General features: G+C 36.6%; 42 protein-coding genes and 1 tRNA gene (2 of these 43 only partly in view). 26 read left to right on the top strand and 17 right to left on the bottom strand.

Translation table 11 applies throughout. The features are described from left to right. The 4 genes from rpoB to CGC52_RS02615 form a co-directional block, all read left to right on the top strand. Positions 1–824: the 3' portion of a DNA-directed RNA polymerase subunit beta gene (gene rpoB, locus CGC52_RS02630; RefSeq protein ID WP_042009083.1), read on the top strand. It extends 2,986 nt beyond the left edge of the window; only the last 824 of its 3,810 coding nucleotides appear in the window; the start codon falls outside the window, past its left edge; it ends in the stop codon at positions 822–824. Positions 825–910: 86 nt separating this feature from the next. Further along, on the top strand, positions 911–1,258 hold the full coding sequence (locus CGC52_RS02625; protein WP_042009081.1) for an MmcQ/YjbR family DNA-binding protein: 348 nt from the start codon (positions 911–913) through the stop codon (positions 1,256–1,258). Between the two features lie 104 nt (positions 1,259–1,362). After that, positions 1,363–5,655: a DNA-directed RNA polymerase subunit beta' gene (gene rpoC / locus CGC52_RS02620; RefSeq protein WP_095893360.1), complete on the top strand. Its 4,293-nt coding sequence runs from the start codon at positions 1,363–1,365 to the stop codon at positions 5,653–5,655. A gap of 4 nt (positions 5,656–5,659) precedes the next feature. Beyond that, complete coding sequence (locus CGC52_RS02615; protein ID WP_042009077.1) at positions 5,660–5,971, top strand: DUF3467 domain-containing protein; 312 nt, start codon at positions 5,660–5,662, stop codon at positions 5,969–5,971. 154 nt (positions 5,972–6,125) lie between these two features. Here CGC52_RS02615 and CGC52_RS02610 read toward each other — a convergent pair whose 3' ends face one another. The 5 genes from CGC52_RS02610 to CGC52_RS02590 are packed head-to-tail and all read right to left on the bottom strand — an operon-like array spanning position 6,126 to position 11,041. After that, positions 6,126–7,310: a PNGase F N-terminal domain-containing protein gene (locus CGC52_RS02610; RefSeq protein ID WP_095893359.1), complete on the bottom strand. Its 1,185-nt coding sequence runs from the start codon at positions 7,308–7,310 to the stop codon at positions 6,126–6,128. A 53-nt stretch (positions 7,311–7,363) separates the two neighbouring features. Beyond that, complete coding sequence (locus CGC52_RS02605) at positions 7,364–8,671, bottom strand: NAD-dependent succinate-semialdehyde dehydrogenase (protein WP_095893358.1); 1,308 nt, start codon at positions 8,669–8,671, stop codon at positions 7,364–7,366. 31 nt (positions 8,672–8,702) lie between these two features. Next, positions 8,703–10,040: an alpha-L-fucosidase gene (locus CGC52_RS02600; RefSeq protein ID WP_095893357.1), complete on the bottom strand. Its 1,338-nt coding sequence runs from the start codon at positions 10,038–10,040 to the stop codon at positions 8,703–8,705. A gap of 30 nt (positions 10,041–10,070) precedes the next feature. Further along, entirely contained in the window at positions 10,071–10,274 is a 204-nt protein-coding gene (locus tag CGC52_RS02595) for a hypothetical protein (protein ID WP_095893356.1), read from the bottom strand. Then, a complete protein-coding gene (locus tag CGC52_RS02590; protein WP_095893355.1) occupies positions 10,271–11,041 on the bottom strand; it encodes an enoyl-CoA hydratase/isomerase family protein in 771 nt (256 codons plus the stop codon). Before CGC52_RS02590 ends, CGC52_RS02595 begins: the two co-directional genes overlap by 4 nt. A gap of 81 nt (positions 11,042–11,122) precedes the next feature. On the opposite strand from CGC52_RS02590, the gene CGC52_RS02585 reads away from it, so the two are divergent. The 7 genes from CGC52_RS02585 (at position 11,123) to CGC52_RS02555 (ending at position 22,611) form a co-directional block, all read left to right on the top strand. Next, a tRNA-Ala gene (locus CGC52_RS02585) sits at positions 11,123–11,196 on the top strand. Between the two features lie 160 nt (positions 11,197–11,356). Continuing rightward, positions 11,357–12,778, top strand: a complete 1,422-nt coding sequence (locus tag CGC52_RS02580; RefSeq protein WP_095893354.1) for a lipopolysaccharide biosynthesis protein — start codon at positions 11,357–11,359, stop codon at positions 12,776–12,778. Positions 12,779–12,849: 71 nt separating this feature from the next. After that, on the top strand, positions 12,850–13,611 hold the full coding sequence (gene pflA / locus CGC52_RS02575) for a pyruvate formate-lyase-activating protein (protein ID WP_095893353.1): 762 nt from the start codon (positions 12,850–12,852) through the stop codon (positions 13,609–13,611). Between the two features lie 353 nt (positions 13,612–13,964). Further along, complete coding sequence (locus CGC52_RS02570) at positions 13,965–17,066, top strand: SusC/RagA family TonB-linked outer membrane protein (protein WP_095894429.1); 3,102 nt, start codon at positions 13,965–13,967, stop codon at positions 17,064–17,066. Positions 17,067–17,079: 13 nt separating this feature from the next. After that, the gene (locus tag CGC52_RS02565) at positions 17,080–19,032 is read left to right on the top strand and encodes a SusD/RagB family nutrient-binding outer membrane lipoprotein (protein WP_198540570.1); all 1,953 of its coding nucleotides are present in this window, start codon (positions 17,080–17,082) and stop codon (positions 19,030–19,032) included. Between the two features lie 229 nt (positions 19,033–19,261). Continuing rightward, complete coding sequence (locus tag CGC52_RS02560) at positions 19,262–20,956, top strand: putative transporter (RefSeq protein ID WP_042342843.1); 1,695 nt, start codon at positions 19,262–19,264, stop codon at positions 20,954–20,956. 182 nt (positions 20,957–21,138) lie between these two features. Beyond that, complete coding sequence (locus CGC52_RS02555; protein WP_095894428.1) at positions 21,139–22,611, top strand: lipopolysaccharide biosynthesis protein; 1,473 nt, start codon at positions 21,139–21,141, stop codon at positions 22,609–22,611. Positions 22,612–22,616: 5 nt separating this feature from the next. Here CGC52_RS02555 and CGC52_RS02550 read toward each other — a convergent pair whose 3' ends face one another. Both CGC52_RS02550 and speB read right to left on the bottom strand, forming a co-directional pair. Further along, complete coding sequence (locus CGC52_RS02550) at positions 22,617–23,759, bottom strand: cysteine desulfurase family protein (protein ID WP_042342844.1); 1,143 nt, start codon at positions 23,757–23,759, stop codon at positions 22,617–22,619. A 258-nt stretch (positions 23,760–24,017) separates the two neighbouring features. Further along, on the bottom strand, positions 24,018–24,881 hold the full coding sequence (gene speB, locus CGC52_RS02545; protein WP_042008689.1) for an agmatinase: 864 nt from the start codon (positions 24,879–24,881) through the stop codon (positions 24,018–24,020). A gap of 187 nt (positions 24,882–25,068) precedes the next feature. On the opposite strand from speB, the gene CGC52_RS02540 reads away from it, so the two are divergent. Further along, positions 25,069–25,479, top strand: a complete 411-nt coding sequence (locus tag CGC52_RS02540) for a PaaI family thioesterase (RefSeq protein ID WP_042008692.1) — start codon at positions 25,069–25,071, stop codon at positions 25,477–25,479. Further along, a complete protein-coding gene (locus CGC52_RS02535) occupies positions 25,476–26,519 on the top strand; it encodes an isochorismate synthase (protein ID WP_042342849.1) in 1,044 nt (347 codons plus the stop codon). The genes CGC52_RS02540 and CGC52_RS02535 overlap by 4 nt, the downstream gene beginning before the upstream one ends. A gap of 171 nt (positions 26,520–26,690) precedes the next feature. Here the strand turns inward: CGC52_RS02535 and CGC52_RS02530 are convergent, their stop codons facing one another. The 7 genes from CGC52_RS02530 to pyrH all read right to left on the bottom strand — a co-directional run bounded on the left by CGC52_RS02530 (position 26,691) and on the right by pyrH (position 34,924). After that, positions 26,691–27,293: a thioredoxin family protein gene (locus CGC52_RS02530; protein ID WP_042008694.1), complete on the bottom strand. Its 603-nt coding sequence runs from the start codon at positions 27,291–27,293 to the stop codon at positions 26,691–26,693. Between the two features lie 182 nt (positions 27,294–27,475). Continuing rightward, on the bottom strand, positions 27,476–28,720 hold the full coding sequence (locus tag CGC52_RS02525; RefSeq protein WP_095893351.1) for a DUF445 domain-containing protein: 1,245 nt from the start codon (positions 28,718–28,720) through the stop codon (positions 27,476–27,478). Positions 28,721–28,800: 80 nt separating this feature from the next. After that, the gene (locus tag CGC52_RS02520; protein ID WP_042008698.1) at positions 28,801–30,087 is read right to left on the bottom strand and encodes a dicarboxylate/amino acid:cation symporter; all 1,287 of its coding nucleotides are present in this window, start codon (positions 30,085–30,087) and stop codon (positions 28,801–28,803) included. Between the two features lie 177 nt (positions 30,088–30,264). Further along, positions 30,265–31,365, bottom strand: coding sequence for a DNA-processing protein DprA (gene dprA / locus CGC52_RS02515; protein WP_095893350.1), 1,101 nt, complete (start codon positions 31,363–31,365; stop codon positions 30,265–30,267). 66 nt (positions 31,366–31,431) lie between these two features. Continuing rightward, complete coding sequence (locus tag CGC52_RS02510) at positions 31,432–33,354, bottom strand: DUF294 nucleotidyltransferase-like domain-containing protein (RefSeq protein WP_095893349.1); 1,923 nt, start codon at positions 33,352–33,354, stop codon at positions 31,432–31,434. Positions 33,355–33,576: 222 nt separating this feature from the next. Next, positions 33,577–34,131, bottom strand: a complete 555-nt coding sequence (frr, locus tag CGC52_RS02505; protein WP_042008706.1) for a ribosome recycling factor — start codon at positions 34,129–34,131, stop codon at positions 33,577–33,579. Between the two features lie 82 nt (positions 34,132–34,213). Then, a complete protein-coding gene (gene pyrH / locus CGC52_RS02500) occupies positions 34,214–34,924 on the bottom strand; it encodes a UMP kinase (protein WP_042008709.1) in 711 nt (236 codons plus the stop codon). Between the two features lie 343 nt (positions 34,925–35,267). On the opposite strand from pyrH, the gene CGC52_RS02495 reads away from it, so the two are divergent. From CGC52_RS02495 to CGC52_RS02480, 4 genes are all read left to right on the top strand, one after another. After that, positions 35,268–35,792: a hypothetical protein gene (locus CGC52_RS02495; protein ID WP_042008711.1), complete on the top strand. Its 525-nt coding sequence runs from the start codon at positions 35,268–35,270 to the stop codon at positions 35,790–35,792. Between the two features lie 149 nt (positions 35,793–35,941). Next, the gene (gene ruvC / locus CGC52_RS02490; protein ID WP_082021472.1) at positions 35,942–36,487 is read left to right on the top strand and encodes a crossover junction endodeoxyribonuclease RuvC; all 546 of its coding nucleotides are present in this window, start codon (positions 35,942–35,944) and stop codon (positions 36,485–36,487) included. An 11-nt stretch (positions 36,488–36,498) separates the two neighbouring features. Continuing rightward, the gene (gene hemW, locus CGC52_RS02485; protein WP_095893348.1) at positions 36,499–37,644 is read left to right on the top strand and encodes a radical SAM family heme chaperone HemW; all 1,146 of its coding nucleotides are present in this window, start codon (positions 36,499–36,501) and stop codon (positions 37,642–37,644) included. Positions 37,645–38,001: 357 nt separating this feature from the next. Beyond that, positions 38,002–39,027, top strand: a complete 1,026-nt coding sequence (locus tag CGC52_RS02480; RefSeq protein WP_095893347.1) for a cytochrome-c peroxidase — start codon at positions 38,002–38,004, stop codon at positions 39,025–39,027. 247 nt (positions 39,028–39,274) lie between these two features. Here the strand turns inward: CGC52_RS02480 and ettA are convergent, their stop codons facing one another. Then, positions 39,275–40,966 (bottom strand): energy-dependent translational throttle protein EttA, encoded by a 1,692-nt coding sequence (gene ettA, locus CGC52_RS02475; protein WP_042008721.1) that lies wholly within the window; start codon positions 40,964–40,966, stop codon positions 39,275–39,277. A 178-nt stretch (positions 40,967–41,144) separates the two neighbouring features. On the opposite strand from ettA, the gene CGC52_RS02465 reads away from it, so the two are divergent. The 8 genes from CGC52_RS02465 to CGC52_RS02430 all read left to right on the top strand — a co-directional run bounded on the left by CGC52_RS02465 (position 41,145) and on the right by CGC52_RS02430 (position 55,080). After that, entirely contained in the window at positions 41,145–42,005 is an 861-nt protein-coding gene (locus tag CGC52_RS02465) for a neutral zinc metallopeptidase (RefSeq protein WP_042008726.1), read from the top strand. 121 nt (positions 42,006–42,126) lie between these two features. Continuing rightward, the gene (gene pruA, locus CGC52_RS02460) at positions 42,127–43,752 is read left to right on the top strand and encodes an L-glutamate gamma-semialdehyde dehydrogenase (RefSeq protein ID WP_042342866.1); all 1,626 of its coding nucleotides are present in this window, start codon (positions 42,127–42,129) and stop codon (positions 43,750–43,752) included. A gap of 205 nt (positions 43,753–43,957) precedes the next feature. After that, positions 43,958–46,057: a M3 family metallopeptidase gene (locus CGC52_RS02455; RefSeq protein WP_095893345.1), complete on the top strand. Its 2,100-nt coding sequence runs from the start codon at positions 43,958–43,960 to the stop codon at positions 46,055–46,057. 145 nt (positions 46,058–46,202) lie between these two features. Continuing rightward, entirely contained in the window at positions 46,203–46,553 is a 351-nt protein-coding gene (locus tag CGC52_RS02450; RefSeq protein WP_042008733.1) for a CidA/LrgA family protein, read from the top strand. Then, positions 46,550–47,251 (top strand): LrgB family protein, encoded by a 702-nt coding sequence (locus tag CGC52_RS02445; protein WP_042008736.1) that lies wholly within the window; start codon positions 46,550–46,552, stop codon positions 47,249–47,251. Before CGC52_RS02450 ends, CGC52_RS02445 begins: the two co-directional genes overlap by 4 nt. A 316-nt stretch (positions 47,252–47,567) precedes the next feature. Beyond that, complete coding sequence (locus CGC52_RS02440; protein WP_095893344.1) at positions 47,568–50,684, top strand: SusC/RagA family TonB-linked outer membrane protein; 3,117 nt, start codon at positions 47,568–47,570, stop codon at positions 50,682–50,684. 11 nt (positions 50,685–50,695) lie between these two features. Beyond that, positions 50,696–52,327 (top strand): RagB/SusD family nutrient uptake outer membrane protein, encoded by a 1,632-nt coding sequence (locus CGC52_RS02435; protein ID WP_042345656.1) that lies wholly within the window; start codon positions 50,696–50,698, stop codon positions 52,325–52,327. Positions 52,328–52,446: 119 nt separating this feature from the next. Next, complete coding sequence (locus CGC52_RS02430) at positions 52,447–55,080, top strand: sodium/solute symporter (RefSeq protein ID WP_095893343.1); 2,634 nt, start codon at positions 52,447–52,449, stop codon at positions 55,078–55,080. Positions 55,081–55,168: 88 nt separating this feature from the next. On the opposite strand, the gene CGC52_RS02425 is transcribed toward CGC52_RS02430, so the two are convergent. Continuing rightward, entirely contained in the window at positions 55,169–55,951 is a 783-nt protein-coding gene (locus tag CGC52_RS02425; protein ID WP_095894427.1) for a DUF4476 domain-containing protein, read from the bottom strand. Between the two features lie 46 nt (positions 55,952–55,997). Beyond that, entirely contained in the window at positions 55,998–56,642 is a 645-nt protein-coding gene (gene rpe, locus CGC52_RS02420; RefSeq protein WP_095893342.1) for a ribulose-phosphate 3-epimerase, read from the bottom strand. Positions 56,643–57,020: 378 nt separating this feature from the next. On the opposite strand from rpe, the gene CGC52_RS02415 reads away from it, so the two are divergent. After that, positions 57,021–57,671 carry the 5' portion of a DUF6089 family protein gene (locus tag CGC52_RS02415; protein ID WP_095893341.1) on the top strand. 45 nt of this gene lie beyond the right edge of the window, so 651 of the gene's 696 nt are visible here — the first part of the coding sequence; the start codon lies at positions 57,021–57,023; the stop codon falls past the right edge of the window.

The raw sequence follows: 57,671 nt of genomic DNA, 5'->3' as shown, positions 1-57,671 counted from the left end.
TGTTGCATAACTACAAAATTAAGTTGAATGACTTGCAAGGAGCATTACGTCGTGAGAAGTTTACTATCTCAGTGGGGGATGAGTTACCAGCAGGAATTTTGAAATTGGCGAAAGTGTATATAGCCAAAAAACGTAAGCTGAAAGTAGGAGATAAAATGGCAGGTCGTCACGGAAATAAAGGTATTGTAGCTCGTATTGTTCGTGATGAAGATATGCCGTTCTTGGAAGATGGAACTCCTGTGGATATAGTGTTGAACCCTCTTGGGGTACCTTCTCGTATGAATATCGGACAGATTTATGAAACCGTTCTCGGTTGGGCAGGTCAAAAATTAGGTCAGAAGTACGCTACGCCTATTTTTGATGGAGCATCGTTGGAGCAAATCAATGCATTGACTGACGAGGCAGGTATTCCACGTTTTGGACATACTTATCTGTATGATGGAGGAACTGGAGAGCGTTTTGATCAACCTGCAACTGTTGGGGTTATCTATATGATTAAACTCGGACACATGATCGATGATAAGATGCACGCACGTTCTATCGGGCCTTATTCGCTTATTACCCAACAACCACTTGGAGGTAAGGCTCAGTTTGGAGGTCAGCGTTTTGGAGAGATGGAGGTTTGGGCATTGGAAGCATATGGAGCTTCAAGCACATTGCGTGAAATCTTAACCGTGAAGTCCGACGACGTAATCGGTAGAGCTAAAACGTATGAGGCAATCGTTAAAGGAGAAACAATGCCAGAACCAGGGCTTCCTGAATCGTTCAACGTATTGATGCACGAACTTAAAGGTCTTGGACTTGATATAAGATTAGAAGAATAAAAAAAAACAAAATTCAGAAACTTTGCCAAAGTATTCCTTTGGCAGAGTTTTAAGTGTTTCTAAGATTATTAAAATACTCATTTTTGATGAATATCGAAGAATTGCGTGAATTTTGTCTGTCGCTTAAAGCTTCTGAAGAAAGTTTTCCTTTTGATGATAATATTCTGGTTTTTTCAGTTAAAGGGAAAATGTTCTGCTTGGTAAACATCACAAAATATGAGTTTATAAATATCAAGTGTGATCCTGAAGAAGCGGTTGAGCTTCGTGAACAATATGCAGAAGTTACTCCAGGTTGGCATATGAATAAAAAACATTGGAACAGTGTCCAAATTAATGGAAAAATTTCCGATAAATTACTTAGAAAATGGATTTTCAATTCATATGAGCTTGTAGTAAAGAGGTTACCAAAGAAGGTTCAAGAAGAATTATTTTAAAATTGAATATTTTTTTAATAAATCCTCTAAAATTAAAAGTTTTAAAAACCTTTTAAAGGTTTTGCAAAAAATAAAAAAATAAAATTCATACCGCATAATATATTATGGCAAGAGTAAAAGACAAAGTTACAACGACGAAGTTTGACAAAATTTCTATTGGGTTGGCATCGCCTGAATCTATTTTGGCAGTTTCGCGTGGTGAGGTTATTAAACCTGAAACGATTAACTATCGTACGCACAAACCTGAGCGAGATGGGTTGTTCTGTGAGCGTATTTTTGGGCCTGTTAAGGACTATGAATGTGCTTGTGGAAAATATAAACGTATTCGTTACAAAGGGATTGTTTGCGACCGTTGTGGGGTAGAAGTAACAGAGAAAAAAGTGCGTCGTGATAGAGTAGGGCATATCAACTTAGTGGTACCGATTGCACACATTTGGTATTTCCGATCATTACCGAATAAAATCGGATATTTGTTGGGATTGCCGTCCAAAAAATTGGATATGATTATCTACTATGAGAGATATGTGGTTATCCAACCAGGAATTGCAAAAGGACCAGATGGCGAGGATATCCAACCGATGGATTTTTTGACGGAGGAAGAATATCTAAATATTATGGAAACTCTTCCTGTTGAGAATCAGTATTTAGAAGATACTGACCCGAATAAATTCGTTGCCAAAATGGGAGCTGAATGTCTTTTAGATTTGTTGCAACGTTTGGATTTGGACGAACTTTCGTATGATTTACGCCATAAAGCTAACAGTGAAAGTTCTAAACAACGTAAAACAGAGGCTTTGAAGCGTTTGCAAGTGGTTGAAGCGTTTCGTGAGGCAAAAAATAATCGTGAAAATAAACCTGAATGGATGATAATGAAGGTAATCCCTGTGATTCCGCCTGAGTTGCGTCCGTTGGTGCCGTTGGATGGAGGGCGTTTTGCAACTTCTGATTTGAATGATTTGTATCGTCGTGTGATTATTCGTAATAATCGTTTGAAGCGATTGATGGAAATCAAAGCACCCGAGGTAATTTTGCGTAACGAAAAACGTATGTTACAAGAATCTGTGGATTCATTGTTTGATAACACACGTAAATCATCAGCAGTAAAAACGGAATCAAATCGTCCGTTGAAGTCATTGTCTGATTCATTGAAAGGTAAGCAAGGTCGTTTCCGTCAGAATTTACTTGGAAAACGTGTGGATTACTCAGCACGTTCTGTAATTGTGGTAGGGCCTGAACTTAAATTATACGAGTGTGGTTTGCCTAAAAATATGGCAGCAGAACTTTACAAACCGTTTGTTATCCGTAAGTTAATTGAGCGCGGAATTGTAAAAACAGTTAAGTCAGCTAAGAAAATTATCGATAAGAAAGAGCCTGTAGTTTGGGATATTTTAGATAACGTGATTAAAGGGCATCCAGTGCTTCTGAACCGTGCTCCTACGTTGCACCGTTTGGGTATCCAAGCATTCCAGCCGAAGTTGATTGAAGGTAAAGCGATCCAGTTGCACCCATTGGTGTGTACGGCGTTTAATGCTGACTTCGACGGTGACCAAATGGCGGTACACTTGCCGTTGGGGCCTGAAGCTATTTTGGAAGCTCAATTGTTGATGTTAGCATCACATAATATCTTGAATCCTGCGAACGGTTCCCCAATTACAGTACCTTCTCAAGACATGGTTCTTGGCTTGTATTATATGACCAAAGGAAGACGTTCAACACCTGAGTATCCAATTAAAGGAGAAGGCTTGACATTCTATTCTGCGGAAGAGGTAAATATCGCCTACAATGAAAGAAAGTTGAATTTGAATGCCTTTATCAAAGTACGTGTAAGAGATTTAGGAGAAAATGGTGAAGAAGTTTACAAGGTAATTGAAACTACCACAGGTCGTGTATTGTTCAACGAAGTGGTGCCACGTGAAGCAGGATATATCAACGAGGTATTGACCAAAAAATCGTTGCGAGACATTATTGGACATATTTTGAAATCAACAAGTATTCCAACGACAGCGGAATTCTTAGATAAAATTAAAAATATGGGTTACAAATTCGCTTTCCAAGGTGGATTGTCATTCAGTTTAGGGGATATTATTATTCCACAAGAAAAAGAAAAGATGATTGCCGAGGCAAACGGATTGGTTGAAGGTATTGTAGCCAACTATAATATGGGACTTATCACCAATAACGAGCGTTATAATCAGGTAATTGATGTGTGGACATCTACTAATGCTCAGTTAACAGAATTGGCTATGAAGCGAATCAGTAGTGATCAACAAGGGTTCAATTCTGTATATATGATGTTGGATTCAGGAGCGAGGGGTTCAAAAGAGCAGATTCGTCAGTTGACAGGTATGCGTGGATTGATGGCAAAACCTAAAAAGTCGACTGTAGGAGGAGGTGAGATTATCGAAAACCCAATCTTGTCGAACTTTAAAGAGGGATTATCAATCTTAGAATACTTTATTTCAACTCACGGAGCTCGTAAAGGTCTTGCCGATACGGCTTTGAAAACAGCGGATGCTGGTTACTTGACTCGTCGTCTGGTGGATGTATCGCAAGATGTAATTATTAATACAGATGATTGTGGTACATTACGAGGAGTCGAAGTTCGTGCTTTGAAGAAAAACGAAGAGGTTGTAGAAACTTTAGGAGAGCGTATTTTAGGACGTGTTTCATTGCACGATGTTTACAATCCATTAACCGAGGAATTGCTTGTTAAAGCAGGAGATGAAATTACTGAAAAAGCTGTAGCTAAGATTACAGAAGCTCCAATTGAAATGGTGGAAGTACGTTCAGCACTTACGTGTGAAGCAAAACACGGAATTTGTGCAAAATGCTACGGACGAAACCTTTCAACAGGTAAAATGGTACAAACGGGAGAGGCTGTCGGAGTTGTTGCTGCACAATCTATCGGTGAGCCAGGTACACAGCTTACGCTTCGAACATTCCACGCAGGGGGTACAGCAGGAAACATCTCTGAGGAGAGCAAGTTAGAAGCTCGTTTCGATGGAGTCGTTGAAATTGATGATTTGCGAACAGTAAAAGGACAAGATTATGAAGGAAATCCAGTGAACGTTGTCATTTCACGTACTTCGGAGTTGAAAGTGGTTGAACCAAAGTCAGGTTTGGTACTACATACTCATAATATTCCATATGGGGCACACATTTTTGTTAAAGACAAGCAAGAAGTTAATAAAGGCGATGTTCTTTGCCAGTGGGATCCATATAATGCCGTGATTATCTCAGAGTTTTCAGGGAAAATTGCTTATGAAGGTATCGAACAAGGGGTCACTTACCAAATCGAAATTGATGAGCAAACAGGATTCCAAGAAAAAGTGATTGTTGAATCAAGAAATAAACGCTTGATTCCAACGTTATTAATTCAAGATAAAGACGGAGAGACCTTCCGTTCCTACACTTTGCCAGTTGGTGCACACTTGATGGTGGACGATGGAAGTAAGATTAAAGAAGGTAAGGTATTGGTGAAAATCCCACGTAGATCAGCGAAATCGGGTGATATTACCGGAGGTTTGCCACGTGTTACTGAATTGTTCGAGGCACGTAATCCTTCCAATCCAGCAATCGTTTCGGAAATTGACGGGGTAGTTTCTTTCGGAAAAATAAAACGAGGTAACCGAGAAATTGTTATTGAATCCAAAACAGGTGAAGTTCGCAAATATTTGGTGAAGTTGTCTAACCAAATTTTGGTACAAGAGAATGACTTTGTACGTGCGGGTATGCCTCTTTCTGATGGTTCTGTAACTCCTGATGATATTTTGAATATTAAAGGACCTTCTGCCGTTCAGCAGTATTTAGTAAATGAAGTTCAAGAGGTATATCGTTTGCAAGGGGTGAAAATCAACGACAAACATTTTGAGGTGATTGTACGTCAGATGATGCGTAAGGTTGAAATTCAAGATCCAGGTGACACCCTATTCCTAGAAGGACAATTAGTTCACAAAGATGATTTTATTGAGGAGAACGACAAATTATTCGGACAGAAAATAGTTGAAGATGCGGGAGATTCTGAAAACCTTAAGGCAGGACAAATCGTTTCTTTACGTCAGTTGCGTGATGAAAATTCCTTGCTAAAACGAGGTGATAAAAATTTAGTAGAGGCTCGTGATGTGATTCCTGCAACGGCAACGCCTGTACTACAGGGAATTACAAGAGCTTCGCTACAAACAAAATCGTTCATTTCAGCAGCATCATTCCAAGAAACAACTAAAGTCTTGAATGAAGCAGCAGTAAACGGAAAAGTGGATTTCCTTGACGGATTGAAAGAGAATGTAATCGTTGGGCATAGAATTCCAGCGGGTACAGGTCTGAAACGTTACGAGAAAATTATCGTAGGTTCAAAAGCAGAGGAAGAAGTGGTTGTTGAGAAGAAAAAATCAAGATAGGACAATGAGTAGCATAAACGAAAATGCAGAAAATCAGTTGAGTATTGAATTGGATGAAAAGGTAGCTGATGGGGTTTATTCAAACTTGGCGGTCATCAATCATTCATCGACTGAATTTGTTGTGGATTTTATCAATGTGATGCCAGGAATGCCCAAAGCACGGGTTAAAAGCCGTATTATATTGACTCCACAACATGCCAAACGTTTGTTAAACGCTTTGTCAGAAAATATCCAACGTTTTGAGCAATCACATGGTTCAATTCACGAGAATGAACATCATCCTGTACCTCTTTTCGGATTGAAAGGGGAAGCATAGATAAAATGTAAATAGGCTATTCAAAGAGTATTGGATAGCCTATTTTATTTTTACCACATAGCCTTAAATATGAAGAGTGAAGTTTATCTGTTACAGACTAATCCCCCATAAAAAGATTTTGCTACTTTTTAAGGGGGATTATTTAGTATTAGTGCTACTTATCTGATACTAAGTAACTTGATACAAGCCAATGGTTTTGTTGGTCTCCAGTATTGGCGGTAGCAGGAATTACAATTTCGATAGTATGTTTTCCTTTTTTGAGCGTACCAAGTGATACGTTCTCAGGAACTACTGCTGAGCCAGGGCACCAATTGGAACGTGATAAATCGGATGAAGCTAATCGTTCTTCAACGGCTTTCTTTACGCGTTCGTAGTTTTCGTTATATGCAAAAGCAGTGTCCTTGCGCGTCCATACACCTGATGAAGGATTGAATCTTCTGAAAGCAGCACAATCATCACGCCAAGGAATGAAGTCAATCACTTTTTTACTATTAAAAAAAACAGAATTTTTAATTTTGATGAACTCATCTCCACCGCTATGTCCTCCATGTCCAGTAGTGATGTAGTATAATTCAGCATTTTTTACATCTTTTTTAAGGGTTATGTCATGTTTTAGTGTAGTTTTAGCAAATAAATCGGGGATTTTTTGTCCATTTACATAGTAAATAGTGTTCACCAACGGAGTAACCACTTTTTTTGGTCGTGGTCTACCAGAGTAAGTTAGCGAAACATCTGCCAAATATCCTTTGTCAGTCCACGTGTCGATCCAAATGCCGATGTAAAAAGTGCCCGTTAGGAGAGATTCTAACTGAGAAACGTCCTGTTGCCAAACAACTTTATCTTCCCATTTTGGTACAGATACAGGGCGACCATATTTCATGTTTGGATATTTTTGCTCATCGCTGAAATGTCCCACTCCGAAAGGAGTCATAAATCGGAGAATTTCTATCGGCAGGTCATACGATGAAACTGCTTTGATTCCGTGGTAGTTATTGTCAGTTCCACTTTCATTAGGTAATTGTTTCGAACCCTGAGCCACGTTGATAACGTTAATCAAGTCTTCGTTTTTAAAGACGAAACAAGAACCTGATTTGTCCCAAGGATCGCCGTTGGAACGAATGGTTATTTCTACAGAAACATCAGTTCCTTTACGATATTCAGGGATGTGTATTTTTTTTACCAGTAAACGTCCGCTTTGCAAACGAATAACATCTGCAGGAGCTTCCCCTTTCTCTGAAAAATTAACCAAGGCATTCTCAAAGACTTTTACAGTCTTTGCATTTTGCCCGAATGAATAAATACTCGAAAATAAAAATAAAGCTACTAATATTTGTTTCATATATCCGTTATTTTAAATTCTAAAACTACAAAAAATCAATTTACCAAAACTATTTACTTTACGACCACTGTTTTGATATTTGCAAACTCATACATTCCAAAGGAAGAGAGTTCCCTGCCGTAACCGGATTTTTTAATACCTCCGAAAGGTAAATTCGGATCACTAATGAGCATTTCGTTGATGTACACAGCTCCTTCTTCAAATCGATAAGCCTGTGATTTTACGAACTCTGTATTCTTTGAAAAAATAGATACACCTAATCCAAATTCAGACTGATTGCTAAGTTCTACAGCTTCGTCAAAAGTACTGAACGTGGTGATAGCTGCCACAGGGCCAAAAGTTTCTTCTTTAAAAATTGCCATTGATGGAGTTACCTCAGTGATAATTGTAGGTTCATAGAACGCACCTTTACGGTTTCCTCCACAGATAAGTTTTGCTCCTTCTTGAATACTCTCTGTGACCATTTTCTCTAATTCTATAGCCAAATCCTCACGTGCCATTGCTCCAATTTGCGTTGTTGGATCAAATTTATCTCCCGTTTTCAGCGCTTGAATCTTGCTTCTATATTCATTTATAAAAGTTTCAGCGATATTTTCGTCTACCAAAAAACGTTTGGCGGCAATGCAACTCTGTCCTGTATTTTGCATACGAGCCATTACAGCTACCGATGTAGCTAACTCTAAATCAGCATCTTTACACACAATAAAAGCCGCACTTCCGCCCAATTCCAAGACTGATTTTTTGAGATGTTTTCCCGCGTTTCCGGCTACAGCTTTTCCTGCATTTTCGCTTCCTGTGAGTGATACACCCTTAATGTGTGGATGAGCGATAATATCGGCTACGTATTTGCTGTCTAAGAATAAGTTTTTATACAACGGAAAATCAATTTTGTCTGAATTGAAAATCGTTTCCAGTAAATTTGCCGATTTCGGCACATTCGAAGCGTGTTTAATAACAAACAAATTCCCTAAAATCATATTTGGAATTACAAAACGAAACACTTGCCAAAACGGAAAATTCCAAGGCATTACCCCCAATAGAACTCCTATCGGTTCAAAATTTACCCGACTTTCCGACCACTGTGTTTTTACCAACCTTGGAGCAATAAAATTTTCTGCATTGGTGATGTAATAATCACACAAATAGGCACACTTATTTACCTCAGCAATGGCTTGAGTGATTGGTTTGTTCATGTCTTCAGTAATGGCATGTGCGTATAACGATGTGTTGGAGAGCAATTTATCTCGTATTTCCTGAACGATTGTTAGGCGCTTTTTTAAATCAAACTCTTTCCACCGTTTGTAAGATGACTGTAAAGTCTCGATTCTTGAAAAAGCGTTTTCCAAAGTTGTGTGTGTCATTACAAATTTATTTTGTATATTCTTTAATAATTTATTGATTTTCAGTTAATTTATTTTCAAAAGTTAATTCTATGACATAGTCAGGAGCGGTTGGCACCTTCGGAAATTTAAGCCAAATTCCGTCTTTATCCTGCGAGAACTGTATATTTTTTTTGCTATCGAATTCTATTGCTTTTTTTAGTTTATTTCCTGCGTATGGCAAAAATAAAGCTTTATCTTTCCAATCAAGTACGTGAACGTAGAGCGTTTTGTTTCGTTGGGTGGTTACTCCCCAATCGCGTGGTGTTATAACGCCTCCTCGTGTACCCTGAATGGTAGGAGCATATTTTTTCATCCATTCTCCCATTTCTTTAAGACGTTGCACAGCCACAGCAGGGAGCATTCCATCGGGTTGAGGTCCAACATTCATTAGTAAATTTGCATTTTTACCTGCGGCTTTTACTAAATATTGAATGAGTGTTTCAGTCGATTTGTAATTCTGATCGATGATTTTGTATCCCCACATTCCATTCATAGTTTCGCAGGTTTCGAGAGGTAATTTGCTGATATCTTGTCCTGAAAGTCCTGCTTTATTTTCTCCGGGGAGGTCTCGTTCAAATATTTGTATGTCTTCACCAGCAAAAGGTATCAGATGATGGTTATTACCGATTAAACAAGCTGGTTGTAGGCTATGGATGAGTTGATATTGCTCATGCAAATTCCAAGTTTCAGGTGTCATACCGTCAGGATAGATGTCTTTATCCCACATTCCATCAAACCAAATGGCTCCAATCTCACCATAATTAGTGAGTAGTTCTGTTAGTTGGTTATTCATAAATTTATGGTAATCTTCCCATTTCCCGTGTGTGGTTCTGCCTGTACCTTTACCCGTTCTTCCCAGAGGATAATAGTCGTTGCGTCTCCAATCCAAATGAGAGTAGTACAAATGCAATCGGATTCCTTGCTTTTTACATTCATCGGCAATTTCTTTGATGATGTCGCGTTTGAAAGGTGTGGCTTTCACTATGTTATAGTCACAATATTTTGTGTTGAACATGGAGAACCCATCGTGGTGTCGAGTAGTGATCGTAATATATTTAGCTCCAGAGGCTTTAATCGCTGAGACCCATTCTGCAGCGTTGAACTTAGCAGGGTAAAATCCACCTGCAAGTTTTTCGTATTCTTGCCAGTGTAAGTTTTTGTTGTGCATAACCCACTCACCGTCAGCAAGCATTGAGTAAAGCCCCCAATGGATAAATATGCCGAATTTATCGTCCTGAAAATTACTTCGAGCCTTTAAATTTTCGGCCGATGGTTTGTAATTCGGCTGTGTCCAAACAGACAGGCTACCCATTATTAATGCAACTAAAAGGATATTTTTTGTTTTCATAATATATTTATAATTAGTTGGTTATAAAATTTAATCATCTAAAAGGTTTTCATCACCATTTGATTTGTTTTTCATATAGGAATACATCAAATATGCTAAGATTACAAGCACCACGAAAGGAAGCATATTCCCGATGAAAATCCCGATGCTGTATTGTTCATCAGGGGCTTCAGCTAGTTTTTGTTTTATGATGTCGATATTATCTTGTTGTTGTAATAGTAATTGTATTCTCATTGATTTTTAAATTTAGAGAGCATTGATTTGGTTTGTTCAGAAAGGACTAATTTCCCAGATATTTCAGCATTTTTCGGTAACTCTTCGAGCCAATGTTCGGTGTGTTGCCATGTGATTCGTTTCATTTCGGTAAGTGCCATAGGATTTGCCTGTAGTAAACGATCTAAGAAGTGACCTAAAGCTTCGTCCATTTCTTTGATATTTTCAAACACTCGTGCATAAAGTCCTTTTTGTTGAGCCCAGTAGGCATTTTTCCATTGGTCAGGAGCCATAAAAAGCTCATTCAAAGTAGCCTGTCCTGTTTTTCGTAAAATTACGGGAGCAATAACAAAAGGCCCTATCCCAAGTGAAAGTTCTGAAAGTTTGATAGTTGCGGCTTCCGTTGCGAACACATAGTCCATAGCAGCCACAAGCCCGACTCCTCCGCCAACGGTTTTTCCTTGCACCCGACCTATAATCAATTTTTCACATCGACGTATGGCTAAAAATACGTTTGCGAATCCGTTGAAAAATCGAGTGCCTTCGGTTTCATTATCAATGGTCAAAAGTTCGTCAAAAGAAGCTCCAGCACAAAAAGCTTTGTCACCTTCGCTTTTGACTACAATCAGACTGACATCTTTGTTTTCAGATAATAAATCAAATTCTTTAGCCAAGCGTTCTAATAACTCAAGCGGAAAAGAATTCGCATGAGGATGTCCAAATTCGATGGTTGCTACGCGATTTTCTATTTTAGTGTATAATGAACCGTTTATTCTATTAGTTCCCATAATTTTAATTTTCCCCAAAAGTAAAAAAAAATATCGAAAATAGATTATTTATCCAAAAAAATATTTTACCTTTGCCCCAAAGGGGATGTAGCTCAGTTGGCTAGAGCGTTTGGCTGGCAGCCAAAAGGTCGTGGGTTCGAGCCCCATCTTCTCCACAACAAGTGTTGAAAATCAAAAAAATGTACTAATTAAGGACTAATACTGAGGCTACTCGGTTTTAGTCTTTGTTTTTTTCTAAAATAAGCAATTAACCTGAATAGGAAAGCGGGAATATCTTAGGCTATTCTCGGATAGTAAAAATATTCAATTATAATCATGAGTAAACTGAAAAAACTATTCAAACATACGTTCGTCTATGGACTGGCTACCGTACTGCCACGTGTTTTAACTCTTCTGTTGACAAATTTTTATACACATAAACTTGAAAAACAAGATTTTGGTATTTATTCGGGGTTGTTCGTATATTTGATTTTAGGGAATGTGTTGCTTTCTTATGGGATGGAAACCGCTTTTTTCCGTTTTGTGAATAAGGAAACCGATAAAAAGAAAGTACAATCTACGGCGCTTACCTCAGTAACAGTTAGTTCTTTTCTGTTTTTAGTGGGAGCTATCCTTTTGCAAAATCATATTGCCGAGTGGTTGAATTACAAGGTAGAGTATATCCGATTGGCTATCTACATATTGGTATTGGATGCGTTGGTTGTAATTCCGTTTGCGTGGCTTCGCAATGAGGGGAAATCGGTGATTTATGCTTTGATTAAGATTGGAAATGTAGTGGTAAATTTACTACTTAATCTGTATTTTTTCTTGGTGTTAAGCAATCATATTGATAAAACAGATGAAGGGGTTGTTTTTATTTTTATGTCTAATTTCATAGCGAGTTTACTTACTTTTTTGGTGCTTCTTCCTCTTTATTTCCGAATTAAATTCAGTTTTTCTGTTGCTTTATGGAAACAGATGATGCGTTATGGCTTCCCTGTACTCATTGCGGGAATCGCTTTTGCTGTAAATGAAGGTTTTGACCGTGTTTTTTTGCGGATGCTTCTTCCCGTTGATACTGCTGATGCTACTATCGGTGTTTATTCCGCATGCTACAAGATGGGGATGTTTATGACACTTTTTGTAACAGCGTACAAATTAGGTGTTGAACCTTTCTTTTTCAGTAACGCACAAGACAAAAATGCACCAAAGACCTACGCTTTGGTAACGGAATATTTTATTCTCTTTGGAGCTTTCATATTGTTATTTATTACTGTTTTTATAGATGTATTAAAGTATATAATTGTATCAAATTCAGAGTATTGGGAGGCTTTGTGGATAGTTCCTGTCATTTTGTTGGCAAATCTTTGTTTGGGGATTTATCACAGTCTTTCGGTGTGGTACAAGGTCACTGATAGAACCAATTTCGGAGCATATGTATCTGTTTTAGGGATGTTTATTACCGTGATTGTTAATTTCCTGTTGATTCCTTTAATAAGTTACAAAGGTTCGGCATTAGCTACCCTTGCTACCTATTTTGTTATGATGTCGGTATCTTTTTGGGTTGGACAAAAAAAATATCCAATACCCTATAATATTAAAAAAATAGGAATATATTTGGGATTTAGCATAATATCTTCATTTATAGTATTCTATGTTTTTGATAAAAACATTTATATAGGGACTGTCTTTTTATTGCTTTATGTTCTATTAGTTGTAAAACAGGAAAAACAGCTAATTAGGCATTTAAAGCGTTGATTTTGTTTTTTAGGTTAGAAAGATGTACATTTGTGACTAAAATATGTTAAAGTAAATATAGGCACCTTTTTATGGAAACACATCCGTTGCGAGCAGCTATTCATTCGGTTGAATCTTTTGGAAATATTGATGGGCCAGGCATACGCTATGTTGTTTTTTTTCAGGGGTGTATGTTGCGTTGTAAGTATTGTCATAATCCTGACACTTGGGAATTGCATAATGACGATGCAAAGATGATAACCACGGATGAATTGGTTAGCGATATTGTTAAGTATAAAACTTTCTTTCAAGCTAGTGGAGGAGGAGTGACTCTCAGTGGTGGTGAGCCTTTATTGCAGTTAGATTTTGTTTTAGAACTTTTTACAAAATTAAAGTCATTAGGAATAAGTACTTGCGTAGATACCTGTGGTGGGTTTTATGCTAATACCCCGATTATCAATGAAAAAATTCTTAAGTTAATATCTCTTACCGATTTGTTTTTGGTGGACATCAAACATATTGATGATACACAACACCAACGTCTTACCAAACGACATAATAAAAATATTATCACTTTCATTGATTTTTTAAGCCAAAATGGAGCTAAAATGTGGGTTCGCCATGTGTTAGTACCTAAATGGACCGATGATGATGTATACTTACAAAAACTTCGCGATTATATCGACACTTTACAAGGAGTAGAGCGTGTTGAGGTTCTTCCCTACCACGATATGGCTAAATTCAAATACGATGAATTGGGAATTGATTATCCGTTGAAGGATATTGAGCGTCCGTCGAAAGAGCGCATTGAAAATGCTATTAAAATTTTAGGCGCCAGGTATGATTTGGATTGATTTTCTGCCCACAACTCATCATTCCCACATATCGGATATTTTTCTTCATAGCTAATAAACGTTTTCCTCTAAATTTATATTGAAATCCCAAACAATCTGTTAACTAAAATTTGCATATATTTTTATACTAGGTTGATCAATTTTATATAGGGTTCAAGAATTTTTACGGAGGAAAAACATTTGTATTTTTTAAAAGTGCTGATTTTCAGATAAATGTAATGTTTAAAAAATCACATTAAAATCTTTTTGTTATATTTATGTAGAAAAATAGTTAAAAAAGTTTTTTGTTAACATAAATTTCTTTATTTTTGTAGGGCAGATATTTTAATTACTTAACCAAAAACATGTACAATATGAAAAGAAAGTTTTTAGTAACATTTGTGCTAACGATGGTTTTTTGTTTCCATTGGTTGTATGCACAAAATCGTACGGTTAGTGGTGTAGTTACCGATGAATCAGGGATTCCACTTTCAGGGGTGAGCGTTTTAGTTAAAGGAACAACCCGAGGAGTGTCCACCGATTTTGATGGTAAGTACAACATTCAAGCTCAAGCAGAAGAAATCCTTATTTTCAGTTCCATGGGATTTGTTACGCAAGAGAAAAAAGCTAACGTGACCAAACTCAATGTTATGTTGAAAGAAGACGCTGAAGAGTTGGAAGAGGTTGTTGTAACGGCATTAGGTATCAAACGAAGTGAAAAAGCTCTTGGATATGCTTTACAGGAAATTGACGGAACAAAGTTACTTGAGGCTCGTGATGCTAACGTAACAAATGCTCTTTCAGGGAAAGTATCTGGTTTGCAGATTGTTAAAGGAGCGGGAGGTATGGCTGGTTCTTCAAAAATTGTGTTGAGAGGGCAAAATTCACTCACAGGAGATAATCAGCCACTGATTGTTGTAGATGGTGTGCCAATAGACAATAAAGCTAGTGGAGCTGCCGATATTTGGGGAAATTCGGGAATGGATATGGGGAACGGACTTTCCGATATCAATCCGGAAGACATAGAAAGCCTTACTGTTTTGAAAGGAGCTTCGGCAGCAGCACTTTACGGTTCTCGTGCTGGAAATGGAGTTATTCTGATTACCACCAAATCAGGAAAGGAAAAGAAAGGACTTGGAATTACATTTTCAACGACTCTTGCCACTGAAGATATTTTTGTTAAACCAGCATTGCAAAATACTTATGCACAAGGGGTTGATAATTTATACGATCCTAAAACAGCTCGAAACTGGGGGCCAAGAATTGAAGGACAAACAGTAACTAATTGGAATAACAAGCAAGTGAAATTGGAGGCGTATGATAATATGAATAATTTCTTTCGTACAGGAATTACAGCCACACAAGTTCTTTCTTTCCAGCAACAAATAAATAAAACTTCGGTATACGGTTCTGTTAACTATATGGATAATACCAGTATGGTGCCTGAAACGGATATGAATCGTACATCAATGGCATTGCGAACTACAACTAATTTAGGAGCAAGTGATCGTTGGAAAGTAGATTTTAAAATCAATTATGTGAACACTCAGGCTCATAATCGTCCAATTCAAGGTTTGAACCAGTCAAATGTATTTAAAACCTTGACCATATTCCCTCGTACATTGGATATTCGTGAATTCAATCCACCGATAGTTAACGGACAACAAGTGTGGTATGATACGCAAACATTGCCCGACGACAACCCTTGGTGGACTCTTAAGTACAATACAAACAACGACGTGCGTAATCGTTATATCAGTTTTGGAGCGGTAACCTACGAATTTACAAATTGGTTACGAGGAGAAGTAAAAGGAGGATTGGACTACTACAACACAAAAATGTATCAACGCAAACATTCGGGAAGTTTATCAGTGCCAAAAAACGGACAATATGCAGAGGCTTCCAAAGAATTTTCTGAAAAGAACCTTAGCTTTCTGTTGATTGCTGAAAAAAGTGATTTACTGAAAGATCTTAACGGAACGTTGACCTTTGGAGGAAATCTAATGTCACAGCATATTTCAGAGATGAATGCTAAATCAGGAGATTTATTGATTCCTAACATATTCTCATTGAACAATGGTAAAGAAAAACCAACTGTAACCTCATTGATTACACAGCGAAAAATGAATTCATTATACGGTTCAGCACAAATCGGATGGAAAAATAGTTTGTATTTGGACGCAACTTTTCGTAACGATTGGTCTTCAACCATGAGTAAAGTAAATCGTTCCTATTTTTATCCATCTTTGAGTTTTTCTGGGGTGATTTCAGAATTGATAGAATTACCTGAATGGGTAACATTTGCCAAAGTAAGAGCTTCCTATGCTGAGGTGGGGAACGATTTAGAGCCTTATATGTTGTATAACAGTTACTCAGTTGCGAAAGACTATTGGGGTGTGCCAACAATTTCAACTAATGAAATTTTGTATGACCATTCAGTGCGTAGTGAGTTAGTAAAATCATATGAAGCTGGGCTTGATTTAAGACTTTTTAACAACCGAGTGCGATTAGATGCAGCTGTATATAAGACCAATGCTATGCGTCAATTATTACGTTTACCGATGGATGAAACTAGCGGATATAAATTCAAAATAATCAACGCAGGAAATATTGAAAATAAAGGAGTTGAACTTTCGTTAGGAGTAGGTATTTTACAAAATCCTGAAGGATTAAATTGGGATACAACGGTAAACTTTTCTAAGAATGAAAATCAAATTATCGACCTTTACCCAGGGGTAGCTTCCTATGAATTGCTTACAGTTGATGAGATTATGGTACTTGCTGAAGTAGGTAAAGAATATGGAGCAATTTATGGCTCGGCTATCCGTAGGGTCAATGATGCGAACAGTCCTCACAACGGAAAGATGATTCTTACTGCGGAAGGATTGCCTCAGCGAGATGCTGTAGCATTACATTATCTTGGAAATCAGCAACCTGATTACTTGTTAGGTTTTAGCAATAGTTTCTCATGGAAAGGAATTAATTTAGACTTTCTTGTAGATGCTCGTGTAGGAGGAAAAATGTTCTCTATGACACGTAATTTGCTTACAGGCTATGGAATGGCAGCAGAAACAGCTGTTGATGGTAAGCGAGATTCATTTGTTGTAGAAGGTGTAATAGCCAATAGCTCAGGAGGATATGATGTAAACACAAAACAAGTAACACCTCAACGTTATTGGGGAGCATTGGCCCAAAACAACATCGGAATCACTGAAGCTAATATGTATGATGCTACATCGGTACGTTTAAGAACCCTGTCATTAGGGTATACGTTTGGTAAAAAACACTTGGAAAGCATTGGAATCCAAAATCTCAAGTGTTCCTTCACGGCGAATAATCTTTGGTTGATTCACACTAACATTCCAGGAATTGATCCAGAATCAGTTTCAGGAACAGGCACAAACGTAACAGCATTGGAGTTTGGAGCGCCACCTACAAGCCGTACGTTTACGTTTAATATTACTATCGGACTTTAAAACAATGTGTGTTATGAGAAAATATATATTAAAATTCGCTATTATATCTATAGTTGCATTTTCATCGTACGCTTGTTCGGACTTTGAGGAAATCAACAAAGATCCCAATGCAGCTGATCGCAATTCGGTACTGGTTGAAGGGTTGTTTAATGCTTCGGTCGCTGATGCACAGCTTAGCTGGTGGAATCGGGATATTCTTTTTCACCGTACTTGGCTTTGGGGAGCTCGGTACACGTATCGCCCTATTCACGGGCCACAGGTGTTGCAAGATCAAAATAATTACATGTCAGACTATTGGAATTCTGCTGCAAAATGGATTACCAATGTTAGCCAGGCCATTGAAATAGGAGAGGAACGCATCAGAACAGGAAAGGCAGATGCCAAAACCAATAATTATGTGCAAATGGCAAGAGTTTATCGAGCGTATTTGCTTTCAGAGATTACAGATATGTTTGGCCCCTATCCAGCTCGAAAAGGATTCAAAGGGGAAGTATCTGAGTATGATAGTGTTGAAGATATTTACGCCTATATAGAAGAGGAACTAAAATTGGCAGTGAGCAAATTTGATGAAAGTACTGAGGCTTCAAATGATGCTTTTGATGCATTTTACGCAGGGAAAATTGGTGCTTGGAAAAAATATGCCAATTCGTTACGGTTGCGTTGTGCAATGCGTTTTTCAAATGTAGGTACAGTGGGTAAAACTCGTTTTGAAAACATCTTACAAGAAGTAGGAGATATTTCGGGATTCATTATCAATAATGTAGATAATGCTTCCGTTGCACAATCAAGTATTGCTGACTTAGAGGATCCTGCAGGTTCTATCTTTGCCCTTAGCTATATTGGAATGGAAATTACTTCCACATTGACTAACATTTCTTTTGGATTGGGAGGAATTTCAGTTGCAGAAATGGCACAATATCCAGGAACATCTGCCTATGGTTTGCCACAAGAAGCACTAACCAATCATTTACGTTCACCTAATGAATACTTAGGAGTTTATATGCCGGATTATTTGCCAACAAAAACAAATATTCAGTCAGCAGGATATCTGTATGATTATATTCCTAAAGAAATAGATCCTCGTATTTTAGTAAATTATCATATACCTGGGCATCATGATGGATTGGTAAATTTTTATGTACAGCGCGATTTAAATGCTGAAAAGAATAATACTAATTATCAAGAAATTGAACTTCCTGCAGATTCTGGGCAAAAATTCAGTACGAAATATACCTTTTCATCATTCACTTGCGGAGAAAATGCAGGGAAAAATGATTTGATTCTGAGAGGTTTCCGTAGGAATTTAGGTCGTTTGCCGGCTATCGGTAAGCAATATCGTGGAGGAGATTTACGGCGCGTCTATTTCGGATGTTGGGAAACCTACTTTTTATTGGCAGAGGCAGCTCACTACGGATGGGAAACAGGACGTACAGCTAAGGAGTGGTATGAATTAGGTGTAAAAGCTAGTTTTGATTACCACAAAATAGGTCGCTATGCAGATGCTTATTTGGAAAGTGAAAGTTATAATCGTATCGGAACTTCGGTAAAGTTTGACCATACAACTGAAATTACTTCAAAACAGCTGACGCGAAAAATTTACCCATCAGGAACGGAAGAAACCGTGACCTATAATTATCCGAAGGGAGTACATCCAACTAATAATGATGTACTATCTAAGATTATGACACAGAAGTATATCGCTCAGAATCCTTGGCAACCGTTCGAGGCAACCAATGATTACCGCCGAACGGGATTGCCGTTTTTTGAAAATCCGTATTTGGAAGGATTATTGCCATTTATGCCATTCTACACTGATCATTCGGCTGCAGACATTAAAAATGTGTATCGCAGAGTTCGTTATCCAATCAGTTTGAAAACAAAAAACCAAGCTGGTTATGACCGAGCTTTACAATTGTTAGGAGGAGAGGATAAACCCGAAACTCCACTGATTTGGCATAAACGATAGGTATAGCGTTTCATAAGTTGGAAATCACCCCAAGTCGAAAGACATAAGGGTGATTTCTTTTTAAATACGCATAAATATCTAAAATAGAGAAACTAATAGCTAAATCATTAATTATTAATCAAATTCATAAAAAAAGACTTTTATAGATGAGAATTTACTAATTTTTTTGTTTATATGTAAAAGAAAAATAGTACTTTTGCGTTCGGAAAATTTTAAAATATTTTACGATATGGATTGGATAGTAAATCTATTTTCAAATCACGAAAGTGTGGCATATACAGTCATTGTTTACAGTTTTGTGATAGCCTTAGGGGTAGCCTTAGGGAAGGTTCGTATTTGGGGAATTTCATTCGGAATTGCTTGTGTGCTTTTCGCAGGAATTGGAGTGGCTCATTTTGGTTTTACTGTTGATGGACACATCCAGCACTTTATCAAGGAGTTTGGTCTGATTTTGTTCGTTTACACCATTGGGTTGCAGGTTGGTCCAGGTTTTTTTGCTTCTTTTCAACAAGGAGGTTTAAAACTTAATAGTTTAGCAATACTCTCAGTTCTCACATGTGTGCTGACAGTGATAGTGTTGTTTTATGCTACTGATACTAGCATGGCTGATCTTGTGGGGATTATGTCAGGAGCAGTGACCAACACACCAGGTTTGGGAGCCGCTCAACAAGCTATTGTGGACATTTTCAGAGCAGAAGGTCAATCACAAGAGACTATCAACGGAGCATTATCCAACGTTTCTAACGGATACGCAGTGGCATATCCATTTGGAGTATTAGGTATTATTTTAGTGATGATGATTCTCAAGTCAGCCCTGAAAGTGAATTTAGATGCCGAGAAACGACTGAATCAATGGAAAGTTAATAAAAACAACTCAAGTGTTGATAAAGTAGCTGTTCGTGTCGAAAATCCAGTGTTATTTGAAAAACACGTAGCAATTATAAAAGAAACTTTAGGAATGGACTTCGTTATTTCACGCGTTTATCATACAGGTAAAATACATATGGTGGATAAGGATACCATCTTAAAGCAGGGAGATATATTACTTTTGGTGGCGAATCCAAAAGATTTTGATAAATTGTCAACTCTTATAGGAAAGAAAGAAAGTATAGCTCTGTTTGAAGGAGAGGCAAATGACATTGTTTCACGCCGAATGAATGTTACTAACAAACTGGCATATTCGAAAAAATTAGGAGAGATTAACGTACGTGAACAGTATGGCGTAACCGTAAGTCGTGTATATCGTGCGGGGATTGAATTTGTTCCTACCAAAGACACTAAATTACAATTTGGGGATGCTATCACTGTGGTTGGAGATGAAGAGCATATCAAATTGGTTGAAAAAGTATTCGGAAATTCTAAAAAACGTATGCAACATCCACACATAGCGGAGCTTTTTTTTGGTATTGTTCTTGGGGTTATTTTAGGGTCTATTCCGATTGCTATTCCAGGAATGTCGTCGCCTGTGAAGCTTGGTTTGGCAGGAGGGCCACTTATTGTTGCCATTTTAATAAGCCGTTACGGAGGTCGCTTCTCGGTTACACACTATGTGTCGCATAGTGCTAATTTGATGGTTAGAGAGATTGGAATAGTATTGTTTTTAGCCAGTGTAGGCTTAGGAGCAGGGCAAAATTTCATTAAAACCCTATCAGAAGGGGCAGGTTTGCAATGGATGTTGATGGGAGTTGCTATCACTTTGGTGCCACTTATTGTGGTAGCGTTGGTAGCTCGTTTTTACTATAAATTGAACTTTTTAGAAATCTGTGGACTACTATCTGGGTCGCAAACCGATCCTCCTGCCTTGGCATTTGCCCATGACGTAACAGGATCCGATGCTCCAGCGGTTACGTATGCTGCTGTTTATCCACTCACAACCTTTATGCGAATTATGGTAGCACAGCTACTCATAGTGATGTTTTTGTAGTTAATAAATTTTTATAAATTAGACTGTCCTAAGATGTCATTTCCAGTCCCCAATAACTTTGAATGAGGGGTTCCTCCTCTTCAGGGATTTGGAATAAAAGTTTTCAAAAAGAAACATACATCTTAGGGCAGTCTCTTTTATTTCCTGAAAAAATATTACTTTTGTACCATAATTTATTTAAAATGGGTATTGTATTTCGCCAATCGTTAAAGAATATTTTAACTACTTATCTGGGTTTCGGATTTGGAGCAGTAAATACCTTATTTTTATTTGTTTACTTCCTTTCGAAAGAAGAATATGGATTGGTTAGCTATATAACTTCCACAGCTACAATACTTTCTCCACTGATTGCTTTTGGAGTACACAACACTTTCATTCGATATTATTTTTCCTATACCGATTCTAAAGAATTATCGAAGTTCAATACAATGTTGTTTGTTTTACCACTTTTGATAATTTTTCCGTTAGGTTTGATAGGTGTTTTTACTTATGAGTATATGGTACAATGGCTTTCAGGTGAAAATGAGGTTGTGAGGGATTACGTCTTTTTGATTTTCATTACAGCCATTGCTATGGGCTATTTCGAGATTTTCTATTCGTGGGCAAGAGTACAACTCAAAACTGTCTTTGGAAATTTTTTGAAAGAAGTTTTTCATCGTATTTGCATTACTTTATTGTTGTTAGGTGTTTATTATAAAGTTTTTGATTTTCACGAATTTGTGTGGGGAGTGTTTGTTGCATATGCACTTCGTACTTTGCTCATGCTAATATCTTCCTTTTCCATAAAGCTACCCACATTTAGCTGGGGGCTTCCGAAAAATAAGCGAGAAATTTTTTATTACAGTCTGTTTATAGTTGTTTCGGGATCGGTAGCAAACCTACTGATGGATATTGATAAGTTTATGATTAATCAATATTTACCCATTTCTGAGATAGCAATTTACAACGTAGCTATATTTACAGCTACAGTTATTGCTATTCCTTATAGATCAATGTATCAGGTGGTTAGTCCTCTTGTAGCTAAGTTTATCAACACTAATCAGACAGTTGGGTTGCATGAACTTTATAAAAAAAGTACTATTAACATTTATTTGGTAAGCATAATCGTTTTTGTCTTGATTATCGTCAACGCAAACCAATTTTACAATCTACTACCCGATAAAGAATACGCATTAGGAATTAAGGTTTTGGTTTTTATTTCATTAGTAAAACTTTCGGATTCTTTGGTAGGGGTTAACAATGCTATCTTATTCAATTCTAAATATTATAGGACAGTCCTTTATCTTGGTATATTGTTGATTATATGTACAATAGTATTAAATATGTGGCTCATTCCATTATATGGGATTGATGGAGCTGGATTATCAACCTTATGTGCTTTTTTGATTTATAACGCTCTGAAAATCAGTTTTGTTTATCGAAAATTTCACTTGTCTCCTTTTTTTAAAGAAACTCAAAGAATAACCATATTCGGAGTTGTATCAACTTTAATTTTCTACTTTTGGGATTTTTCCATTTCACCCTTATCGAATATCGTTTTAAAATCTATAATACTTCTGATTTTCAGTTGTTTTGTTTTGATAAGATACAAACTTTCAGAAGAAGCCATAATCTTGATTAAGCAAATAGGCTGTATGAAAAATCGAAAGAGATGACAAAGCTATTTTTGAATTTCTCGCAGAATATTAATGACCTTATCGACCTCATCTTTGGTGTTATATACTGAAAAAGAGAATCGTAGTGAAGGCATTTTTAGTTGTTCTTCTGATAGAAAAGCCGATAAAACATGAGAGTTTTGTACGCTACCACTTTGACAGGCACTGCCTTTGGAACAGGCTACACCCTTCAAATCCAAAGTAAAAAGTAGGGTTACACCTTTGTCTGCTGAAAAAGGAAAAGCTACGTTTAAGATAGTGTATGAGCTACTTTCCATATTTCCAGAATTACCATTGAACTTCGCTTCGGGGAAATACTTACGAACCGATTCTATAAAGTGTTTTTTGATACTTTTAATATGTTCAGTAGAGGTTGTTAAGTTTTTATATGACTCATTTAAAGCGGTTTCCATAGCTACAATGTTATGTAAATTTTCTGTACCACTTCGCATTCCTTTTTCTTGCTCACCACCGAAAATTAATCCTCGTAACGGGATGCCTTTTCGGACGTAAGCAAAACCAATTCCTTTGGTTCCGTGGAATTTATGAGCCGAAGCGGTGATAAAATCTATAGGAAAAGCCTTTAAGTCTAACGGAAAATGTCCAATCGATTGTACTGTATCAGAATGAAAATAAGCGTTGTAAGTTTTGCAGAGTTCTCCCACTTTGGTAATTGGCAACATATTCCCAATCTCATTATTCACATGCATTAAACTTACTAAAACTTTTTGATTTTCAGTTCTTTGTAGTAAATATTCTAAATCGTGTAAATCTACATCTCCTACTTCGGACAACTGAACGTACAGAATGTCGATACCGTATTCTCTTTGTAAATGCTCAACGCAATGTAATACAGCGTGGTGTTCAATTTTTGAAGTAATGATGGTTTTTACCCCCAAATCGCGTACTGCACTTCTGAGAATCATGTTGTTAGCTTCTGTACCTCCAGAAGTGAAAATCAACTCAGAAGCATTTACGTTTAACCATTTAGCGATGTTTTTCCGTGCGTTTTCAATGAGTGATTTTGCTGAGCGTCCCAGACTGTGGGTCGATGACGGATTTCCGTAGTGTGAAGTGAGTGTTTGTTGAATCTTTTCAACTACTTCGGGAAAAGGACGGGTTGTAGAAGCGTTGTCGAAGTAAATCATTTCGGTTGATGTTTCATTCGGAAATAGAATATTTAAAAAGAGACTGTTCCAAAATCCAAGTATTCATTTAACTAAGGATTATTATTTAACTCAAAGTTATGTGATAAAGTAGTTAAATACAAAAAAAACTGACTATCAATAGATGTTTTTTATTAGTTTGATTTATTCCTTTAATCTTAACAATAAAATTCAATTCTGCAACAGTCTCATTTTATAGATTTTTTTAAAAAAACTAAATAGAGAAATATTTGTGAAAAATTATTTTTTACGACTGTATTTCATGTTGTATGCCAACATTTTATAGTATAATTTTGCTGCTAAAAACGCCGTTGGTTTTGCCATAGGGCTATCCATAAGTTCTACAATGTCGAAAGCAACAACGTTACATTTCTTGAAAACTTTACGGAGTAATTTTAAGGTTGGATACCATTGTAATCCACCTGGTTCTGGGGTTCCAGTTGAAGGTGCTATGGCAGGGTCAAAAGCATCCAAGTCAATTGTAATGTATACATTTCCGGATACTTTATCTAGTACATCATCAATCCATTTTTTGTTTTTAGCGATTTCGTGAGCAAAGAAAACACGCCCTTTTGGGAGGTATTTTTTTTCTTCAGCGTCCATAGAGCGGATACCCACCTGTACGAGTTTATGTTTTTCGTTTGCTTCAAATACAGCACAAGCATGGTTCGATGTAGACCCGTGAAATTCAGGGCGTAGGTCGGTGTGAGCATCTAACTGTAAAACAGTTAATTTCTCGTACTTCTCACCTACAGCACGAATCGCTCCAATAGATACTGAATGCTCCCCCCCGAAAAGCGTAAACAATTTATCGTCGTGTTTCAGCAATTCTTTAGTTTTTTGATATACAGCTTCGGTCATTGCCTCAGGTGAACTGTTTTCTGATACTTCACCTGCCAGATATACTCCTTGCAGGAAGGGCTCAGAGTCGGTTTCAATGTCATAAAGTTCCATGTTTTCGGAAGCATTCAAGAAAAGCTCAGGCCCTTTATCGGCACCTTTTCCCCACGTGGATGTTCCATCATAAGGAACGGTTACTAACATTACCTTTGAGTTTTCAAAAGTAGCATTTTCATCGGGAATTCCAGCGTATGTTCTACACATAATATATTCTTTTTTAGATGTTTATCGTTGTTATCATATTTTGAGCAACAACTCATACAATATGTTATTGTCTAATGAAAGTTGATATGTCAAAATTTTTGGCAAACTTACGTATTTTTTTTGTTTTATATTTATCTATATGATATTTTTTATATCTTTACAAATTCAATATTAGAAACATCGAGTTATGGATAAAGAAGTACTACAAAAAATATGGAGTGAATTACCTGAAAATGAGCTTATTTCTTATTTAGGCATAGAGCCTGTTGAATTGGGGAAGGATTTTATTACTTTGAAAATGCCCGTAACTTCCAGAGTTACACAAATTGATGGTATTTTACACGGAGGAATCACCTTTGCATTAGCCGAAACCGTTGGCAGTGTGGGAGCTTACGTACTTTATCGAAAGCAAGGAGAAAGTATTCGAGGGATTGAACTAAGTGGTAATCATCTGCGGGCAGGTAAAGTAGGAGATACTATTTTTGCCAAAGCTACCTGCATTCATAATGGAGGAACTTTGCAATTATGGGATATAAAAGCCACCAATCAACATGATAAACTAATTTCTTCATTTAAATTTACTACAATAAAAATATGATTTCCTATTCAGAAATACTAAAAAAAGCTATTTTACTACAAGAATCGGAAGTTCCTTTTGTGATATTTAGACGTCCGAATGAAAAGCAAATAAATTTATACAATCAAATAGATAATCAAGTATATATATTTGAAGATTCATTCGCAAATGAAGGATTTGTCTTGGCTCCTTTTCAGAATATAACACATAAAAAAATACTTTTAAAATCCGAAGAAAAATATGTAGCAAATGTAGAGGATTTTCATTTTCAGTTTTCCGACCGAAAACTTCCCTTTGACGAAGGACAGAAGCAAAATCATATCAAATTAATCAAAAAAGCTGTCCAAACCATGCAAAACAGTGAGCTTCATAAGGTAGTTTTATCACGAAAAATAGCTGCACCTTATCATAAAAATCCTGTGGAAATATTCCAGAAAATGATAGAAAACTATCCTACGGCATTTTGCTACTTATTTTCACATCCAAAAGTGGGGGTGTGGTTGGCAGCAACACCTGAAACCTTGTTGAAATTTTCAGAAAATCAGCTGTATACTATGGCTTTAGCAGGTACACAACCTTTTAAAGAAGGAATAATTACTTGGCAACAGAAAGAACGTGAAGAACAACAAATTGTTACGGATGACATTCTTGATAAAATAAAATTCTATACAGAAAATAAAAAAGTTAGTGAACCAAAAACAGTCAGAGCGGGAGGAGTGGTTCATTTATGTACGCACATTACAGCCGACTTACAAGCCGATAAAAACCCGTTTGATGTGGTTACTCAATTACATCCTACACCTGCTGTTTGTGGGTTTCCGTTTGAGGCAGCACAACGGTTTATATTAGAAAATGAATCGTATGATCGTATTTTTTACACTGGTTATTGCGGAGTAGTTGAGCAGCAGAAATTTGATTTCTACGTAAATCTACGTTGTATGCAACTTGAAGAAAATCAGGCGTATATCTATGTAGGGGGAGGTGTTTTGAAAGAATCTATTCCCGATTCAGAATGGGACGAGACCCAAAATAAAGCACAGACAATGTTCAGGATTTTATAGAACTGTACGAAAAATCGAATTTTTATGATAGCTTCGTAGGTTTGATATAAGGCGTTTACGCCTTATTTTAGAAAGTAGCTATCCGAAATTCGATCTTTCGAACAAATGTGCGACCAGCTTAAGTTTACAGCTGGTCGCTTGTTGTTAAATCTTCATATTTCTGTTTTTGATTTAAATTTCAGAAAGGATCTTCACGAAATCATCAATGATATTGTTTCCTTTGTCTTGGTTGTACCATTTTTGTAGGTTTTCCTTAAACTCAGCATCCAATGCTCCATGTTTTGCCTTGTAATCTTCTACCATTTTTGTTGCCTCAGAAGGTCTGGATCCCCAGTGTGTTAATACGTTGTTTTCTAAATCCAGCACTACCGCTATTGGAATTGCTTTTCCTCCATTGGTTAAAAATAGATTCATCAACTCTTCATTATCATCCCTAAAAACGAGTTTTAGCATGATTTTAGGATTCAATTCTGAAATTTTGTTGATAACAGGAATGATTTGAGCCGCATCGCCACACCAAAATTCAGTTATTACTAACAAGGTTATTTGTTTGTCATAGTTTTTGAAAAACGTAGCCTTTTCTTCTGGGATTACAATTGTTTTGTCCAATCGTTTGTAGCGACTTTCGTTCACTGTGCTGTGTTTTATATACTCTTCGCTCTGGTTGGCACCACTGGTTCGCTTTTCATTGACGTATTGTTGATGTAGGCTTCGATATGTCGGATACGTAATACTGTTTAGTAAACTTTGTTCGATAATTTGTTTTGTATTCATATATACTTATTTTTTTAGAGATTCGTATTTATCAAAAACCGAATGAGTTATTTTGTCAGTTAAGAACTATGCTTTTTACTTTTGTAAGTTTTATTTATAGAATAGATAAACATACCCATAACTCGTTTGTGAAATTATTGATTTTTAGTTTTACAACTTATAATTTTAGAACTTACTGATTTCTACAAAAATTGCGTAATAGCATAAATCAACACTCCTGCTAATCCACCAACAACTGTGCCATTAATTCTGATAAACTGTAAATCCTTGCCAACCTCTAATTCTAGCTTTCGACTGAGTTCTTTACCCTGCCAATTTCCTACAGTTCGGCTTATAAGTATCCCAACCTCATGACGGTTTTTGAGTATGAATTGATATGCTGTTTTTTGTATTTGTCGGTTGATTTTTTGCTGTAATTCTACGTCGGTATGTAGCTGTAAACTAAGTTTTTGAATATATTTATAGAAGTATTGCTTTAATGTAGAGTCGGTAGTAGGTTTTGCTAAGTCGTTATTGATATAATCTTTTAGGTATTTCCACATTTGTAAAGCGTATTTATCGATAGATTTAGAGTTAATTATTTGACTTTTAATGTTTTCTATCTTTGTTGACCATGCTGAAGATGTTTGAATATCTTTGCTAAATGCGTTTAGTTGGCTGTCAACTTCTTTACGTACGGAATGTTCAGGATCTTTGATGATTTCAGCTACGTAATTTGCCAGTCCTTCGGTTATTTTGTCTGCCAAAATGTCATCAACGAATTTGGGGATAAAAAAAGCACTTTTTGAGGAGACTTTTTCTTGGACTAAGGATTTATTTTCCCAAACATAGGTCTCAATTTTTTGTAATATAAAACTCAATAATTTTTGATGCTCTTTCTCCTCCATAATATAATCTAAAGATTTGCTTATCAATGTTTTTAGCTCTATTTCATGGAGTAGTTCCTTGCTTTTTTGAGTGATAAAATCGGTAGCGTTTTCTTCATCAATCCCATTGACTAACTGTACTATTTTTTCAGATATTTCATTAGTTAATGTATTGATATTTTTTTCTTTACTTAGCCACTCGGCAAGGAAAGGAGTGATTTTCACTTCCTCAACATACGGACGTATACCTTCGGGCTTCAAAAAATTGTCTACTACAAATCCACCCAAGTTGTCACCTATGCTTTTTTTGCGATTTTCAATCAAATTTGTATGCGGGATAGGCAAACCTAATGGTTTGTGAAAAAGTGCTGTAACAGCAAACCAATCAGCCAATGCTCCCACCATCGCAGCTTCGGAAAAGGCTTTTATATATCCGATCAGGGAGGTCTCGGGATATTTTTTCTGTAGGAAGACCATCGTTATATAAAGTACTACCATTATCAAAAATAAGGTAGTTGCCATTCTTTTATGATACCGTAATTTACGTTCTTTATCTTTCATATTTTTTTGAATAGTAATTGGTAAATAATGGCTATTAGCTATAAAATTAAAATAGCGATATCTCTAATTTAAATTTACAGTTATTCTTCGGGTTCGTGTAATTTTCCAACTGATTTTCCGACAATCATTGTCACACAGGCATCACCCGTTACATTGGCAACGGTTCTGAGCATATCCAAAGGGCGATCAACAGCTAAAATCAATGCTAAACCACTTTCTGGGATACCAGCCTGTTCTAAAATGATCACCAACATTGCAATACTGGCTCCTGGCACTCCCGCAGTTCCAATACTTGCCAAAGTGGCAGTGGCAACAATCCCTAACTGAGCCGAGAAACTCAAATCCATTCCAAAAGCCTGAGCGATGAATAATGCCGCAATACCTAAATAAAGACTTGTTCCGTCCATATTCACAGTTGCTCCTAACGGAATAACAAAACTTGCGACCTCTTCATCAACTCCTAATTTCTTTTCAACAGTTTCCATTGTCAGGGGTAATGTAGCGGAACTTGAACTTGTCGAAAATGCTAATAGTTGTACTGGAGCTAAATTTTTAAAGAAAAATTTTGGCGTTTTTTTTGTGAAAGTCCATACCAAAAGGCCGTACACACCCATCATAATGGTCAATCCGATTACTACAGCCAAGGCATAAACTAAGAGAGCGGAAAGCATTTCCGCATTTGGCACCTCTACAATAAGGGACGCAATCAAAGCAAACACCCCGAAAGGAGCTACTTTCATTATTAAATCTATGATTTTGAGTATGATGTCATTCAAGCTGTCGAAAAAAGCCTTGACAGGTTTGGTTTTCTCTTCCGGAATCATTATCATGGCAAATCCAAAAAGCATAGCACAGAAAATGATTTGCAACATGTTGCTATTGTTGGTCGCTGATAGAAAAAGATTGTCAGGTATTAGGTTCTCAATAGGATCCAAGGGACGGGCTTCGCGTTGTTTGTTGTGTGCGACTTCAATACTTGTATTCGCCTGAGTTTGGTACTCTCTTGTGAGTTCAGTGCGAGTTTCTTCAGTTAGCATATCTCCAGGCTTGATGATATTTGCAACCATCAACCCGATGGAAACCGCTAAAACAGTGGTTGATAGGTATAAAATAATAGTTCTCATCCCTATAGAGGAAATTTTTGAAATGTCTTTCAAATCAGCAATACCTTTGATCAGAGAAGCTAATATTAATGGTAAAGCTATAATTTTCAATGATTTGATAAACATATTCCCGAAGGGTTTTACAAAATCTAAAACGGCATCTTTTCCCCATGAAAATTGCAACATGAGTAGCCCGAGTAATCCTCCTGCAACCATTCCGATGAAAATTTGCCAATGTAACGCGAGTTTCTTTTTATCTTTCATATACGTATGTTGTTGAAAATAAAGTGATTTGATGTTGTTTTCATTGATATACAAATAAGGCTAAGAAAACCTCAATATATAACAAATATTAATAATCGTGCAAGATATGAATTTTTTACAAAACTCAAGTGATTCTGATGAAAAATATAAAATTATTTTCTGTTGTGAGGGTATTGGCTATATCACCTCAAAAAGTTTACCAGGAAACGGACGAACCATTCCTTTCATTTCTAATTGAAATAATAAGGAAGATACTTTGTAAATAGGAAGTTGACAGTCTATAGCTATCGAATCCAATAATTGCTTTCCGTTGTTTTTCAAGTGATTATGTATTTTTTCTTCCTCGGGAGTTAAAGAAACGAATAATTCTTGTTGAATGGTTTTGGCTTTAGGTTTATCCCAATTTAGGTGATATAATAAATCTTGAGCAGAGAGTAAAATTCGAGCTTTTTCATTGCGTATCAGCATATTGCATCCCAAGCTATAAGGGTCGGAAGCTCTTCCAGGAACGGCAAAGACCTCGCGGTTATATGAAAAAGCAATGTCTGCAGTAACTAAACTTCCACCTTTGATTCCCGATTCAATTACGATGGTAGCCTCTGATAAACCAGCAATAATCCGATTACGGCTTAGAAAATTCTTTCGATCGAATTTGCTATCAATACCAAAATCAGTAATGAATCCGCCATTAGCTTCCATTTCTGCCATATATTTAGCATGTTGATTAGGGTAGATAGTATTCAATCCATGAGCTAAGCAAGCGATTGTCTGTAAATTGTGCTTCATAGCCATTTTATGAGCCAGAATGTCTACGCCATAGGCGTATCCACTAACAATAACTATGTCTAAATCAGATAGTTCTTCAATTAGTTTTTCACAAAAAGCAATTCCATACGGAGTTATATTTCGAGTTCCAACAATGCTTAAAATACGTTTGTTAGTTAGATTTATGTTTCCACGTTGGTAGAATATAATCGGGCTATCAACACATTGTTTCAATAGAGTAGGGTAGTCAGTGTCGTTGTAGTGGCAAACTTTGATGTTATTTTTCAGGATAAATTCAAGCTCAGTTTCTGCCTGATGTAGATAGTCAGCAGAGGAGGAAAAATTTTGTAAGAGTTTTTCTCCAATACCGCTAACACGCTCCAAATGATGTTTTTTGATTGAAAATATAGCTTTGGCACTTCCAAAGTGAGCAAGTAGTTTTTTAGCTGTAATGTCGCCTACCATCGGAATTTTTTTCAAAGCTATCGTGTATAATAATTCTTCTTCCTGCATGTTTTTGTTTTTTTAAGCTGTAAGCTATACGCTATATGCTAACCCCTGATATTATTAACGACTGACCTAAACATACGTTAAATTCAATTTAAATCGCAGTTTTATCAATTCTTGAGCGTTGGAAATCGTTTTGAAACAGCGTTTTAGTTTTGTCTTTTCTTCTTTATTTAAATTTTTGATATTCAGGTATCTACCGCTGTCATCATTTTTTAATCCACTTTTTATACGGAATTTAAGTAAGGCTTTGGCAGCATAGGCACAGGCTAGGAATATTTCTTTATTTTGAGGTTCAAGTTCGGCTAATTTTTCAAAACGTTCAGCAGTGTTAGTTATATTTTTGATTTTGTGTGACAAAGCTAACAATCGTGCAATGTCGCTAATGGTAGTTAAAGCTCTGGCCTTCAGATCGAATTGATCCTTGTATTTTCCATCGTGTTCTACGATAAAATTTCTAAAAAATCCTAATGGAGAAGGGTTTTCCAAAGCACTTTTTGCTAACAATGCCATAAATCGTTCATTGGTTTGTGTAAATTCGAACACTTTATCACTTAATTTATTCACTAATGTAGCCTCTCCAAAGCTAAACGACATATCATAAAAAATTGAAAACATTAGTAAATCAGCATCGTTCGCATTTGATACCCATGATTTGAATTGTTCTTCCCATTTTGATAAACTCAAACACCAGTTCGGATTTTTTGCCATCATATTTGCAGGACAATAGTCATAGCCAATCTTGTTTAACATAGTATTTATCTTATTTGCTAATTGCAAAAAATAGGGTTGAGTCTGTTCATAGTGTTCCTCAGTAACATCTTCAAAGACAATGGCATTGTCCTGATCGGTGATGAGAAACTGCTCTTTTCGTGCTAAACTCCCTAAACTAACCCATGCAAAACGTACGGGTGGAGGTGTCGGCATACGTTTGATACACAATTCAATAGCTTTTGAAGTAATTGCCTCGAACAACTGATGAAACAAATCGGTGATCAATCCCAAAGGTATGTTTTGGATTACGTATCCCTTTAATAAATTAATGGATTGTTGGCGGATACTTTTCAGGTGCTTTGACTTTTTGGAGCGTTTCACCGCTTTCATCAACTCAGGGATGCTATCTCCTTTAACAGTTTCGATGTCGTGCTGAGTCATGATACCAATCGTAGGAGTATTATTTGTACCGTCTTCGGTGATAATCAGATGATTAATGTTATTTTTTATCATCTCGAATTGAGCTTTTGCGATAGTCATCTGTTTGGGATAGGTACGCACTGGACTGCTCATTACCTGTGAAACTTGCATGTCCAATGAAAAATAACTGGTAGCAATTTGCTTTCGCAAATCTTTGTCCGTAACAATTCCCAAGGGTTTTTTGTCTGCATCCACAATTACGATGCTACTCACCCTTTTTTCGGTCATCAAGGTTGCTATTTGTTGTATAGATTCTTCGGGACTGGCTTTGACCACTTTTTTGACGTAAACAGCTGGTTGAAGTTCAAAAAAATCCTTTTGAAGCATGTTTCTATCAAAATTCTGATATAAATACTTCGTATGATCTATCGAATATGGGTTCCGAGTTTTTGAAGCGAATATTTCGATCAGATACAATCCGATTTTAGTATCTTTCTCAATCAGAGGTCTGAAATCCTTGGATGGGATGCCATAAATAATAGATTCTTCTTGAGCAATAGCACTCATTTGATAAGGTGTGTTCGTAATTATGGGACGTACCCCAAAAACATCACCTTCATCACAGATATCGACCATCTCAAAATTGTCATTCACTGTTTGTCGCATTTCAATGGCACCTTCTTTTACGATATAAAAATAATCGTGTGGATGGTCTTGCTCATTGAATACTATTTTCCCTTTTTCCAAATAAATAATGGTAACCTCTTTGGATAAATTAAGTAAGTTTTCTTGATCAATAATATCAAAGGGAGGGAATTTTTTTAGAAAATCATTAACTCTATTGGCGATTGTATTTTTCATTCGGAGAGATCATGTCAGGTTTTCGCTGAGTTTTTTTTATTTCAAAACTTTGTCAAAATATAGGCTATTTGACAAAGTTTTGATTTTTTTATTCTAATCTTGTAGCCAAACATTCAAAGTGTAACTGTCTTGTTTTCATTTAGAAAGAATCCATTACGGTTTCATGCTTCGTGTATGTGTGAGATTAAAAACTATTTTATCTTTACTCGTAAGATGAAGGAATCAGACTTTTAAGATTTCAGATTCTTTAACGGCTAAAACTTCATCTACTTTTTTGATGTATTTATCCGTTAGTTTTTGTACCCTTTCCTCAGCATCTTTTTTGATATCTTCTGAAGTCTCTACTTTTTTGATTTCTTTGTTAGCTTCCTGACGGGCGTTGCGTACACTAATTTTAGCATCTTCGCTTTCTCCTTTAGCTTGTTTTACCAAATCTTTACGGCGTTCCTCGGTTAAAGGAGGTACGCTAATGATTACATAATCACCGTTATTCATAGGGTTAAAACCTAAGTTAGCAACCAAAATTGCCTTTTCAATAGGCTGAATCATACTTTTTTCCCACGGTTGGATAGTAATCGTACGAGAATCGGGTGTGCTTACGTTAGCTACTTGGCTTAGAGGAGTTTGTGAACCGTAGTAATCTACAAAAACGCTCCCTAACATTTGTGGACTTGCTTTTCCTGCACGAATATTTACTAAAGCTTTTTCTAAATGAGCTAAGGCATTTTGCATTGCTTCTTCAGTACTTTCTAGAATAATGTTAATTTCTTCGTTCATATTTATAATATAAAAAATTGTTTGTTTTTTAAGTGTTTTATTTTCTATCAATTCCGATTTTTATGGCTCTGACAAAGAGAAGTTACTTCACATCAACTGTGGTACCCACATTTTCGCCAGTTACAACCTTCATCAAATTTCCTTTTTTGTTCATGTCGAAAACAATAATCGGTAGATTGTTTTCTTGGCTCAGTGTGAAAGCAGTCATATCCATCACCTTCAGACCTTTATCCATCACATCATCGAATGTAATACGTTCAAATTTGGTTGCGGTTGAATCTTTCTCTGGGTCGGCAGTGTAAATTCCGTCCACCCGAGTACCTTTCAAAATCACATCAGCATTGATTTCAATAGCACGAAGTACTGCTGCTGAGTCGGTTGTGAAATAAGGATTTCCTGTACCCGCACCAAAAATTACGACACGTCCTTTTTCCAAGTGGCGAACCGCACGGCGTTTGATAAAAGGCTCCGCAATAGCTTCCATTTTAATAGCCGTTTGCAAACGCGTATAAATACCCTCATCTTCCAAAGCACTCTGCAATGCCAACGAATTGATTACTGTTGCAAGCATTCCCATATAATCTCCTTGAACTCTGTCCATTCCATTACTTGCTCCAGCAACACCTCTAAAAATGTTTCCGCCACCTATCACAATAGCAACTTCAACGCCTTCTTTCACAACTTGCTTGATTTCAGAAGCATACTCTTTTAAACGGGCAGGGTCAATGCCATACTGACGGCTTCCCATCAGAGCTTCGCCACTTAATTTCAATAATATTCTTTTGTATTTCATAAAATATATATTTTTCAAAATAATAGTGATTAATTTGCTCCCAGTTTTCAATTGCCCATTGAATAACGCAAAACAAACCTGCAGGAAACAAATAAAACGATTTTTATTCACTTACGTTGCCTACCGTTGTTGGAAAATTTGGTGTATACACCTGTATTTTAAATGTTTATGTAGATCGAAAATCGAAAATAATCTTGTAAGAACTACTTCGTATATCGACGATACATTAAATAATCCACAAATATATACATTTTATAAATAAAATAAAAAAACCTGTTTTATTTTTTTGTATCAATTTTTTATATTACTTTTGAAACCTGAATCATGCAGTAAATGTTTATTTATGAAATATAGCTTTTGGTTTTTATATCTATCGCTTACGTTGGTAACAGCCTGTGGAGGTGGTGGAGCTAATTTAACAGAAGAGGAAAAAGAAAAAATAAAACAAGCTAAGTTGGATTCTATTGCCGATCTTAGACTTGCTGAGATTGATATGAATGAGGTTGATACATATCCTATTTTTAAAGGATTATGCTCAGAATCAGCGTCTAAGGAGGAGCAAAAACAGTGCTTTGTACAACATTTTTCTAAGTTTTTGCAAGAACGATTGGAAAACGAAAAAATAGAGGTTACCGAACCTATTTTGGATACTATATTTGTAAATATCAAAATTGATAACAACGGAAAGGCTGTGCTGGAAAATACTGAAGCCAAGGCGAAAACGAAAGAGTTATTGCCTACTCTTGATGAAGATTTAGCAGATAACTTAGATGAGATTGCAACTATAAATCCTATTCAACCCGCTACAAAACACGGAGTTAGTATTAGCGTACAGTTTCGAGTTCCAATTGTGATGAATGTAAAGTAGGAGATGATTCTTTACATAAGAATTTTAAATCTTACAGGGATTTTTTGAACCAGTTCTTTTTTCTTTTGAACAATTGCACTTTGATAATTTCTTCTTCAAGTAATAAAAGGTGCAGTTTAAAGTCTGTGTGAAATAAACAATAGAAATTTGTGGAAAAAATCATTTTAGGAATAGATCCTGGCACAACCATTATGGGTTTTGGTATTATCAAAGTTGAAAATCAGCAGATGGAGTTGTTGCAGGTCAATGAGTTACATCTTCAAAAATATGATAATCACTATATCAAACTTCGTGTAATTTTCGACAGAACAATAGAACTTATCGACACGTATCATCCTGATGAATTAGCAATTGAAGCCCCTTTCTTTGGTAAAAATGTCCAATCAATGCTCAAATTAGGTCGAGCTCAAGGAGTAGCAATGGCAGCTGGGCTTTCTCGGCAACTACCTATAACCGAGTATGAACCTAAAAAAGTTAAAATGGCAATCACAGGAAACGGAAATGCTTCTAAGGAACAAGTTGCAAAAATGTTGCAACAGCTACTGAAAATAAAAGAATTACCCAAATATTTTGATGCTACTGACGGACTCGCTGTCGCTGTATGTCACTTTTTTAATAACGGTAAAGTAACTACCCAAAAATCATACAATAGTTGGGCAGCTTTTGTAAAACAAAATGAAAACCGCATCCGATAAAAATAGCAATTTTGCATAGCATTTACATACATATTCCCTTTTGCAAACAGGCATGCCATTACTGTGATTTTCATTTTTCCACGACTCTGAAACGCAGAAGTGAGATGGTAGACTCTTTGTGTAAGGAGTTGATAATTAGAAAAAAAGAAGCTGAAAATTCCGTTATTCAGACCATTTACTTTGGTGGTGGAACTCCCAGTATTCTCTCCGATCAAGAGTTGGAACGTATTCTACAAACCGTTTTTGAAAATTATTGTGTTAGTGATGATGCAGAGATTACCATAGAAGCGAATCCCGACGATTTTTTTAAAGATGGAAAGACTCCCGAACAGCGTTTATGTGTATTTAAATCTCTTAAAATTAATCGATTGAGCGTTGGTGTGCAGTCGTTTTTTGAGGAAGATTTACGCATGATGAACCGAGCTCACTCTACAGAGCAAGTTCACAGATTGCTTTCGGAAGCACCGAATTTTTTTGATAATATTACTCTTGATTTGATTTATGGAATTCCTAATATGAGTGATGAGCGTTGGCTACAAAATCTCGAAAAGGCTTTGTCTTACAATGTTCCACACATATCAGCCTACGCACTGACAGTAGAACCACAAACGGCATTGCATAAATTTATCGCAATAGGGAAAATAACCCAAGTTGATGATAATCAGTCGTTATCTCATTTTCAAAAGATGGTTGAAGTTTTGATAAAAGCAGGTTTTGTACACTACGAATTTTCAAATTTTGGCAAAGAAGGATATTTTAGTAGAAACAATACGGCTTATTGGTTTGGGAAAAAATATATGGGAATTGGGCCATCGGCACATAGTTTTAATGGAAGTGAACGCAGTTGGAACATCGCTCACAATATTAAATACATACAGGCGATTGCAAAGGGTGAACTTCCTGCTGAAAAAGAGGTGCTTTCGCAAAACGATCGATATAATGAATTGATAATCACTCGCATACGTACAATGATTGGTATTTCAATCACTCAAGTGAAGCAAGAGTTTGGGGAAAAATATTATACCTATTTATTGCAACAAGCCCAAAGACATTTTGCTGAGGCTACCTTACGTTTGGAAGGTGATTATCTTCGGGTCACTCCAAAAGGAAAATTTCTATCCGATGGTATAGCATCTGATTTATTTATGGTAGAGTAGTTTTGGCTTTTAAACGATGCCTAAAAATTAAATTTAAGAGGATAAGGTTCTTTTACTCGCGTACAAATGGTTGATTTTTAATCTTTTTCTTCAGTAAAAAAATATAAGTGTTAAGATGTTTTACTACTTTTGGTGAAGTTGCAAATTTTCTCGTTGTTTATTTTCGGAAGCAATTACCCTTATTTTTTGTTTAGGAAAGATAATCAATTAGTTATAAGTTAAAAATAAAACGTATTTTTTTTTTGGATTTGGTCTAAAATTTTGTTTGTTCATTGAGTAGGAAAAACAATTCGAAATAATAGGAAAATCAAAAAAAAAGAACGAAATTTGTAGCAACTAACAAATCTAACAACACGTATGCGTAAAATTTATTTTTTATTGTCACTGGGAGTGCTTGTAAGTTGCAACAACGCTCCTAAAAAACAGGTTGTCAATGAAGTACATCCTGAAGAAACAAAATCTGAATTATTAAAAACAGCTGAAACGTTCTTCAAATCCGTTAGCTCTGTTCCTAAACCAGAAATTTCGGAAGAAAAAATCGCTTTAGGTAAGAAGCTGTATTTCGATACACGCTTATCAAAGGAAGGGAACATCAGTTGTAATTCTTGCCACAATTTAGAAACTTTTGGTGTGGATAACTTGGCATTTTCACCAGGGGATACCAAAGAGCTTGGAGGTAGAAACTCACCTACAGTATTTCACGCCAGTCTACACGCGATGCAGTTTTGGGATGGAAGGGCAAAAGATGTGGAGGAACAAGCTGAAGGGCCTATTCTAAACCCTGTGGAACACAATATCCCTAATGCAGAATTTTTAGAAAATAGATTGCGAAAGGTAGCCGAATACCAAACGTTGTTTAAAAAAGTGTATCCTGACCAAGAACAACCAATCACGTTTAAAAATATAGCTAATGCTATTGGGGCATTTGAGCGTACGCTAAATCCTGTATCACGATTCGATAAGTTCTTGGATGGCGACGAACATGCTTTAACTCAGCAAGAGAAAGACGGGCTTCAAGCTTTTGTAGATAATAGTTGTATTACGTGTCATTCAGGGGTAGCCATTGGAGGACAAATGTTCCAAAAATTCGGATTGTTTGGGGATTACTGGGAGCATACCAAAAGTAAAAAAGTTGATGCGGGATTGTTTGACTTGAATAAAAACGAAGGAGAAAAATACTTCTTTAAAGTTCCGGGATTGCGAAACATAGAAAAAACAGCTCCGTATTTCCACGATGGATCGGTAGAAAAATTAGAAGATGCTGTAAGGATAATGGCAAAACTGCAATCAGATAAAGAGCTGACAGATAAGCAAGTGGATGATATAGTAGCTTTTTTGAAAACTCTTACGGCCGATATTGACGATACGCAGAAAAGATTGTAACAAATAAGGAAATCCGATAGACTTCAGTTAACAAATAGTAGAATCGTTTAACCCCCATTTGAATTATTTTGAGATGATTTTGAAAGGTTTGGTGATAACAGACCGATAATCAATAAAATAATTCAAGTGGGGGTTAGGTTATTACTATGCTTCTATTCGTACAAAGATTTAATTTATAAAGTTTTAGCCCGTTTTTTTTTAGCTCTACATACTCTAGGAGTAGTGTCTGAAAAAATGAATATCTTGACTACCTAACCAATTTTTTATACTTAATACGTGTTGGGGTAACTTCTTTTCCAAGGCGTTTGCGTTTGTTTTCCTCATATTCAGAGAAACTTCCTTCAAAGAAATACACTTGCGAATCGCCCTCGAATGCCAAAATATGCGTACAGATTCTGTCCAAAAACCAACGGTCGTGCGAGATGACTACTGCACAACCTGCGAAGTTTTCCAAACCTTCCTCCAAAGCACGTAATGTATTAACATCTAAGTCATTAGTAGGCTCATCAAGTAAAAGTACGTTTCCTTCTTCTTTTAAGGTCATTGCCAAATGCAAACGGTTGCGTTCTCCACCTGAAAGCGTAGCTACTTTTTTGTTTTGCTCACTTCCACTGAAATTAAATCGACTGAGGTAGGCACGGGAGTTAACTTGCCGTCCGCCCATCATAATAAGGTCTTGTCCATCAGAAAAATTTTCCCAAATGGATTTTTCAGGGTCAATATTCTTATGGGATTGGTCAACATAAGCAATTTTTACTGTATCACCCACTATAAATTCTCCTGAATCAGGAGTTTCTTCACCCATAATCATTCTGAAAATTGTGGATTTTCCTGCTCCGTTAGGACCAATTACTCCAACAATCCCAGCTTGTGGAAGCACAAAATTAAGGTTATCATACAAAAGTTTATCCCCGAAGGCTTTAGCAACTCCTTTTGCTTCAATGACATTAGTGCCTAAACGAGGTCCGTTCGGAATGTAGATTTCGAGTTTTTCTTCTAGTTGCTTTTGGTCCTCGTTGAGTAATCGGTCATAATTTTGCAAACGGGCTTTCTGCTTGGCTTGTCGTCCTTTAGCTCCTTGTCGTACCCATTCCAACTCACGTTCCAATACTTTTTGGCGTTTGGATTCTGTTTTTTGCTCTTGTGCCAAACGTTTTGCTTTTTGGTCAAGCCATGATGAATAGTTTCCTTTCCACGGAATGCCTTCACCTCGGTCAAGTTCCAAGATCCAACCTGCTACATTGTCCAAGAAATAACGGTCGTGCGTTACGGCGATGACCGTTCCTGCATATTGTTGTAGGTGTTGTTCTAGCCAAAGTACCGATTCGGCATCAAGGTGGTTAGTAGGCTCGTCAAGTAACAGAACATCAGGTTGTTGTAACAATAAACGACATAACGCCACACGACGACGTTCTCCTCCCGAAAGCACTTTTATAGGAGTGTCAGGGTCAGGCGTACGAAGGGCATCCATTGCCACTTCTAATTTGTTATCAATTTCCCAACCACCACAAGCGTCGATTTTATCTTGTAATTCAGCTTGTTTGTCCATCAATTTTTGCATTTTGTCAGGGTCGGAGTAAACCTCTTCCAAGCCAAACATATCATTGATTTTGTTAAACTCGTCCAAAATGGCAATTACATCGGCAGCTCCCTCGCGAACCACTTCAATCACGGTTTTGTTTTCATCTAATTGTGGCTCTTGTTCCAAATATCCAACTGTGTAACCTGGGGCAAACACTACTTCGCCTTGATGGTTTTTATCAACTCCTGCTATAATCTTTAAAAGAGATGATTTTCCCGAACCATTCAATCCTAAAATACCGATTTTAGCTCCGTAAAAAAAACTTAAATAGATGTCTTTAAGCACCTGTTTATTAGTCGAAGCGTACGTTTTGCTTACCTTCGACATTGAAAAAATTACTTTCTTATCGTCTGACATTTTATGTTATTTTAAACTTAGAATATGATACTATATTAAGGTTATTTGTTGCAAAGGTAGTATATTTTTTCGTTGAAGCAAATAGAACTACTCAGGTAGAATATTATTCTCAAAAAAATTTGAATATTACCGATGAGAATCGTATTTTTGTCATCTATATTTTAAAATTTATGTATCTATGAAATGGGAAGGCAGACGGCAAAGTGGGAATGTCGAAGACCGTAGAGGCTCAGGAGCAGGTAAAAAGGTCATCGCAGGAGGAGGTATTTTAGGTATCATTATTCTGCTTCTGCAGGTTTTTGGAGGCGAAACAGGACAAACAATAGCCCCTATGTTAGAACAATTCAACCAAAGCCAACAAGTGCAACAAGCAGATGCAAATGTAGAACTTACGCCAGAACAAAAACAAATTGGAGCTTTTGCGGCAACGGTTTTGGCAGATACGGAAGATGTTTGGGATAAGATATTTAAAGAAAATAGTTTAGGTGAATATCAAAAACCAACTTTGGTGTTGTTTACCGATGTTGTTGAGTCTGCTTGTGGAAGAGCAACGGCTTCTGTAGGGCCTTTTTACTGTCCTGCGGATTACAAGATTTATATGGATATGAGTTTTTTTGAGGAGCTACGTACACGATTTGGAGCGAAAGGAGGCGATTTTGCTATCGCCTACGTAATGGCTCATGAGGTAGGGCACCATATACAAACTTTGCTTGGTACGTCTAAAAAAGTACGACAAGCACAGCAAGGGAAAAGCCAAGCTTATGCTAATAAACTGTCTGTAGCTCAAGAACTTCAAGCTGATTTTTACGCAGGAGTATGGGCTCATCACAATCGGAAATATTTAGAGGAAGGCGATATTGAAGAGGCGATGAGTGCTGCCCATGCCGTAGGAGATGATGCTATTCAGAAACGTGTTCGTGGGCATGTGGAGCCTGATTCTTTTACACATGGCACCTCTGAACAGCGTGTGAAATGGTTTATGAAGGGATACAATACGGGAGATATCCGTCAAGGAAACACCTTTGATGAAATAAATTAGTTTTTTGTATTTACTTACCAAAAGGATTTTGTTTTGTCAAAATTAGGTGAGTAATCTTTAAAACATAATCGAAAAGAAGTAAAGTAAGACATAATAAATAAATTTTCAAAAAAAGTAACTTATGGGAAAAGGATTTTTTAATGTACCAAAGGCTGTAAATGAGCCTGTAAAATCATATGCAAAAGGAACGCCTGAACGTGATGCTGTTTTAAAAGCATACAAAGAGCTTTGGAACAGTCAGGCAGATGTTCCACTATACATCGGTTCGGAGGAAATAAGAACTGGAAACACTAAAAACATGACCGCTCCTCACGATCATCAACATGTTGTAGGAAAGTATCATTTAGCTGAAAAACAACATGTTGAAAAAGCGATCAAAACAGCTTTGGAGGCTCGTAAAAAATGGGCTGCCATGCCGTGGGAAGAGCGTGCGGCTATTTTCTTAAAAGCGGCAGAACTCATTGCAGGGCCTTACAGAGCAAAGATGAATGCCGCTACCATGATTGCTCAGTCTAAAACCATTCATCAAGCGGAAATTGACTCGGCTTGTGAATTGATTGACTTTTTGCGTTTCAATGTAGAGTTTATGGCAAATATCTACAATGACCAACCAATTTCTTCTGAAGGTATTTGGAATCGTGTGGAATACAGACCTTTGGAAGGGTTTATTTATGCTGTAACTCCGTTTAATTTCACTGCAATTTCAGGAAATTTACCAGCGAGTGCCGCTCTGATGGGCAACGTAGTAGTATGGAAACCGAGTAATGCACAGGTATTTTCAGCTAACGTAATTATGGAAGTTTTTAAAGAAGCGGGACTTCCTGACGGAGTTATCAATTTCATCAACGGAGATGCAGCGATGATTACGGAAACCTTATTGGCAAGTCCTGATTTTGCGGGAATCCACTTCACAGGTTCTACAGGTGTTTTCCAAGATATCTGGAGAAAAATAGGTACGAATATTCACAATTACAAAACTTACCCGAAAATTGTAGGAGAAACAGGAGGTAAAGATTTTATCGTAGCTCATCCTTCAGCTATCTCAAAACAAGTGGCAACGGCAATCACTCGTGGAGCTTTTGAATACCAAGGACAAAAATGTAGTGCTGCTTCACGTGTATATCTGCCAAAATCAAAAGCTACTGAAATCCTTAATTTTGTAAAAGAAGATGTACTTTCGTTCAAAATGGGTTCACCCGAAAATATGGAAAACTTTATTACAGCTGTTATCCACGAAAGTTCTTTTAATAAATTAGCAAAATATATTGATCAAGCTAAACAAGATTCTGATGCAGAGGTGTTTGTAGGTGGGAATTATGATAAATCGAAGGGGTATTTCATTGAGCCAACAGTAATCGTAACTACCAATCCTAAATATACAACTATGGAAACTGAACTTTTCGGTCCTGTGGTTACGGTATATGTTTATGAGGATGAAAAATGGACTGAAACCCTCAAATTGGTAGATGAAACATCCGAGTACGCATTAACAGGAGCTGTGTTTTCACAAGATAGATACGCTTTAAATGAGGCAATTAAAGCTTTAGAAGATGCGGCAGGAAACTTCTACATTAACGACAAGCCAACGGGAGCTGTGGTAGGGCAACAGCCTTTTGGTGGAGCAAGAGCTTCTGGAACAAACGACAAAGCTGGTTCAGCTCAAAATCTATTGCGTTGGGTATCACCGCGATTGATTAAAGAAACATTTGTTCCGCCAGTGGATTACAGATATCCTTTTTTAGGATAGCGTTTTAGTTTACCACATAAATACGCGATTTTGGTAGAATTATTAAGAATGGTTACGCTCGTGCTTAATCAAAGCATGGAAACGATTTTTTTAGACCTTTTTAAATAACTATTTCTGTCGTAATTGTGTATTTATGTGGTTAAAGTATAAATGTGTTTTTTCGTTAATATTTAATGTGTTACTTACTCAAAAATAATATATCACAATGAAAAAAAATCATCTGTTGACAACAGCTTTGGTACTTGCCTTAGTAAGTTGTGATGACTCCAAAAAACAGACAATTCCTATGGAAGAAAATCCTTTGTTGGTGGAGAGTAAATTAGAATATTTTGCTCCCGACTTTTCGAAAATTAAAGATAAACACTTTCGTCCTGCCTTGTTAAAAGGTATGGAATTGCAGGTCGAACGTGTTGAAAAAATCGCTAATAGTACCGAAGCACCTACTTTTGAAAACACCATTATCGCTTTGGAGCAAAGTGGTCAGGAACTCAGTAGAGCTCGACGTGTGTTTTCCGCATTAGCATCGGCTCACACCAACGATACCATTAAAGCTATTCAAAAAGATTTATCAGCAAAATTCGCAGCACATTCCGATGCTATATTCCTGAATGATAATTTATTCCAGCGTATTAAGGAGTTGCATGGAAAACGTGAATCACTAAATTTGGATGCTGAATCTAAGAAGTTACTTGAGTATTACTATGAAAATTTTGAAATTTCAGGGGCTAATTTGTCAAAAGAAAGCAAAGAAATTTTGAAACAATACAATGCTGAGTTGGCTTCGCTACAAACTGAATTCAATCAAACTTTGTTAGAAGGAAATTTAGCATCAGCTCAAACCTTTGACAACAAAGATGCTTTGGATGGATTAAGTAATGAAACTTTAGAAAGCATTGCAAACGACGGGAAATGGAAAGTACCTACTTTTAACACTACCCAACAGCCGTCTCTTGTTGATTTGAAAAACCGAGCAACTCGTAGACAAATCTTTGAAGCTGCTTGGAGCAGAACCGATGGAGGAAAGCATAATACTAATGAGATTGTTAAAAAAATAGCTGTTTTACGAGCTAAAAAAGCAAATTTGTTAGGGTTCAAAAACTACGCAGAATGGTCGTTACAGCAAACTATGGTCAAAACTCCTGAAAATATATATCAGTTTTTCAAAGATTTAGTACCGGCTTCGGTAGGTAAAGTGAAAGACGAAGCTAAAGAGATTCAAGCTCAGATTAAGGCTACTGGCGGAGATTTTGTTTTAACACCCTACGACTGGAATTTTTATGCTGAGCAAGTCCGTAAAGCAAAATATGATTTGGATGAAAATGAACTAAAACCCTATTTTGAATTAAAAAATGCATTAGAAAAAGGAGTTTTCTATGCTGCTGAGCGTCTGTATGGGATTAAATTCAAAGAACGTAAGGACATCCCCGTATATCATCCAGATGTACTTGTTTATGAGCTATTTGAGGAAGATGGCTCCAAATTGGGATTGTTCTATGGTGATTTCTTTGCACGAGAGAGCAAACGAGGCGGTGCATGGATGGGCAACTTTGTAGAACAGTCGAAATTATTGGGTAAAAAACCTGTGATTTACAATGTTTGTAACTATCCGAAACCTGCTGACGGACTTCCTGCATTGCTTACTTTCGATGAATTGACGACTCTGTACCATGAATTTGGACATGCTCTCCACGGATTTTTTGCTAATCAGCAATATGCATCGCTTTCAGGGACTGCTGTAGCTCGTGATTTTGTAGAGCTACCTTCGCAATTCCATGAGAACTGGGCTTTGCATCCTGAAATTTTAAGTAACTATGCAGTTCATTATGAAACTAAACAGCCAATTCCACAAGCATTAGTTGATAAGATAATGAAAGCCAGTACTTTCAATCAAGGATATTCTTTTACTGAAGTGTTGGCAGCCGCTAATTTAGATTTGCAATGGCATACCATTTCAGCGGATACTCATATTGAAGATGTAACTGCTTTTGAAATAGAAGCATTGAAAAAAACAGGTTTGTTTCTCAATGAAGTACCTCCTCGCTATCGTTCATCTTATTTTGCTCATATTTTTGGTGGAGGATATGGAGCTGGTTACTATTCATATCAATGGACAGAGATGTTACACCATGATGCGTACATGTGGTTTCTCGAAAATGGAGGCTTAACCCGTTCTAACGGGCAACGTTTTAGAGATATGATTCTTTCTCGAGGAAATACCTTAGACTACGAAAAAATGTATTTAGATTTTAGAGGAAAACAACCTTCTATTGAGCCTATGTTAAAGGCAAGAGGATTCAAGAAATAGGTTGTAGTTTTAAATAATTAAGTAATGAGTATCAAAATCCAAGTTTCAAGTATAGATTTAATCCTTACTTGTAGCTTGGGTTTTGTTCCCTTTATTATGACCACATAAATTATTTTTTAAATTTAATCACATAACTTTATAAACAATGTTAATTCGTTATTGTGCAATTATTTTTGGCTGTTTGGCGTTGGGTGAGTTGGTAGTCTATTTGACCGACATTCCCTTTCCTTCGAGCATTATCGGAATGCTTCTGCTCACGCTTTTCTTGCATTTGGGATGGGTAAAAATTCATTGGGTTAAAGCTATTTCAGACCTTTTATTAGCAAACTTAGGATTGTTTTTTGTACCTCCCAGTGTCGCTATTTTGGTTTATTTCGATCTTATCCGCAATAGTTTTTGGCCAATCACTATTGCAGTTGTTGTTAGTACATTGATTGTTATTGTCGGCACAGGACATGTATATCAATTTTTGAGAAAAAAAATTAAGCAACAATGAAAAACTTCTTAGAAAATCCCTTATGGTTGTTAGCCCTCACTTTTGCTATCTATTACGGTGGGCAAATGTTACAAAGGAAATATAGAAGTCCACTGTTGAGTCCAGTAGTCATTACGGTTTCGGTGTTGATAGGTTATTTGTTGGTCTTTAATATTTCGTATGAAACTTATTCAGCGTCGGGCGGTTTTATCGAATTTTGGTTAAAACCTTCTATTGTAGCTTTGGGCGTTCCTTTGTACTTACAAACTTCAAAAATCAAAAAGCAATTAGTGCCATTACTGATTTCTCAATTGGTAGGCAGTGTGTTGGGTTTGCTTTCTGTTTGTTTTTTTGCTAAAATTTTAGGAGCTGATAAAGAGGTTATTTTATCGTTAGCTCCAAAATCAGTAACGACTCCTATTGCCATAGAGGTATCACATACGCTCGGAGGAATTCCAGCTTTGACCGTAGCTTCTGTAATCATTACAGGGATTTTAGGCAGTCTTTTTGGATTTAAAATTTTGCAGTGGTTTGGTGTTAAAAGTCCAATGGGGCGAGGCATAGCCTTAGGGACGGCTTCCCATGGACTGGGAGTTATGGCAGCTTTTGATGTTAGTGAAAAACACGCTACGTATGCCAGTTTGGGTATGATTTTCAACGGGATTTTTACAGCAATATTGGCATATCCTATTATTTTACTTATTGAACCTTGGTTATAGTTTTTTGATATTCAATGTTTTAATTCTTTTTTTTCAAGACTCTTCTCTTTAATTCCTGTTTTACATTCAGTTTATTTGGAATTTTATTATTTTGTTTCGTTAAATATTTGTTTTTGTTTAACTGTCCGTTTTTTTATTTCTTTTTGTTTTCGAATTTAGAGGCTTCTATACTATTGTGTTATAGCATGTTAAAATTTGATGATGTGTTTTTTTAAGCCTGTTTTGTTAATGATATATTAAAAAAATAGCATGAAAATTTTTATATTCTCAAAAAAAGATGTAATTTTGTGCTATTATTAACAAACAGAGTAATTTTATGAAAGTAAAAATTTTAACATTGTTTATCTTTGTGTTAGGCTGGTGTTCCAGTTCGTTATTAGCACAAACTGTATCAGTAAAAGGAGTCGTTACTGATGAAAATAAAATTCCGTTAGCGGGAGTGAGTGTTTCAGTCAAAAATACTTCTCGTGGAGTTTCCACAGACTTCGATGGAAACTATGAAATCAAAGTCAATTCGGGTGATGTTTTGGTTTTTAGTTCCTTAGGTTTTACCTCTCAAGAGAAGATTGTGACAGGGGGGGGTAAAGATTTGATAATCAACGTTTTACTAAAAGAAGAGGCAGAGCAATTGGAAGAAGTGGTGGTTACGGCCTTGGGTATCAAGCGACAAGAAAAAAGTTTGTCGTATGCTACACAAACTGTTTCAGGTAAGGAATTGACGGATGTCCCTTCGAGCAACGTTTTGAACACTTTGGCAGGAAAAACGGCAGGTATGTCTGTTTCAGGTTCAGGTTCAGGAGTAGGTAGCTCTGTAAAAATAGTGTTGCGTGGTAATCGTTCTATTCAAGGGAACAACCAACCTCTTTACGTAGTGGATGGAACGCCTATTAGCAGTGGAGCTTTTTCAGGTTCTGCTATTGGTGATGGCTACGGCGGAGGTATTGATGCCGGAGATGGTATGGCAGGTATTAACCCAGAAGATATTGAGAGTATCAACGTTTTAAAAGGTGCTACAGCTGCGGCCTTGTATGGTAGCCAAGCAGCTAACGGTGTAATTTTGATTACCACTAAAAGAGGTAATTCTGAAAAGATAGCAGTGTCAGTTACTTCTTCTGTTCAAGCAGACGTTCCTTATTTGACTTATAAATTCCAAGATCGTTATACAATGGGAGTTGATGGTGTGAGTCAATCATCAATGGATGCTTGGGGAGCGCCACGTACCAATCAAGATTTGAGCAATGATTTTGTGAAAAATTTCTTCAACACAGGATTCATGTCACAAAATGGGGTTTCTGTTAGCGGAGGGAATAAAGTGACTAAAAATTTTCTTTCCTATCAAAATACTACCGCAACAGGTATTATGCCTAATAATACGTTCGATAAACATAATTTGAGTTTGCGTTCTACAACTTCTCTTTTTGATGATTTTATTGAAGTAGACGGAAGTGTTGCACTTACGCATCAAGATACAGGAAATGCACCTGCTGCTCCAGGACAGTATTTTAACCCTATCTTAGGATTATATCTTTTCCCTGCAGGAACAACAGCATTTAATTCATACAGAGATGTTTATGAAGTGCCTGATCCTTCACGGAATGGCTTAATGACCATGAACTGGGCAAACCAAACCGATGTTTATAAAAACCCATACTGGTTAATCAATCGTCATAATTATTCATACAACGTAGAGAAAGCGATTGTAAAATTAAATACTAAATTTAATTTTACAAGTTGGTTAAATCTTCAATTGCGAGGAAGTTATGATAAAACAGCTACTTTAGGAGAACGAAAAGTACATGCAGGAATGACTACCCTAACAGGAAAAGGAGGTCGTTATGATCATAAAACCCAAAATTATGCTTTGATGTACGCGGACGCTCTTTTGACTGCAAACAAATCATATGAAAAATTCTCAATAAGTGCCACATTAGGGACAAGTATTTCTGATACAAAAGAGACTACTAATGAAATCCAAATTCACAACTTGGCAATAGCAAATCTTTTTGACTTGAGAAACTACATTGGAATAGAAGGAGGTTCCGATAATAAGAGAACACATAGACAATTGCAATCTGTATTCGGAACCGTGTCATTAGGTTATAATGAAATGCTTTATTTAGATGTGACAGGACGTAATGACTGGTCTTCTACTTTACCTGCCAACAATAGAAGCTATTTCTATCCATCAGTAGGTACATCTTTCGTTTTTACAGAAATGTTGGACCAAAATGAAGCAAAACCAGAGTGGCTTGATTTCGGTAAACTTCGTTTCTCTTGGACACAAGTAGGTAACGATATGCCATGGGGATTAACAGAGCCTTATGACAAATTGCAAAAAGGAGGGGTTATCGAAGCTAATACCGTGAAACCTTTCGATGATTTAAAACCAGAACGCTCTAATTCTCTTGAGGCAGGGGTCAATCTAAGATTTTTGGGTGGACGCTTTACTTTTGATGCCGCTGTATATAAAACAGTTACTGAAAATCAGTACTTTAAGGTAGATAACACCTCTGGTTCGGGGTATTCACAATACTACATCAATGCTGGAGAAGTTGAAAATAAAGGATTTGAACTTACTTTAGGTTTCACTCCAATCAAAACAAATGATTTCCAATGGAATGGGTATTTAAACTATTCAACCAACAAAAATACTGTACTTTCATTGCCATCTCAATATTTGGATAAAGGATTTGAAATATCGTCTGTTGGTTATAGATTCCGTCTTAAAGAAGGAGAGGAATGGGGACGTATGTACGAAAAACGTCTTAAACGAGACAATCAAGGAAATATTCTTCTTACGCAGACTATCGAAAATGGTGTAGATAAAGGAATTCAATTGCAACAAAGCGATGATTTTGAGTATATCGGAAACGTTAATCCAAAATTCTTGATAGGATTTAAAAATGAGTTTTCATATAAAAACTTTTCATTAGGATTGTTAATTGATGGACGTTTTGGAGGAAATGTCATTTCATCAACACAAAACATCCTTGACCGTTTCGGACGTAGCCAACGTTCAGCAGAAGCTCGTGATAACGGAGGTATTCCTTTAACAGGAACACTTGTAACTACAACAAAAGTAACAGGAAGCCCAGACGTAGTAACACAAACAGCTTTCAATCAAAAAATAGACGCTCAAACTTACTACAAAGTAGCACCTGCGGGAGAAACTTCAGTTTATTCAGCAACTAATGTTCGTTTAAGAGAGCTTTCACTGTCTTACACTCTTCCAAAATCACTTGTAGAGCGTGTGAAATACGTAGAAAGTGTTAGATTGTCTCTTATAGGACGTAATTTAGGTTTCTTCTACAATGAGGCTCCTTACGACCCTGAAATTACACTATCAACAAGTAGTAACGGATTGTCTAATGCAGACTTATTCACTATGCCAGCTTCACGAAGTGTAGGATTTAGTATTAATATTAACTTTTAATTAGAAACACTATGAAAAAACATATAATATCCGTAAAATCATTGGCGTTTTTAGCTTTAGCAACTGCATTAGGAGGTTGTACAGATAAATTTGAAGACTACAATCGTGATACGTTCGCGCTCACTGAGGAGTTAAAAAAAGCCGATTGGATGCACTTAAAGGCTTTCTTCCCGCAAATGGAACAGTCTATTTACTATAATAACAGTAAGGGAAACTGGGAATTCCAAATAGCACAAAACTTAAATGCTGATATGTTCGGCGGTTATTTAACCCCTCCAACACCTTTTAATGGAGATAAGAATAATATCAACTACCATATGATGGAGGGATGGAATCAGTTTGCTTTTGGTATGTATAATAATAACATCATGAAGCCTTGGTTCAATGTGAAGGCTGAGACCTTGGATAAGAAAGAGTCGTTGAACGTATATGCCATCTCATTGATTCTCAAAGTGGCAGGTATGCATAAGTCAACAGACCTTTACGGGCCGATACCATATTCAAAATATGGTTTGGGAGGAACTACGACTCCTTATGATTCACAAGAGGCAATTTACAACCAATTTTTCACTGAATTGGATGAAGCCGTTTCTTATTTGGAAGCCCACTTAGCAGGGCCAAATAAAGATGTGAATAGTTTGGGTGATTCGGATTTGATTTACGGAGGTGTACACACAAAATGGCTCAAATGGGCGAACTCTTTGCGTTTGCGTCTTGCAATGAGGGTGTCAAAAGTTAATCCTTCATTAGCACAAAAAGAGGCTGAAAAAGCAATTAACAATGCGTATGGAGTTTTTACAACGAATGCAGATAACGTTTTAGTTCCTACAATCAATATAGGACATCCACTTATCGTTGTTGCTAATGATTATAATGATTCACGTATGAGTGCTGATATGGAATCTATTTTAACAGGATTGAAAGACCCTCGTTTGTCCGAATATTTTTCAAAAGCTACTGATAAAGACGAAAACGTGAATGGAAAATATAAAGGTATTCGTCAAGGTATCAATATGAAAGCTAAAGATTTACGTTCAGGTTATTCCACTTTGGGAGCTCGTTTCGATATGTCAAAAAGAAACATCACTCCTATTACCTTAATGACCGCTGCGGAAGTATATTTTTTACGTGCAGAAGGAGTTCTAAGAGGTTGGAACATGGGAGATACGGCTGAAAATCTTTATAAGAAAGGTATTGAACTTTCCATTGAACAATGGGGAGTTTCTGGAGCAAATGCTTATATTGAAAACGATACAAACAAACCAGCGGATTATACAGATCCTAAAGAAAAATTGTATGATAAACCTGCTGTTTCAACTGTAACTGTAAAATGGGATGAGAGTGCTTCCAACGAAGAAAAATTGGAGAAAATTATCACTCAAAAATGGATTGCTATGTTCCCTGACGGAGCAGAAGCTTGGGCTGAATTCCGTAGAACGGGTTATCCAAAACTTTTCCCTATTGAGGTGAATAATAGTGGTGGTGAAATTGACTCTAACGTTATGATTCGTCGTTTGCGTTTTCCTGAAAATGAACGCACAGGAACTAATAAAGAAGAAGTGGCCAAAGCAGTTCAGTTCTTGAAAGGAAAAGACTCTCCTGGTACACGTTTGTGGTGGGATACAGGAACTCCTAATTTTTAAGTGATGTAATTATAATTCAATAATTGGCTGTCTGAGAAATTAGGCAGCCTTTTTATTTCTAAAACCTTTGTTTTTGTTGGAAAATAGTGTATTTTTGTTCGTTTCCAAAATGATTTTTTATGATAAACAAGTTTCAATTATGCTTAGTGCTACTCTTTTTGCATTGCAGTAGTGCCATTTTTTCGCAAGAAAATAAGAAAACAGCCACACAATTTCATCAAACTACTATTTTTGATACACAAAGTTTAGAAAAACTACCACAACTTCATGAAGGCTTAGCAGGAACCTATTTTGGTAAACATGCCTCATACTTCATTTTAGCTGGAGGGTCTCACTTTCCTACTGAAAAACCTTGGCAAGGAGGGAAAAAGCAATTTTCAAAAACAGTTTTTGTATTTCAGGTTGAATCAGATGGTAATTTAACCTCTATTTATCAAGCCGAAGACCTCCCCGAAGCCATTGCAGAAGGAGCATATGTCACTATTTCAGATGGTTTGCTTTGTCTTGGAGGACAAACTTCCGAAGGATTGTCGTCCAAAGTTTTTTCTATTTCATATAACAACGGGAAAATAATCCTAAAACATTATGCCGATTTGCCAATCCCTGTAAAAAGTGCTGTAGCTGAGGTTGTTGGAAATAGTGTTTATCTTTTAGGAGGGCAAACTGCTGATAACGGTTCGTTAAACCAATTCTTGAGATTAGATTTACAAAAAACAGACGCAACATGGGAAACTTTACCTACTTATCCTCAAAAAGTATCAGGAGCAGCTATGGTAGCACAACAGAATGGTACAGAAATCGCTTTATTTGCTTTTGGAGGAAGAAATCAAAATGGGAGAAATCTTACAGAATTTTACCATCAGGCATATACTTTTAAACCTTCTTTAAACGAGTGGTTTCCAATTAAAGATATTCAAAAAAATAAAGAAGTTTTACCATTGGCCGTTGCGAATGCTTCAAAAATTGGAGCGTCGAGTATTTTACTTTTTGGAGGTGACACAGGAGTTATTTTTAATCAAGTGGAACAAGCTATTTATGATGAAAATATAGAACTTCGTAATCAACTGTGGCAAGCCCACAAAGGTTTTGAAACTGACGTTTTGGTCTATAACACCATTACTGATGAGTGGTTTAATTTAGGTAGTACAGATAAAGCGGTTGCTGTAGCTTCTGTTTTTTATGATGCTCAAAAACAGGAAGTTTATGTTGCGGGAGGAGAGCAGAAACCAGGAATTCGTTCACCTTATATTACCAAACTATCGTTCTCCAAGGACAGTGAATTTGGCTGGTTAAACTATGCCGTTTTAGCATTGTATTTGATCGGCATGTTAATGTTAGGATTTTTCTTCATGAAAAATAATAAAAATACGGATGATTACTTCAAAGGTGGAGGACGCATTCCGTGGTGGGCTGCTGGGATTAGTATTTTCGCTACGATGCTCAGTGCCATTACTTTCATCTCGATTCCTGCGAAAACCTATGCTACTGACTGGCGTATGTTAATGTTTAATATGACCATTATTTTGGCAGTACCTTTCATTATTCGCTTTTTTTTACCTTTCTTTTTGAGATTTAAATTGGATACAGCTTATGAATATTTGGAAAAACGTTTCAATCGACCAGTTCGCTGGGTGGCTTCAGCACTGTTTAGTTTTTTCATGATCAGTCGTATTGCTATTGTATTGTTTTTACCATCTTTAGCTCTTAATGCAGTAACAGGGTTCAATATTTATTATGCTATTTTGATAATGAGTATTGTAACAATTATCTATTCCACCAGTGGCGGTATGGAGGCTGTGGTTTGGGGCGATGTGATCCAAGGGTTTATATTGGTAGGAGGAGCTATAGTTGCTTTTATTGTGATGGTAGTAGGTATTGATGGTGGGTTTGGTGAATTTTGGAATACAACTGTTACTTTCAATAAATTAGATACGTTTGATTTTCGATTTGATTTCTCACAGCCTGTATTTTGGGTAGTTGTTTTCGGAGGCCTTGCAAACACTTTAATATCTTATACCAGTGACCAATCGGTGGTACAGCGTTACATGTCTACTGTTAATGAAAAGGCGACGGCAAAAAGCATATGGCTTAATGGAATTGTGAGTGTTCCCGTGAGTATATTGTTTTTCTTGCTTGGAACAGGTTTGTTTGCATTCTACAAATCGAACCCCGAGCAGATGTCGATTACTGACCCAAATATTGACTCTATTTTTCCTCAGTTTATTGTTTCTCAGATGCCTGTTGGAATGTCGGGATTGTTAATAGCTTCGATTTTTGCAGCAGCGATGAGTACGCTTTCTTCCAATATAAATTCGGTTTCAGCTGTCATTACGTCTGATTTTTACAAAACAATTTTTAAAAATACTTCATTTAAAGGGCAGATGAATGTAGCTCGTTGGTCAGGAGTCGTTATCGGTTTGTTAGGGACAGCAATGGCAATTGTGTTAGCTACTTGGAATATTGCTTCGTTGTGGGATCAGTTCAATACCTTTTTAGGGTTGTTGACCAGTGGTTTGGGAGCGTTGTTTATTTTAGGAATTTTCTTTCCAAGAGTTAATGGTACCGTAGCTCTCATTGGACTCATCTCTGGAGTTTTGATTCTCTACGGAGTCAAATCATACACCAGTCTTTCGTTTCTTCTTTATGGGCTTATAGGAATGGTATCGTCTATCATTGTAGCGTTCATTATCAGTATGTTAATTCCGAATAAGAAAGAAGTAAATGGTATTACATGGAAATACAGAAATAAGTAGTACGAAATTTGTTGCTGTTTTTGTTAAAACCAATATAGACTGACCTAAATTTAAGTTAGCCTATATTGGTTTCTTCCATTCTTTGTTATTATCTCCTTAAAGAACGTCTATTCGTTAAAAAGTCAGAAAATTCATTAGCCGTTCTTCGGAATTGAAACATATCATACAATTGGTAGTAAAGTTCTCTGTCAATTACACAATCATATGCCTCTTTGGCCAAAATTAGCCGATTGTCATCAAAACTTAATCTCTTCATCAATTCTCCAACTTGAGCTGTTGTAAATGACGAATTTCCGTTTTCCATACGGAAGAATTTTAATTTATCTTTATCAAACATTTGTTGTTCAAACATTCTTAAAAAGTCGTTGAAATCCAAGATGTTATTTCGTCTTCCGTAAGAATGATTCCAAACATCGTTCCATCGTCTGCCATAATGTATTTCCCTTACATTGTTTAAGTTAACTTCTTCCAAAAGAAATAAACCTCGACGAGAGAAAAAGTCTAAGACCATGCGCGTATTGTCGCGAGGAGTGATGGTTACACGATATACCAACCGTCTGCCGTAGTATATGCTAAGTTCTTGATTAACAGCAGGTACATCAAAAAAACGGAACATACCATTACTGTTAGTGATTTCTTGTTCACCCAACTGCAGAGTGAAACGCCCCGATTCTGGGATGCGTATAAAAACTTCCGCATACCCTAAATCGTATGTCATTTCCCATCGATAACTCAGGTTTGAGGGTATGTATCTATCAGTAGCTTCACTTCTTCGGTTTTCATTCTGTAACCAGCGACCAGCTGAACCGATTTCCTGTGCTTTTACCACAAAAGGAAGAAGGATTATAGTGGCATAAAAAATCTTTCTCATGATGATTCTTTTTTTATACGCCATCTAAATTCGTGCCAAAATGAGCCTAAAGTTTTTTCATTCCCTCAATCGTTTGCATTGGATTCGATGAGTTAAAAACAAAACTACCTGCTACTAAAGCATCTGCACCAGCGTCCATTAATTGACGAGCATTTTTGTTGGTTACGCCACCGTCTACTTCAATCAGCGCTTTTGATTTGTTTCTGAGTATGAGTTCTTTTAATTGATGAATCTTTTTATAGGTGTTTTCAATGAATGATTGTCCGCCAAATCCGGGGTTTACACTCATAATTAGTACTAAATCAACTTCTTGGATAATGTCTTCCAGAACATTGACAGGTGTGTGTGGATTCAACGCCACTCCCGCTTTCATTCCTTCATTCTTAATAGCTTGGACACTGCGGTGTAAATGTGTACATGCTTCGTAATGAACTGTTAAAATATGACTTCCTAACTTCTTAAATGTTGAGATGTATCTGTCAGGATCAACAATCATCAAATGCACGTCTAAAGGTTTGGTAGCGTGTTTATTAATAGCTTCAAGTACAGGCATTCCGTAAGAAATATTTGGAACAAAAACGCCGTCCATAATGTCGATATGGAACCAATCCGCTAAACTTTGATTGACCATTTCAACATCTCGTTGTAAATTGCCAAAATCGGCTGCTAAAATTGAAGGTGCTAAAATCATTTTTGGTAACTAAATTAATTTTGGGGCTAAAATACAATATAAAAACATATCGACATCTCTTTTTTAAAATTTTTAGCATTTTATTCGCGTGATTTCTTTACGAATTGTGGGAGTAAAGTTTTTTTGTTTCATGTAATAGATACTTGTGAAAATGCCAAAAATCTTAGATTCAAAAAATGTTAATATGTAATAAAACTAAAAATAAACGTTCTAAATTGCAATGTAATTCTATATGTATGAAAATCAAAACTTTAAATGATTATTGACGCGTTGTTTTTTTATATATTATCAAAAGTGAAATAGTTAAATAAAAATTATATCGAAAAAAAAGGGTAGATTTTCTATAAAACTCATATATTTGCACTTTGTCATTAATGTATGTATAAGTATCTATGTAGTTTGTTAGCTTTCTTAGGGATTCAGTTGATGAATGCTCAGGGACACGAAATAGGTGTTTTTTTAGGAGGCAGTAACCCTATTAGCGATGTAGGTAGGACTTACTATGTGTTTCCCAATAAGTTGGCTTATGGAGGTATATATAAATGGAATTTTCATGACCGAGTATCGTTGCGTTTTCAAGTAACCAAAACAAATTTGAGAGCCAATGATATACAGTCTGATATTGCTGCGAAGGTTAAAAGACAGTTTGCTTTTTCCAATAATTTGACGGAGACTATGTTAGGATTGGAATATAACTTCTTCAAATTCAATATGGATAATTTGTTGGAGATGCCAATGACTCCTTATTTTTTTACAGGTGCATCTTATGTTGATGTAGACGAATTATATTTTCAGAATCTAACCACACGTCCGTTAGAAGCACAAAAAATGCCTAATAGGCATCGTGCTTGGGCGATTCCTGTGGTAATGGGCTTTAAAATGAAAATAGCAATTCGATGGATTTTAGCCGCTGAAATTGGCACTCGCTTTACGTTTACCAATAATTTGGATGGAAGTCTTCCATCAGGAGGCAATTTGTCATTTGGAAATAAAACAAGCAACGACTGGTATACTTTTTCTGGGTTTACA

Origin of the sequence: Capnocytophaga sp. H2931 (assembly GCF_002302535.1) — a bacterium.
GTDB classification, from domain to species: Bacteria; Bacteroidota; Bacteroidia; order Flavobacteriales; family Flavobacteriaceae; genus Capnocytophaga; species Capnocytophaga canis.
The sequence above is the reverse complement of the archived record's forward strand: the minus strand, read 5'-3'. Positions and strand labels throughout refer to the sequence as shown.

Excerpts from the sequence above, each read along its gene's own strand:
- CGC52_RS02445 (WP_042008736.1), top strand. The coding sequence starts at position 46,550 with ATGAAAAACTTCTTAGAAAATCCCTTATGGTTGTTAGCCCTCACTTTT.
- CGC52_RS02560 (WP_042342843.1), top strand. The coding sequence starts at position 19,262 with ATGGATTGGATAGTAAATCTATTTTCAAATCACGAAAGTGTGGCATAT.
- ettA (WP_042008721.1), bottom strand. The coding sequence starts at position 40,966 with ATGTCAGACGATAAGAAAGTAATTTTTTCAATGTCGAAGGTAAGCAAA.
- CGC52_RS02600 (WP_095893357.1), bottom strand. The coding sequence starts at position 10,040 with ATGAAAACAAAAAATATCCTTTTAGTTGCATTAATAATGGGTAGCCTG.
- rpe (WP_095893342.1), bottom strand. The coding sequence starts at position 56,642 with ATGATTTTAGCACCTTCAATTTTAGCAGCCGATTTTGGCAATTTACAA.
- CGC52_RS02580 (WP_095893354.1), top strand. The coding sequence starts at position 11,357 with ATGAGTAAACTGAAAAAACTATTCAAACATACGTTCGTCTATGGACTG.
- CGC52_RS02605 (WP_095893358.1), bottom strand. The coding sequence starts at position 8,671 with ATGACACACACAACTTTGGAAAACGCTTTTTCAAGAATCGAGACTTTA.
- CGC52_RS02525 (WP_095893351.1), bottom strand. The coding sequence starts at position 28,720 with ATGAAAGATAAAGAACGTAAATTACGGTATCATAAAAGAATGGCAACT.
- CGC52_RS02450 (WP_042008733.1), top strand. The coding sequence starts at position 46,203 with ATGTTAATTCGTTATTGTGCAATTATTTTTGGCTGTTTGGCGTTGGGT.
- CGC52_RS02540 (WP_042008692.1), top strand. The coding sequence starts at position 25,069 with ATGGATAAAGAAGTACTACAAAAAATATGGAGTGAATTACCTGAAAAT.
- frr (WP_042008706.1), bottom strand. The coding sequence starts at position 34,131 with ATGAACGAAGAAATTAACATTATTCTAGAAAGTACTGAAGAAGCAATG.
- CGC52_RS02520 (WP_042008698.1), bottom strand. The coding sequence starts at position 30,087 with ATGAAAGATAAAAAGAAACTCGCGTTACATTGGCAAATTTTCATCGGA.
- CGC52_RS02595 (WP_095893356.1), bottom strand. The coding sequence starts at position 10,274 with ATGAGAATACAATTACTATTACAACAACAAGATAATATCGACATCATA.
- CGC52_RS02555 (WP_095894428.1), top strand. The coding sequence starts at position 21,139 with ATGGGTATTGTATTTCGCCAATCGTTAAAGAATATTTTAACTACTTAT.
- CGC52_RS02480 (WP_095893347.1), top strand. The coding sequence starts at position 38,002 with ATGCGTAAAATTTATTTTTTATTGTCACTGGGAGTGCTTGTAAGTTGC.
- CGC52_RS02455 (WP_095893345.1), top strand. The coding sequence starts at position 43,958 with ATGAAAAAAAATCATCTGTTGACAACAGCTTTGGTACTTGCCTTAGTA.
- CGC52_RS02440 (WP_095893344.1), top strand. The coding sequence starts at position 47,568 with ATGAAAGTAAAAATTTTAACATTGTTTATCTTTGTGTTAGGCTGGTGT.
- CGC52_RS02570 (WP_095894429.1), top strand. The coding sequence starts at position 13,965 with ATGAAAAGAAAGTTTTTAGTAACATTTGTGCTAACGATGGTTTTTTGT.
- CGC52_RS02510 (WP_095893349.1), bottom strand. The coding sequence starts at position 33,354 with ATGAAAAATACAATCGCCAATAGAGTTAATGATTTTCTAAAAAAATTC.
- CGC52_RS02435 (WP_042345656.1), top strand. The coding sequence starts at position 50,696 with ATGAAAAAACATATAATATCCGTAAAATCATTGGCGTTTTTAGCTTTA.
- dprA (WP_095893350.1), bottom strand. The coding sequence starts at position 31,365 with ATGCAGGAAGAAGAATTATTATACACGATAGCTTTGAAAAAAATTCCG.
- CGC52_RS02465 (WP_042008726.1), top strand. The coding sequence starts at position 41,145 with ATGAAATGGGAAGGCAGACGGCAAAGTGGGAATGTCGAAGACCGTAGA.
- CGC52_RS02615 (WP_042009077.1), top strand. The coding sequence starts at position 5,660 with ATGAGTAGCATAAACGAAAATGCAGAAAATCAGTTGAGTATTGAATTG.
- speB (WP_042008689.1), bottom strand. The coding sequence starts at position 24,881 with ATGTGTAGAACATACGCTGGAATTCCCGATGAAAATGCTACTTTTGAA.
- CGC52_RS02610 (WP_095893359.1), bottom strand. The coding sequence starts at position 7,310 with ATGAAACAAATATTAGTAGCTTTATTTTTATTTTCGAGTATTTATTCA.
- pyrH (WP_042008709.1), bottom strand. The coding sequence starts at position 34,924 with ATGAAATACAAAAGAATATTATTGAAATTAAGTGGCGAAGCTCTGATG.
- pflA (WP_095893353.1), top strand. The coding sequence starts at position 12,850 with ATGGAAACACATCCGTTGCGAGCAGCTATTCATTCGGTTGAATCTTTT.
- CGC52_RS02535 (WP_042342849.1), top strand. The coding sequence starts at position 25,476 with ATGATTTCCTATTCAGAAATACTAAAAAAAGCTATTTTACTACAAGAA.
- CGC52_RS02495 (WP_042008711.1), top strand. The coding sequence starts at position 35,268 with ATGAAATATAGCTTTTGGTTTTTATATCTATCGCTTACGTTGGTAACA.
- CGC52_RS02425 (WP_095894427.1), bottom strand. The coding sequence starts at position 55,951 with ATGAGAAAGATTTTTTATGCCACTATAATCCTTCTTCCTTTTGTGGTA.
- CGC52_RS02530 (WP_042008694.1), bottom strand. The coding sequence starts at position 27,293 with ATGAATACAAAACAAATTATCGAACAAAGTTTACTAAACAGTATTACG.
- rpoC (WP_095893360.1), top strand. The coding sequence starts at position 1,363 with ATGGCAAGAGTAAAAGACAAAGTTACAACGACGAAGTTTGACAAAATT.
- CGC52_RS02625 (WP_042009081.1), top strand. The coding sequence starts at position 911 with ATGAATATCGAAGAATTGCGTGAATTTTGTCTGTCGCTTAAAGCTTCT.
- pruA (WP_042342866.1), top strand. The coding sequence starts at position 42,127 with ATGGGAAAAGGATTTTTTAATGTACCAAAGGCTGTAAATGAGCCTGTA.
- CGC52_RS02590 (WP_095893355.1), bottom strand. The coding sequence starts at position 11,041 with ATGGGAACTAATAGAATAAACGGTTCATTATACACTAAAATAGAAAAT.
- CGC52_RS02430 (WP_095893343.1), top strand. The coding sequence starts at position 52,447 with ATGATAAACAAGTTTCAATTATGCTTAGTGCTACTCTTTTTGCATTGC.
- CGC52_RS02565 (WP_198540570.1), top strand. The coding sequence starts at position 17,080 with ATGAGAAAATATATATTAAAATTCGCTATTATATCTATAGTTGCATTT.
- CGC52_RS02550 (WP_042342844.1), bottom strand. The coding sequence starts at position 23,759 with ATGATTTACTTCGACAACGCTTCTACAACCCGTCCTTTTCCCGAAGTA.